The following is a 57,671-nucleotide window of genomic DNA, read 5'->3' on the forward strand; positions in this document are numbered from 1 at the left end:
GCGGCAACTTCGCCTCCTCGATGACGAACATCACCGCCTTCTTCCCCCAGCGCCACCAGGGCTGGGCCCTCGGACTCAACGCGGGCGGCGGCAACGTCGGGGTGGCCGTCGTCCAACTCGTCGGCCTCGCCGTCATCTCCCTCGCCGGGCCCACACACCCCTCGTACGTCGCGGCCGTCTACCTGCCCCTGATCGTGCTCGTCGCCCTCCTCGCGGCCTGGAGGATGGACAACCTCGACGCCGTGCGCACCACGCCAGGTGCCCAGCGCGAGGCGGTCCGGGACCCGGACACCTGGCTCATATCCGCCCTGTACGTCGGAACGTTCGGCTCGTTCATCGGCTACGGCGTCGCCTTCGGCCTGGTGCTCCAGAACGAGTTCGGCGTCTCGCCGCAGGAAGCCGTCGGCTTCACCTTCCTCGGCCCGCTCCTGGGATCGCTCGCCCGGCCGTACGGCGGACGGCTCGCCGACCGCTCGGGCGGAGCACGGGTCACCTCCTGGACCTTCCTCGGCATGGGCGCCGGCACGGTCCTGCTCCTCGTCGCCTCGGGGCTGCACTCCTTCGGCCTCTTCGCCGCCGGCTTCACCGGGCTCTTCGTCCTCAGCGGCCTCGGCAACGGCTCCGCGTACAAGATGATCCCGGCCGTCTTCGGCCGGAAGGCCGAGGCCGAGGTGGTCTCCGGCAGCGACGCGGGCGCCGCGTTCGTCCGCTCGCGCCGTCTGTCGGGCGCGGTCATCGCCGTCGCGGGTGCCGTGGGCGGGCTGGGCGGCGCCGCCATCAACCTCGCGTTCAAGCTCTCCTACACCGACGGCTCCGGCAGCGGCACCCCCGCCTTCCTCGCGTTCCTCGCCTACTACGTGCTGTGCCTGGTCCTGATCCGCGTCCGCTACCGGCACCGCGACACGGTGGCCAGCGGGCACACCCCGAACACCACCAAGGAAATCAGCCGTGTCTGAACCGCCCGATCTCGAACCCGACCCCGTACCCGAGGCCGGTACCCACTGCCCCTACTGCGCGCTGCAATGCGGCACGATCCTCAGCGGCACCGGGGAGACCGGGGTGACCGTGCGCCCGGCCGACTTCCCCGTCAACCGCGGACGGCTGTGCCGGAAGGGCTGGACGGCTCCCGAGGTCCTGGCCGCCGCCGACCGGCTGACCCGTCCCCTGGTCCGCACCCGCGACGGGCACCTCGCCCCCGTCTCCTGGGACACCGCCCTGGACACGGTGGCGGAGCGCCTCGTCGCGATCCGCGACCGGCACGGACCCGACGCGCTGGCGGTCTTCGGCGGCGGGGGACTCACCAACGAGAAGGCGTATCTGCTCGGTAAGTTCGCCCGCCTCGCGCTGCGCACCAGTCAGATCGACTACAACGGCCGCTTCTGCATGTCGTCCGCCGCCACCGCGGGCAACGCCGCCTTCGGCATGGACCGGGGGCTGCCGTTCCCCGTCACCGACCTCCGGACCGCCGACACGGTCCTGCTGGCCGGCGCGAACCCGGCCGAGACCATGCCGCCCCTGATGCAGCACCTCGACCGTGCCCGACTCGTCGTCGTCGACGCGCGCCGCACCGCCACCGCCCAGCGGGCCGCCCTGCACCTCCAGCCGGTGCCCGGCACCGACCTCGCCCTCGCCCTGGGACTGCTCCACGTCGCCGTCGTGGACGGCCTCCACGACCAGGCGTACATCGCGGCCCGCACCCGGGACTTCGAGCCGGCCGCCCGCCGGGCGATGGCCTGGTGGCCCGAGCGGGTCGAGGAGACCACCGGGGTCCCGGCGAGCGCCCTGCGCCGCGCCGCCCACATGCTCGCCGAGGGGCGCGGCGCGTACGTCCTCACCGGCCGCGGCGTCGAACAGCACAGCACCGGCACCGACACCGTCGCCGCGTTCATCAACCTCGCCCTCGCCCTCGGCCTGCCCGGCACCGACCGCGGCGGATACGGCTGCCTGACGGGGCAGGGCAACGGCCAAGGCGGCCGGGAACACGGCCAGAAGGCGGACCAGTTGCCCGGCTACCGGCCGCTGACGGACCCGGCGGCACGTGCCCACGTCGCGGGCGTGTGGGGCGTGGCACCGGAGGACCTGCCGGGCCCCGGCCGCAGCGCCTACGAACTCCTCGACGCGCTCGGCAGCGACCAGGGCCCGCGCGGGCTCCTCGTCTTCGGCTCCAACCCGGCCGTCTCCGCGCCGGACGCCGCGCGGGTGGCCCGACGGCTGGCCTCCCTGGACCTCCTCGTGGTCGCCGACTTCGTCCCCTCCGAGACCGCCCGCACCGCCGACGTGGTGCTGCCCGTCACGCAGTGGGCCGAGGAGGAGGGGACCCTCACCAACCTGGAGGGCCGGATCCTGCGCCGCCGCGCACTGCTGGCGCCACCCGCCCAGGTGCGCAGCGACCTCCAGGTGCTGCACGACCTCGCCGTCCGGCTCGGCGAGCCCGCGGCCCGCTATCCCGTGGCCCCGTCCGACGTCTTCGAGGAGCTGCGCGCGGCGTCCCGCGGCGGCCGCGCCGACTACTCCGGCATCTCGTACGAGCGGCTGGACGCGGGGGAGTCGCTGCACTGGCCGTGCCCCGAGGCGCCCGAACCGCACCCCGGGACGCCCCGGCCCTTCGCGGTCCGCTTCGCCCATCCCGACGGCAGGGCACGCTTCGCCGACGTGGACCACCGGGGACCGGCCGAGGAGACCGGCACCGACTACCCCCTCTACGCCACGACCGGACGGGTCCTGGCCCACTACCAGTCCGGCGCGCAGACCCGCCGCGTCGCCGGCCTCCTCGACGCCGTCCCCGAGCCCTACGTCGAGGTCCACCCCGACACCGCCGCCCGGGCCGGTCTGGTCGCCGACGGCCAGGCCCTGGTCAGCTCCGTCCGCGGCAGCATGACCGCCCGGGTCAGGCTGGAGCCCACGATGCGCCTGGACACCGTCTTCACGCCGTTCCACTTCCCGGCGGACGGACGCGCCAACCTGTTCACCCACGCGGCCCTCGACCCCCGCAGCGGCATGCCCGAGTTCAAGGTGTGCGCGGTGAGGCTCGACCCCCTCCCCGGAGCGACACCGTGAACGACGTCCTGATCGTCGGCAACGGGCCGGCCGCCCACCGGCTCGCGGAACGCCTGATCCGGCACGGCCACGACGCACGGCTCACGCTCCTCGGCGAGGAACCGGAACCCGCCTACCACCGCGCGCTGCTGCCCGCCTACGCCGCGGCCTCGCTCCCGCGTGATGCCCTGCGCCTTCCTCCCCTGCCCCGCGCCCGGGTCCATCTGAACACCGTGGTCACCGCCGTCGACCGGCGGCGGCGCCGGGTCCACGCGTACCGCAACGGCTCCGCGACCGTCCATCGGTACGACACGCTGGTCCTCGCCACCGGCGCCCGGCCCCGCATCCCGGACATCCCGGGCCTGCGCGGACCCGGCGGGAGTCCGGCGCCGGGCGTGACCACGCTGCGCACGACGGCCGACTGCGACCGGATCGCCGGAGGGTCCGTCGCGGTGCTCGGCGGCGGGCCCCTCGCCGTGGAGGCCGCCGACGCCCTCGCCGCCCGCGGCACCGGCGTCACCCTGGTCTGCCCCGGCCCCCACCCCCTGCACGACCGCGTCGGGGACGTCTGCGGAGCCATGCTCGCCGCCCGGCTGGAGTCCGCCGGCGTCACCGTGGTCGGCGGCGCCGTCGCCGTACGCCGCACCCCGGACCGACTGGAACTCGCCGACGGGACCGTGCTGCGCGCGGACACGCTCGTGCTGTGCACGGGGGTGACGCCCGACACCCGGCTCGCCCGGGCGGCAGGACTCGACGTCCGGCACGGGATCGTCGTGGACGACCGGCTGCGGACGAGCGACCCTCACGTCCACGCCCTGGGGGACTGCGCCGAGTTCGACGGACAGACCCTCACCGGGGTCGGCGGGGCCCACGACCAGGCCGACACCCTCGCCCGGGTCCTCACCGGGCGGCCCGCGAGCCACCGGCGCGCCCCCGAGGTCCTGCGGGTCCGCACCCGGTCCGCCGATCTGTCGTGTCTCGGCTCGCCCGCCGACTTCGACCGGCCCGGCACCCGGCAGCTCACCCTCACCGACCACGCGGGCCACCGTTACGCCGGTGTCGCGCTGCGCGACGAACGCGTCACCGCGGCCGTCCTGTTCGGCGTCCCTCAGGCCATCGCCACGCTGGGGCTGATGCACCGGCGCGGCCGGCCCGTCCCCGGCGACCTGCTCGGACTGCTGCTCGACCTGCCGCCGCGGGCGGCCTCGGACAGCGCCGGGGCCGACCCGGACCCCATGGTCTGCCTGTGCAACGGCGTCACACGGCAGCGCCTGCACCGGGCCTGGCGGGACGGCGCGCGCACGCTGCCGGCCCTCGCCGAGGAAACACGGGCGACCACCGGCTGCGGCGGCTGCGGCCGCACCGTGGAGGAGCTGTGCGGCCAGTGGTCGCACGAGAGCCGAGACCGCGTGGAGGAGACATGTCCCGCACACTCGTCGTGATCGGCCACGGAATGGTCGGCCACCGCCTCACCGAACGGCTCCTGGACCTGGACACCGAGGGCGTCTGGCGCGTCGTCGTCCTGGCCGAGGAGCCCGACCCCGCCTACGACCGCGTGGGCCTCTCCTCGTACCTGGAGGGCAAGACCAGGTCCGACCTCACCCTGGCCGGCCGGGACTTCCTCGACGACCCGCGCGTGGACCTCCGGCTGTCCTGCCCGGCCGTCACGGCCGACCGGACGGCCCGGACCGTCTCCACCGGGGACGGCGGCCGGGTCGCCTACGACGCCCTCGTCCTCGCCACCGGATCCCGGCCCTTCGTCCCTCCCGTTCCCGGCCACGACCGAGCCGGATGCTTCGTCTACCGGACGTTCGACGACCTCGACGCCATCCGGACCGCCGCGCGTCCCGGCAGGCCGGGCGTGGTGATCGGAGGCGGCCTCCTCGGTCTGGAGGCCGCCAACGCCCTGCGGCTCCTCGGCATGCGCGCCCACGTCGTCGAGACCGCGCACCACCTGATGCCGGCACAACTCGACCCGGGCGCCGCCGAGGTGCTCCACGACCACGTCACCGGCCTCGGCCTGCGGCTGCACCTCGGCACGGCCACCACCTCGGTCGACGGCCACCCCGACGGCACCGTGCGCGCGGTCACCCTCTCGGACGGCACCGTCGTGGAGGCCGACCTGGTGGTGTTCGCCGCCGGCATCAGGCCGAGGGACGAACTGGCCACCGCGCTCGGCCTCGCACGGGGCGAGCGCGGCGGCTTCGCGGTGGACGACCACTGCCGCACCGAGGACCCGCACGTGTGGGCCGTCGGCGAGTGCGCCTCCGTGCGAGGCCGCTGCCACGGCCTGGTCGCACCCGGGTACCGCATGGCGGAGAGCGTGGCACGTCGCCTGCTGGGCCTGGACGCCCCGCCCTTCGACGGCGCCGATCCCACCACCACGCTCAAGCTCATGGGCGTGAACGTCGCCACCTTCGGCGCGACCCGGCCCGGAGACGACCGTGCCGTCGAAGCCGTGTTCGCCGAGGGCAACGCCCGCTACGCGAAGGTCCTCCTCGGCCGTGACACCGGTGAGCTCCTGGGCGGCGTCCTCGCGGGGTACACCGGCTCGCCGATGGCGCTGGCCCCGTTCGTCGGCGCCCAGCCGCCCGCCGACCTGGAACAGCTCCTGCTCCCCGGCCGCCCGGCCGGAGCCGCGTCACGGCCGATCGCTCCCCGCCGTCACCCCGACAAGCCCTCTTGATCACGTCCACAAGGCTCCGACCTGCACTTTCGTCATCCCCGCAGACCCCGGTGGCCGCGCCGAACCGGTCGGCGCGGGCCGTCCGCCCGAGCCGCGTCCGCCGGTCCGGGCGGCTCCCGTGACGGGCAGGGCGGTGGATCTGTCTCCGGCCCCTCCGGGACCACCTACCCTTGACCCATGACCAGCAGCAGTGACCGGAGCCCGGCAGTGGACGCGCAGAACACCAAGACGTACGAGGTCCGCACCTACGGGTGCCAGATGAACGTCCACGATTCCGAGCGGCTCTCCGGTCTGCTGGAGGACGCCGGCTACGTCCGCGCCCCCGAGGGCTCCGACGGCGACGCCGACGTCGTCGTCTTCAACACCTGCGCCGTCCGTGAGAACGCCGACAACAAGCTGTACGGCAACCTCGGCCGCCTCGCCCCGAGGAAGGCCACGCGCCCCGGGATGCAGATCGCCGTCGGCGGCTGCCTCGCGCAGAAGGACCGCGACACCATCGTCAAGAAGGCCCCCTGGGTCGACGTCGTCTTCGGCACGCACAACATCGGCAAGCTGCCGGTCCTCCTGGAGCGCGCCCGCGTCCAGGAAGAGGCCCAGATCGAGATCGCCGAGTCGCTGGAGGCCTTCCCCTCCACGCTGCCGACCCGACGCGAGTCCGCGTACGCCGCCTGGGTCTCGATCTCCGTGGGCTGCAACAACACCTGTACGTTCTGCATCGTCCCGGCGCTGCGCGGCAAGGAGGAGGACCGCCGCCCCGGCGACATCCTCGCCGAGATCGAGGCGCTGGTCGCCGAGGGCGTCTCGGAGATCACCCTGCTCGGCCAGAACGTCAACGCGTACGGCTCCGACCTGGGCGACCGCGAGGCCTTCTCCAAGCTGCTCCGCGCCTGCGGCGAGATCGAGGGCCTGGAGCGGGTCCGCTTCACCTCGCCGCACCCCCGCGACTTCACCGACGACGTCATCGCCGCCATGGCCGAGACCCCGAACGTGATGCCGCAGCTCCACATGCCGCTGCAGTCCGGCTCGGACACCGTCCTGAGGGCGATGCGCCGCTCGTACCGGCAGGAGCGTTTCCTCGGCATCATCGAGAAGGTCCGCGCCTCGATCCCGCACGCCGCCATCTCCACCGACATCATCGTGGGCTTCCCCGGCGAGACCGAGGAGGACTTCGAGCAGACGATGCACACGGTCCGCGAGGCGCGCTTCGCCAACGCCTTCACCTTCCAGTACTCCAAGCGCCCCGGGACCCCCGCGGCCGAGATGGACGGGCAGATCCCCAAGGAGGTCGTGCAGGCGCGCTACGAGCGTCTCGTCGCCCTCCAGGAGGAGATCTCCTGGGAGGAGAACAAGAAGCAGGTCGGGCGGACCCTGGAGGTCATGGTCGCCGAGGGCGAGGGCCGCAAGGACGGCTCCACGCACCGCCTCTCCGGCCGCGCCCCCGACAACCGGCTGGTCCACTTCACCAAACCGGAGGCGGAGGTGCGCCCCGGCGACGTGGTGACCGTCGAGATCACCTACGCCGCCCCCCACCACCTGCTCGCCGAGGGCCCGACGACGTCCGTGCGCCGCACCCGCGCCGGCGACGCCTGGGAGAAGCGCAACGCGGCGGACGCGGCCAAGCCGGCGGGCGTCCTCCTCGGCCTGCCGAAGATCGGCGTGCCGGAGCCGCTGCCCGCGGCCTCCGCCCCGGCCTGCGGCAGCCACTGACATCGAGATCCGACACATCCACGACCGGGGGGCAGAGATGGGCAAGTGGGTCGTTGTCGCACAGCGCGGCAGCAACGGGGACACGTACCGCAGTGAGGTGGTGCGCAGAGTCACCGGGTCGAAGGAGGACGCGAGGGAGGCGATGCGTGCCGCCTCGCTCACCTTCCACGAGCCGTGGCGCGAGAAGTCGCGTGAGGTGTACCGGTACCCGAGCGGCGACGCCTGTCTGCTGATCGTCAGGGGGATGATGACGGAGACGCTGATCACGCTGACGATCGCCGAGCTCGTCCACGATTCGGCCGACCCCGGCATGGCACCCGAACCGCCGACCCCGGAACCGCAGGACAGCGTCCCGCCGATGTGACGGCGGCGGTCGCAGTAGGCTGCGGATCATGCTTGTCGCCGCAGCTGTCTGCCCCTGTCCTCCCCTGCTCGTGCCCGAGGTGGCGGCCGGGGCCGCCGGTGAACTCGACGCGGCCCGTACGGCCTGTTCCGACGCCGTCGGGCTGCTCGCCGCCTCCCGGCCCGACCGGCTCTACGTCGTCGGTCCCGCCGACGAGAGCGGACACGGACCGTTCCCCGCCGGTTCGGCCGGCGGCTTCGCCGGCTTCGGCGTCGACCTCTCCGTACGGCTCGGCGACGGCCCGGCCCGAGAGCGGCCGCTGCCCGCCTCCCTCGCCGTCGCCGCCTGGCTGCTCGACCGCACCGACTGGGCCGACGCCCCGGTCGAGGGGCTCGGCGTCGGCGAACGACTGGAGACCGGCAGGTGCGTCTCCACCGGCCGTGAGCTGGCCGCGGCCGCCGACCGCGTCGCGCTGCTCGTGATGGGTGACGGCAGCGCCTGCCGGACCCTGAAGGCCCCCGGCTATCTGGACGAGCGCGCCGCCGCGTTCGACGCCGACGCGGCCCGGGCCCTGGGCTCGGCGGACGTGGACGCCCTCCTCGGGATGGACGAGAGCCTCGCGTACGAGCTGAAGGCGGCCGGCCGGGCCCCCTGGCAGATCCTCGCGGGCGCCGCGGCGGGGGCGGGCCTCGACGGCAGACTGCTGTACGAGGACGCGCCGTACGGCGTCGGCTACTTCGTGGCGGCCTGGTCGTAGACCGCCTCCGGGCGACGGGAAACGGCGGACGGCCGCGGAGCGGGTGCTCCGCGGCCGTCCGCCGTGCGGAGGGACCGTCAGGTGACGCCGGGCGTCAGGCGGCCGGCGGCCGGGTCGGGCCCTCGCCCTGCGTGCCGCCGTCCTTGTGGGCGATCCGGTCCAGGGCGTGCTTGGCCTTGCCGGTGCCCGATTCGATCGTGGCGCTGTACTTGCCCTTGGTCTTCTCGTCGACCAGCTTCGCGGCCTTGTCGACGCCGTGCTCGATCTTTTCCCCGTGCTGCTGCGCGAGGTCGGAGACCTTGTCCTTGGCCGGGGCGAGCTTGGCCTTCAGTGCATCCAGGAGACCCATGGGTCACCTTCCCTCCGGTGAGTCCGTCTGCCGTGCCCTGTCTCCAGGAGCTACTTCCGGGCGCCTTCGCCGGCCTCGTTGTCCGCGGCGGCCTCGGCCGACTGCTGCTTCGGGATCTCCACCGACTCGACCGCGTCCGCGACGACGGCGGGGGTCTCCGCGGCCTCGGCGCCCTCCGCGGCCTCCGACCCGGACTCCCCGGCACCGGGCGTGGCCGCCTCGGTCTTCTCCGCCGCCTCCGGCGTCTCCGTCAGAGCGACGGCCTCGGCCTCCTCCGTTGACGCCTCGGCAGCTCCCTTGCCCTTACGGCGAAACATTGCAAAAACGCCCATTACCACTCCAAAGCGTACTCGTGTGGGAGAGGCCCCGCGGCGCCCGAGGCGCCCCATTGCGCCACCCGGCGCACCCGGTACGGAAACCGGCGGTCGGAACCTCGCAACTGGCAACGAACCCGGATGCGGGCCGTCACGTCGCTCGTTCGGGGACTCGCCGAGAGGTTTGCGAGACTGGGGCGGTGAGAAGTGCAGCTCCCGCCCCGCGGGTCATCGCCGTCGTCGGTCCCACAGCGGCCGGAAAGTCCGATCTGGGTGTATTTCTGGCCCAGCAGCTCGGCGGCGAGGTCGTCAACGCCGACTCCATGCAGCTCTACCGAGGGATGGACATCGGTACCGCCAAGCTGACGCTCGACGAGCGCGGGGGCATCCCGCACCACCTCCTGGACATCTGGGACGTGACGGAGGCCGCCAGCGTCGCCGAGTACCAGCGCCTCGCGCGCGCGGAGATCGACCGGCTGCTCGCCGAGGGCCGCACCCCTGTCCTGGTGGGCGGCTCCGGCCTGTACGTGCGCGGCGCCATCGACGCCCTGGAGTTCCCCGGCACCGATCCGGCCGTACGGGCCCGCCTGGAAGCGGAACTGGAGGAGCGGGGCTCCGGCGCCCTGCACGTGCGCCTCGCCGCGGCCGACCCCGAGGCCGGTCGGGCGATCCTGCCCAGCAACGGCCGACGCATCGTCCGGGCCCTGGAGGTCATCGAGATCACGGGCAAGCCCTTCACGGCCAACCTGCCCGGCCACGACTCGGTCTACGACACCGTCCAGATCGGCGTCGACGTGGAGCGCCCCGAGCTCGACGAGCGGATCACCACGCGCGTGGACCGGATGTGGGAGGCGGGGCTCGTGGCGGAGGTGCGCACCCTGGAGGCGCAGGGCTTGCGGGAGGGGCGCACGGCCGCACGCGCGCTCGGCTACCAGCAGGTGCTCGCGGCGCTCGCGGGGGAGTGCACCGAGGAAGAGGCGCGCGCGGAGACCGTGCGCGCCACCAAGCGCTTCGCGCGCCGTCAGGATTCGTGGTTCCGGCGCGACCCGCGGGTCCACTGGCTGAGCGGCGCTGCGGAACACCGGCGGGAACTCCCCGGAGAGGCGCTGGCGTTGGTCGAACGAGCGGTTACAGCCTGATCACGTGATGGCATCGGGACGCCATGCCCGTCATTTCCGTGGTCCTCGGCGTGCCATCATCGAGCATCGATCGACCAAGTGGAGTCCGAGTGGGAGGGCGCGTGGCGATGGAGGCCGGCCCTCGCGACAGAGAACAGCACGACGCGATCCGGGGCGAAGCCCCGGGTGACGCGCCCGGTTTGAGCCCGGACGGTCCCGACGACGCCGAGGGCTCGGCCGTCGAGGTCGACGCCGACGAGGTCGAGGTCGAACTGCGGCCCCAGCCCCGGCTGCGGATCTGGCAGCTCGCACCCATCGTGGGCCTCGCCGCCGTCGGCTCGCTGATGTTCGCCTTTCCCCTCGCCTTCGGTTCGGGCGAGGGCGGCGCCGTCGTCGCCATGCTCGGACTGCTGATCAGCTCCTGCGCGGCCGGCTGGGGCATGATGGCCGCCCGCAAGGTGGGCCACACCTGGCCGGGCCTGCCGGCCCGGGGCTCCGGCGAGCGCCCGAACTGGCGGGTCATCGCCCTGTACGTGTTCTTCAGCACCCTCCTCGTCGCCCTGGCCGTCTGGCGCGTGGCCCGCCTCCGCTGAGCCGGCGCCCTGCCCCGGCCGCCCGCCGCGTGGTCCGCCTCCGCTGACCCCGGCGCGGACCCGGCCAGCCCGCCGCGTGGGCGGCCCGGCACGCCGGCGCCCGCTCCGCGGACCGACGGCGGCCTTGTCCGACCCGACCCGTACAGTTGATCCCGTGACCACCACGCAGACCTCGCCACTCGCATTCCTCAAGGGCCACGGGACCGAGAACGACTTCGTGATCGTCCCCGACGCCGACAACGCCGTCGAGCTGCCCGCCGCGGCCGTCGCGCGGCTGTGCGACCGACGGGCCGGCATCGGCGGAGACGGGCTGCTGCACGTGGTCCGCAGCGCGACCCACCCCGAGGCCCGCGCCATGGCCGACGAGGCCGAGTGGTTCATGGACTACCGGAACGCGGACGGCTCGGTCGCCGAGATGTGCGGCAACGGCGTCCGCGTCTTCGCCCGCTATCTCCAGCACGCCGGACACGTCACGGCCGGCGAGGTCGCCGTCGCCACCCGAGGCGGGATCAAGCGGGTCCACCTCGACAAGGACGGCTCCGTCACCGCCTCCATGGGGCGCGCCCGCCTCCCCGAGGACGGCGTGACCATCACCGTCGACGGCCGCAGCTGGCCCGCCCGCAACGTGAACATGGGCAACCCCCACGCCGTCGCCTTCGTCGAAAGCCTCGACCACGCGGGCGACCTCTCGACCGAGCCGCCGTACGCCCCCGCCGAGGTCTACCCGGACGGCGTGAACATCGAGTTCGTCGTCGATCGCGGCCCCCGCCACGTCGCCATGCGGGTGCACGAGCGCGGTGCCGCCGAGACCCGTTCCTGCGGCACCGGCGCGTGCGCCGTCGCCGTGGCCGCCGCCCGCCGCGACGGCGCCGACCCCGCCGCGATCGGCACGCCCGTCACGTACACCGTCGACGTCCTCGGCGGCACGCTGATCATCACCGAGCACCCCGACGGCGAGATCGAGATGACCGGCCCGGCCGTCATCGTCGCCGAGGGCACGATCGACCCGTCCTGGCTCGGCGCCGGAGAATTCGAATCGGTCAACGACTGATCCGTCGCTCGAATGGGTGATCCGCTTCACGCTGGGCGAGAGCGGGACTGCGCAGCGTGGTGGGGTCGGTAGCATCAAGCACCGGCCCCGCGGGCACGCCTTGCCCGCCCACCGCCGGTCGACGCCGCCGGAGGTGCCCCATGAGCGCAGAGGCCACCAATCCCGTGAGCGCAGCGGAGGCCACCGGCCCCGACGCTCCCAGCCGCAGGCGCGCCCGTCCGAGGATCGACCTCCGCCGGCTGGGCCGCGCAGCACTCCTCGGTCCCGCCACCAGGGACCGGCTGCCCGACGCCATCGGGCACGTCGCCGAGGCGCACCGCGCCCACCACCACGACGCCGACCTCGCCGTGCTGCGCCGGGCGTACGTCCTCGCGGAACACTCGCACCGCGGACAGTTCCGCAAGAGCGGCGAGCCCTACATCACCCATCCGCTCGCCGTCACCCTGATCCTCGCCGAACTCGGCGCCGAGACCACGACCTTGACCGCCGCCCTCCTCCACGACACCGTCGAGGACACGGATGTGACACTGGATCAGGTGCGGGCGCAGTTCGGCGACGAGGTCGCCTATCTCGTCGACGGCGTCACCAAGTTGGAGAAGGTCGACTACGGCGCCGCGGCCGAGCCCGAGACCTTCCGCAAGATGCTCGTCGCCACCGGCAACGACGTCCGGGTCATGTCGATCAAGCTCGCCGACCGGCTCCACAACATGCGCACCCTCGGCGTGATGCGCCCCGAGAAACAGGTGCGGATCGCCAAGGTCACCCGCGACGTCCTCATCCCGCTCGCCGAACGGCTCGGCGTCCAGGCGCTCAAGACCGAGCTGGAGGACCTCGTCTTCGCGATCCTCCACCCCGAGGAGTACGAGGCGACCCGCGCGCTCATCGCCGAGAACGCCGGCGCGGGCGACGCGCTCGCCGCCATCGCCGACAGCGTCTCCGCCGCCCTGCGCGACGCGGACATCGCCGCCGAGGTCCTCGTCCGGCCACGGCACTTCGTCTCCGTGCACCGGGTCCGCCTCAAGCGCGGCGACCTGCGGGGCAGCGACTTCGGGCGGCTCCTCGTCCTCGTGGCCGAGGACGCCGACTGCTACGCCGTCCTCGGTGAACTCCACACGTGTTTCACCCCGGTGATCTCCGAGTTCAAGGACTTCATCGCCGCCCCCAAGTTCAACCTGTACCAGTCGCTGCACACCGCCGTCGCCGCCCCCGACGGGTCCGTCGCCGAGGTCCTCATCCGCACGCACCAGATGCACCAGGTCGCCGAGGCCGGAGTCGTCGCCCTGGGGAACCCGTACACCCCCGCGACCGGCGCCGAGGGCCCCGAGCCCGCCGAGGACGGGGAGCGCGTCGACCCCACCCGCCCCGGCTGGCTCTCCCGTCTCCTCGACTGGCAGCAGGCCACCCCCGACCCCGACACCTTCTGGACCTCGCTGCGCGCGGACCTCGCGGAGGACCAGGAGATCACCGTCTTCCGCGCCGACGGCGGCGGCCCCGGCAAGATCAGCCTGCCCGCCGGGGCGAGCTGCGTCGACGCCGCCTACGCCCAGCACGGCGACGCCGCCCACGGCTGCCTCGGCGCCCGCGTCAACGGGCGCCTGGCGACACTCAGCACGGTCCTGAACGACGGCGACACCGTGCAGCTGCTGCTCGCCCAGGACACCACCTCGGGACCGTCCCCCGAGTGGCTGGAGCACGCCCGTACCCCTGCCGCGCGCATCGCGATCACCGCCTGGCTCCAGGCACACCCCGAGGCCGTCGGAGCACCCGAGGCCGACCCTCGGCCACCGGTCTCCTTCACCGCCGACCGGCGCTCCGGATCCAGACTCCAGGCCGACCTGCCGGAGACAGCCGTCACCGACGCCGTCGTACGGCCGGCCGGCTGCTGCACCCCCGTACCGCCCGACGAGATCACCGGCTTCCAGGTCCGCGGCGGTTCCGTCACCGTCCACCGCACCGGCTGCGCCTCCGTCGACACCATGAAACGGCTCGGGCGGGCCCCGATCACCGTCCACTGGGGCGACACCGCCGAGTGCCGCGTGACGCTCGTCGCCGAGTCCTTCGGCCGCCCCCGCCTCCTCGCCGACCTCACCGAAGCCATCGCCTCCGCGGGAGTCGCCGTCGTCGCCGCGACGATCGAGCCCCCCAGCGAGCAGCGGGTCCGGCACACGTACACCCTGCAACTCCCCGACGCGGCCGGGCTCCCCGCGCTGATGCGCGCGATGCGGGACGTGCCCGGCGTGTACGACGTCAGCCGCGCCCGGCACCACGCCTCGCACGGAGAGTGACCCGTCCCCGCGCCGGCGTCCCACGGGTGATGTCAGCACAGCGGTGACCCCTTCGGGTGGCGGGCGAGCGCGCCGCACGGGGGAGCGGCGCGGGCCCTGGTAGCCGTAGCCCATGCCGCTCACACCCCGAAACCGCTCCCCACGCGCGCGTTGGCTGCGTTCCGCCGTCCTGGTCGCCGCCTCGGCCGGGCTCGTCGCCGCCGCCCTCCCGGCACCCACGCCGCTCGGGATCGGAGACCCGCTCTTCCCCCACCTCGGCAACCCGGGCTACGACGTCCTCGCGTACGACATCGGCCTCACCTACCGGGGCACCAACACCGAGCCTCTCGCGGCGGTGACCCGGATCGACGCCGTCGCCACCGCCGACATGGAGCGGATCAACCTCGACTTCACGCACGGCAAGGTCGCCTCGGTCACGGTCGACGGCGCGGCGGCCGACTTCGTGACGAGCGGCGAGGACCTGGTGATCACCCCCGCCCGGCCGGCGCGGGAGGGCGACCCGCTGACCATCGCCGTCACCCACACCAGCGATCCCAGCGGCCCCGCCGACACCGGCGGCTGGGTGCGTACCGGCGACGGTCTCGCCATGGCCAACCAGGCCGACGCCGCCCACCGGGTCTTCCCGTCCAACGACCACCCCGCCGACAAGGCGTACTTCACCTTCCGGATCACCACCCCCAGCACCCTGACAGCCGTCGCCAACGGCCTCGCCGCCGACAGGACCACCGACGGCTCCACCACCACCTGGACCTACCGCACCACGCACCCCATGGCCACGGAGCTCGCGCAGGTCTCCATCGGCCGCACCACCGTCGTCGAACGGACCGGGCCGCACGGAATCCCCCTGCGCGACGTGGTGCGCACCGTCGACCGCGAGCTCATGGAGCCCTGGCTGAAGCGCACCCCGGGGCACATCGAGTGGATGGAGCGGCAGGTCGGGCCGTATCCGTTCGAGACGTACGGACTCCTGGTGGCCGACGCCGAGACCGGGTTCGAGCTGGAGACCCAGACCCTGTCCCTCTTCGAGAGAAGGCTCTTCACCGAGCCCGCGTACCCGGAGTGGTACGTCGACTCGATCATGGTCCACGAGCTGGCCCACCACTGGTTCGGCAACAGCGTCTCTCCCCGCACCTGGTCCGACCTGTGGCTCAACGAAGGGCACGCGAGCTGGTACGAGGCGCTGTACGCCGAGGAGACCGCCAAGCAGTCCCTGGAGCGGCGCATGAAGGCCGCCTACGGGGCCTCCGACGCCTGGCGCGCCGACGGCGGACCGCCCGCCGCCCCCGAGCCGCCCACGCCCGGACAGAAGATCAGCCTCTTCCGGCCCGTCGTCTACGACGGCAGCGCCCTGGTCCTCTACGCCCTGCGCCAGGAGATCGGCAAGGACGCCTTCCAGAGCCTGGAGCGACGCTGGGTGAGCGAGCACGCGGACTCCACCGCCACCACCGCCGACTTCACGGCGCTCGCCTCCGAGGTCGCGGGGCGTGACCTCACGTCCTTCTTCGCCGGCTGGCTGTACGCGGAGAAGACCCCGCCGATGCCCGGGCACCCGGACTGGCGCTCGGGCCCGGCCGGAGGCGCCCGCGGCTCGGTGAAACCCGGGTGACGGGCCACCGCCGACCGTGACACCATCGTCAGGTCGACGACGCGGCCGGCCCGGGAATTCTTCGGCGCCGTCACACGTTGTGATCGACGCAACCACTTTCCATCGACGTAAGGATCCAATGACCTCCTCTTCATCCCCTTCCCAGGACGAGCAGAGCTTCGCGGAGACCAGCCGCACCGAGAGCCTTCGGGCCGATGCCCTGATGGAAGAGGACGTCGCCTGGAGCCACGAGATCGACGGAGAGCGGGACGGCGATCAGTTCGACCGCTCCGAGCGCGCGGCCCTGCGGCGCGTGGCGGGCCTCTCCACCGAACTCGAGGACGTCACCGAGGTCGAGTACCGGCAGCTGCGCCTGGAGCGCGTCGTGCTGGTCGGCGTATGGACCTCGGGGACCGTCCAGGACGCGGAGAACTCCCTGGCCGAGCTCGCGGCCCTCGCCGAGACGGCGGGCGCCCTCGTGCTCGACGGCGTGATCCAGCGCCGTGACAAGCCGGACCCGGCCACCTTCATCGGTTCCGGCAAGGCCCGTGAGCTGCGGGACATCGTGCTCGAGTCCGGTGCCGACACCGTCGTCTGCGACGGCGAGCTCAGCCCCGGCCAGCTCATCGCCCTCGAAGACGTCGTCAAGGTGAAGGTGGTCGACCGGACCGCCCTCATCCTCGACATCTTCGCCCAGCACGCCAAGTCCCGAGAGGGCAAGGCGCAGGTCGCGCTCGCGCAGATGCAGTACATGCTGCCGCGACTGCGAGGCTGGGGTCAGTCGCTCTCCCGTCAGATGGGTGGCGGCGGCGGTGGCGGCATGGCCACCCGTGGTCCCGGTGAGACCAAGATCGAGACCGACCGGCGTCGGATCCGCGAGAAGATGGCGAAGATGCGCCGGGAGATCGCGGAGATGAAGACCGGCCGTGACATCAAGCGGCAGGAGCGCCGCCGTCACAAGATCCCGTCGGTCGCCATCGCCGGATACACCAACGCGGGCAAGTCCTCGCTGCTCAACCGGCTGACGGGTGCGGGCGTGCTGGTGGAGAACGCGCTGTTCGCCACCCTCGACCCGACCGTGCGCCGGGCCGAGACGCCCAGCGGCCGTGTCTACACCCTGGCCGACACCGTCGGCTTCGTCCGGCATCTGCCGCACCACCTGGTCGAGGCGTTCCGCTCCACGATGGAGGAGGTCGGCGACTCCGACCTGATCCTGCACGTGGTCGACGGCTCGCACCCGGCTCCGGAGGAGCAGCTCGCGGCGGTACGCGAGGTGTTCCGCGACGTCGGCGCGGTGAACGTGCCGGAGGTCGTGGTCGTCAACAAGGCGGACGCGGCCGACCCGCTCGTGCTGCAGCGGCTGATGCGGGCCGAGCGCCACGCGATCGCGGTCTCCGCCCGTACGGGCGAGGGCATCGAGGAGCTGCTCGCGCTCATCGACGCCGAACTGCCGCGGCCGCAGGTCGAGATCGAGGCACTCGTGCCGTACACGGAAGGCGGTCTCGTCTCCCGGGTGCACGCCGAGGGTGAGCTGCTCTCCGAGGAGCACACCGCGGAGGGCACGCTGCTCAAGGCGCGTGTGCACGAGGAGCTGGCGGCGTTCCTGACGCCGTACGTACCGGCCGCCCACTGACCGGTCCGCTCGTATCGCGGAAGGCCCCGCCCCCGATGAGGGGGCGGGGCCTTCCTGATGCGTACGCCGTCGTGCGCCGACGTGGGTGTCGGCGCCGTCGGGTCAGCGGGCGAACTTCTTGCTCACCATCTCGTGCGCGTCCTTCGCACCGCGGCCGAGCAGCGGTCCGGCCAGCCAGCCGTTGCCGCCGGCCGGGCCGATGGAGGTGTTCGACACCAGCGCGGTCGTCCCGTTGGGCAGCGCGCGGAACCAGCCGCCGCCGGACGAGCCGCCGGTCATCGTGCAGCCGATGCGGTACATCGTCGGAGTGGCGGGGGCCGTGGTGACCCGGGTGGCCCGGTCCAGGCACTTGTGCATGATCAGACCGTTGTACGGCGGCGCCGCCGGGTAGCCCCAGGCCCCGACCGTCCCGGCCTGCGCGGGCGTGGGCGCCGAGAAGTCGATCGGCAGCGCGGCGCCGACGGTCTCCTCCAGGGACTTCTTCCCACGGGCCGGCTGCACGTGCAGAACGGCGTAGTCGTACGGCCACGCGGCCTGCGACCCGCCGCGCTGGATCCACTCGCCCGAGGTCACGGCCCAGTCGGCCCAGTACTGGCCGTACGGCGCCTCCTCGTGCGGCTGGGCGTTGCGCAGCGCCGCCGGGGACTTGCCGAGGTCGTTGTAGGCGGGGACGAAGGTGATGTTGCGGTACCAGCCGCCTCGCTGCCCGGCGTGGACGCAGTGGCCGGCGGTCCACACCATGTTGGACTTCCCGGGCCGGCGCGGGTCCTTCACGATCGTGCCGGAGCAGACCATGTGGCCCTGGGGCGAGTCGAAGAAGATCTTGCCGACGGGCGCCGCGTTGCGGTGGTACGGCGTCTTCTCCCGCTGGGCCTGGACGGGGCGCGGCGTGGGGTCGCTGCCCCCGGAGCCCGCGGTCGTGGCCAGCGTCTGGTCCGGGCTCTTCGCGGACTGCATCCGCTGGGAGTCCCAGAGCCCCTCGATCACCGGGTTGACGAAGTCCTCGGCCTCACGGAGCCAGGTGTCCTTGTTCCAGTTCTTCCACTCGCCGTTCTTCCACTTGTCCGGGTCGACGCCGTGCTTCTTCAGCTTGTCGGCGAGATCCTGGGGAAGAGCGACGTCGCCGCCTCCGGTGTCAGGAGCGCTCGTCTGCGCCGAGGGCTTGTCGGCCGCCGGTGTCTCGGTCGGGCCGCAGGCGGTGGCGGTCAGCGCGAGCGCCGAGGCCAGCGCGGCGAAGGCCGGTATGAGTCGTGTGGAACGCATGTATGGAGATCCCCCAGTTGATGTTTCCCGCGTCCTGGCGCCGCGACGGACCGAAGACCACGGTCCGGTTGCCATGAACGCGTCACTTGCAGGTGCACAGTATGCCCGCAGGAAAGGGGCGGGACCTCGCTGGGCCCCGCCCCTCTCACCGTCTAGCGGCCGGCGTACTTCTTGCTGACCTCGTCGTAGATGCCCTTGGCCTCGGCGCCCAGGCGCGGCCCGGCCAGCCAGCCCGCCGTCACCGGGCCGATCGAGGTGTTGGACACCAGCGCCGGCTTGCCGTCCTGCCCCGCGGCGACCCAGCCGCCGCCCGACGAACCGCCGGTCATCGTGCAGCCGATGCGGTACATCGTCGGCTGCTCGGCCTTCACCGACAGACGGCCCGGCTTGTCCTGGCACTGGAACATCTTCTGGCCGTCGTACGGCGGGCCCGCCGGGTAACCGGTCGCCGTCATACCCGCGATCTTCGACACCGCGGGAGCGTTGAACTCCACCGGCAGCGCCGAACCGACCGTCTCCTCCAGCGACTTGCCCGTGCTGCCCTTCTCCGGCGTCACGTGGATCACCGCGAAGTCGTACGGAGCACCCTGACCGCCCGTCGCGGCACCCTGGGAGATCCACTGCTCGGACGTCTGCGCCCAGTCGCCCCACCACACGCCGTACGGCGCGACCTGCTCACGCGTGGCGTTCTCCAGCTTCGAGGTCGCCAGGGCCTTGTCGTTGTACGACGGCACGAAGGCGATGTTGCGGTACCAGCCGCCCTTCTTGCCCGCGTGCACACAGTGACCCGCCGTCCAGACCATGTTGGACTTGCCGGGGTTGGCCGGGTCCTTCACGACCGTGGCCGAGCAGACCATCGAACCCTGAGGCCCGTCGAAGAACACCTTGCCCGCCTCAGGGGCGTTGGAGTGGTACGGCGCTTGCACGCCCTTCGCCCTGACCGGCGCCGGGGTCGGGTCCGTCACACCCTTGTCACCCGAGATGTCCTCCTCCTCGACCGGCTTGTCGGGCCGCTGGGCGTCCCGCATCCGGTCCGGGTCCCAGAGGTCCTCGATGATCGGGTTGACGTAGTCCTTCGCCTCACGCAGCCACTTGTCGCGGTCCCAGTTCTTCCACTCGCCGTTCCTCCACTTGTCCAGATCGATCCCGTGCTCCTTGAGCCGGTCCTTGAGGTCGTCCGGAATCGTGATCTTGTCGCCGGTGGACGGGGTCGCCGAAGCGCTGGGCTTGTCTCCCGCGTTCTCCTCGGTCGGGCCGCAGGCCGTCGCCGTCAGCGTCAGTGCCGCGACGGCGGCCGCCGCGGCCAGCAGCGGACGAATCGATCGCATCTCGTGATCCCCCTGGGACTACGTCAACTTGTGCATGAGTGAACTGTGGTGGCGCCATGACCGGCGCCGATGTGCGCCCCCACTATGCCGGTGCCCGGTGGGACGGCGCGCGGCAGGTCCGTGGTTCCGGCATCCGTACGGCCGTTGCCGGGTCGTGATCCGCACCGCTCCAAGGATCTTGCGATTTCCCCGTGATCCTTGGCAGTCCTCGTCGTTGGTACGTACGGGGGACACATGCGACGCGTTCGAAGCCGCCGTTCGCGCGGCGGAGCAACGTACCGATGTGCAACGCAACTGTTACAGCGGGAGGACACCGAGCCGTGGCCGTGACCGAACCAGCTCCGGCCGTACCGGCCGCCGCGCAGGCACACCAGCGGGAGCGGAGAGCGGGTGAAGGGGGCGCGATCGAGGGCATCCTCCGCCGCCAGTCGCTGCGCGAATCGGCGGCGCGCACCTACGCGCGCTCACTGCCGATCGTTCCCGTGCGGGCCCGGGGCCTGACCATCGAGGGTGCGGACGGCCGACGCTATCTGGACTGCCTCTCCGGCGCGGGGACCCTGGCCCTCGGACACAACCACCCGGTGGTGCTCGAAGCGATCAAGAAGGTCCTCGACTCCGGCGCCCCCCTCCACGTCCTCGACCTCGCGACTCCGGTCAAGGACGCCTTCACCACCGAGCTGTTCGCCACGCTGCCGGCCGGACTCGCCCGCGACGCGCGCATCCAGTTCTGCGGACCCGCGGGCACGGACGCGGTCGAGGCGGCCCTCAAGCTCGTCCGCACGGCCACCGGCCGCCGCGGACTGCTCAGCTTCACCGGCGCGTACCACGGCATGACCGCCGGTGCGCTCGACGCCTCCGGGGGAGCCACGGACGTACGGGTCACCCGGCTGCCCTACCCGCAGAACTACCGCTGTCCCTTCGGGGTCGGCGGCGAACGCGGGGCCGAACTCGCCGCGCGCTGGACGGAGAACATCCTCGACGACCCCAAGAGCGGGGTCCCCGCACCCGCCGCCATGATCCTCGAACCGGTCCAGGGCGAGGGCGGTGTCATCCCCGCCCCCGACGCCTGGCTGCGCCGGATGCGGGAGATCACCGCGGTCCGCTCCATCCCGCTCATCGCCGACGAGGTCCAGACGGGCGTCGGACGCACCGGCGCCTTCTGGGCCGTGGAGCACAGCGGCATCGTGCCCGACGTCATGGTCCTCTCCAAAGCCATCGGCGGCTCCCTCCCGCTCGCGGTCATCGTCTACAGGTCGGAGCTCGACGCCTGGGAACCCGGCGCCCACGCGGGCACGTTCCGAGGCAACCAGCTCGCCATGGCGGCCGGCGCCGCCACCCTCGCCTACGTACGCGAGAACCGGCTCGCCGACCGCGCGGCCACCCTCGGCGCCCGGATGCTCGGACGGCTCCAAGGGCTGGCCGCCGCCCACCCCAGCATCGGCGACGTACGCGGTCGGGGGCTGATGATCGGCGTCGAGCTGGTGGACCCGGAGGCCACCGACCCGGGCGACACCGGTGCCCCCGTCCCACCCGCCGATCCCGCCCTCGCCACCGCCGTCCAGCGCGCCTGCCTCGACCGCGGTCTCATCGTCGAACTCGGCGGCCGGCACTCGGGCGTCGTACGGCTCCTCCCCCCACTCACCCTCACCGACGAACAGGCCGAGGCCGTCCTCGACCGCTTCGCGGACGCCCTCGCCGCCGCCGAACGCACCCACCGCCCAGGGTCCCCCGCCCACGGCACGCGTCTCCTCACCGACCCCGGACCGACCGGACCGTCCCACTGATCCCGGACCGAACCCGGACCCCCTCACAAGGAAGCCTCCCGTGAACGCCAGCCCCGCATCCGAAGCCTCCGACACCGGCAGCGCCGCACGCGGCGCTCTCGCCGTCGAACAGGCCACCGTCCCCCGGCAGCACACCGGCCCGTTCGACCCCCTGCCCACCCCCGCCCCGCAGGCGTCCGTCACGACCGGCCCGACTGAGGACGGTACGGCGACCCGGGAGGACCACCTCGACGACCCGGACGCCCAGCGCGCCGCCGACGCCGCGACCATCGAGAACCTGCTGCGCTGCTGGGTACGCGAGAAGAACCTCCCGGCCCCCGAGTCCACGACCCTCCGCATTCCCCTCGACGCCAGCGGCACCGCCCTCCTCGTCCCCGTCCTCTACTGGTCGCCGACGGGATGGCACCGCTTCGGACCACCCGCCCTCGAAGGGCTGCACCCCACCGCACCCCCCGCCGACGCTGTCACCGTCGCCGCCCTCATCAGCAGGGAGACGGGCCGCCCCGAGGGAACCGAACTCGTCGGCCGTGTCGCCGACTCGACCCGCCGCACCGCCGAGTTCATCGCCGAGCGACGCCGCCACCCGGAGCCCGGCCCCGAAGCCGACCTCTTCCTCACCGCCGAACAGTCCCTGCTGCTCGGCCACCCGCTCCACCCCACCCCCAAGAGCCGCGAAGGGCTCTCCGAGGCCGAGGCCCGGGCCTACTCACCCGAACTCCACGGCTCCTTCCCGCTGCACTGGATGGCTGTCGACCCCAAGGTCCTCGCCGCCGACTCCGCCTGGACCGAACAGGGCCGCCCGGTCACCGCCCCTCAGCTCGCCGCCGGACTCGCCGACGGTCTCGAACTGCCCAGCGGGACAGTGCCGTTGCCCCTGCACCCCTGGCAGGCGCGCGAGCTTCCGCACCGCCCCGCAGTCGCCGCCCTCCTCGACGCCGGCCTCCTCCACGACCTCGGCTCCCACGGGCCCGTCTGGCACCCCACCTCCTCCGTCCGCACCGTGCACAGGCCCGGCGCCCGGACGATGCTCAAGCTCTCCCTCGGCGTACGCATCACCAACTCCCGTCGTGAGAACCTCCGCAAAGAACTCCACCGCGGAGTGGAGGTCCACCGGCTGCTGCGCACCGGGCTCGTCGACCAGTGGCAGGCATCCCACCCCGGCTTCGACATCGTCCGAGACCCCGCCTGGCTCGCGGTCGACTCACTGGCCGGGGAGCCGGTCCCCGGACTCGACGTCATGGTCCGCCACAACCCCTTCACCGCCGGGGACGACGCCGTCTGCATCGCCGCCCTGACCGCGCCGCGCCCCTGGCCGGGCACCACGCGGATGCGCTCCCGCCTCTCCGACATCGTCGGCCGACTCGCCGCCCGTACGGGCCGCCCCACCACCGCGGTCGCCGCGGAGTGGTTCTTGCGCTACCTCGACCAGGTCGTCCGCCCGGTGCTCTGGCTCGACGGGCACGCGGGCGTCGCCCTCGAAGCCCACCAGCAGAACACCCTGGTGCTCCTCGACCCCGACGGCTGGCCCATCGGCGGCCGCTACCGCGACAACCAGGGCTACTACTTCCGCGAGTCCCACCGCGACGAGCTGGAGAACCGACTCCCCGGCATCGGCGCCGCGAGCGACACCTTCGTCTCCGACCAGGTCACCGACGAGCGCTTCGCCTACTACCTCGGCATCAACAACGTCCTCGGCCTGATCGGAGCCTTCGGCTCCCAGCGCCTCGCCGACGAACGCGTCCTGCTCGCCGGCTTCCGCCAGTTCCTCGCCTCGGCCACCGGGCTCGGATCACCGCTCCCGCACCGGCTGCTGGAGGCGGCGACCCTGCGCTGCAAGGCCAACCTCCTCACCCGCCTGCACGGACTCGACGAACTCGTCGGACCCGTCGACACCCAGTCCGTCTACGTCGCCATCACCAACCCCCTCCGTTCCTGAGGGCGCACCCCGCCCTCATCCCGACATCCCGACCCCCCACACACACCTCCCAGCCGACAGCCCACGAACCGACCGAACAGCCGAGAGGAGCACCCGCCATGACCCCCACCGATGCCGGCACCGATTCGGGCACCGACTCCGGAGCCGGATCCCGACCGCTGACCGACACGGGCGGTGAGGACACGTTGGACCTGCACCTCACGGACGAACTCGTCGCCCTGCTCGCCACCGCCGACGGCACGGCGAGCACCTTCGGCGACCTCCTGGACGACGTCGCCACCTGGGGCCCGGCCGCCACCCCGGCCGGCCCCTTCCACCTCGTGCCCGTGCGGATCGAACGGGACCTGGCGCTCATCGCCCGATGGATGAACGACCCCGCCGTGGCCGCCTTCTGGGAGCTCGCCGGTCCGGAAGAGGTGACCGCGTCCCACATCCGCGCCCAACTCGACGGCGACGGCCGCAGCGTGCCCTGTCTCGGCGTCCTCGACGAGACCCCGATGAGCTACTTCGAGATCTACCGCGCCGACCTCGACCCGCTCGCCCGGCACTATCCCGCCCGGCCCCACGACACCGGCATCCACCTTCTCCTCGGCAGCGTCACCGACCGCGGCCGCGGAATCGGCACCACGCTGCTGCGAGCAGTCGCCGATCTCGTACTCGACCACCGGCCCCGCTGCACCCGCGTCATCGCGGAACCCGACCTTCGCAACACCCCTTCCGTCTCGGCCTTCCTGAGCGCCGGCTTCCGCCTCTCGGCAGAAGTCGACCTCCCCGACAAACGAGCCGCGCTCATGGTCCGTGACCGCGCCCATCGTCACGTCCTGTGAACGCCTCCCTGCCTTACATACACCGCTCGACCCACAGCGGTTCCCACCCAGAGGAGTCCCCGTGCCGTCGTCCCCTGCCACCCATGACTCCGCACCGCTCACACCCCCCGAGCTGACCGCCGCGGCCTGGACCAGGGCCGCCGCGCGTCTGCTCGCCAAGACCATCGGTGAGTTCGCGTACGAGGAGATCGTCGAGCCCGTCCCCGTCGAGCCCGTCCCCACCGAGCCGGCCACCGACACCCCCGGCGACGCCGACCGCTACCTCCTGCGGCTCGACAGCGGCTCGGCACTCACCTTCACGGCACGCCGGGGCGCCTACGGAAGCTGGCGGGTCGCCCCCGACTCCGTCGCCCTCGACGGGCAGCCGTTCACCGACCCCCTCGACTTCCTCGTCCGGGCCCGCGGGCTCCTCCGCCTCGACGGCGCCACTCTCGGCCACCTCATCCGCGAACTCACCACCACCCTCGCCGCCGACGCCCACCTCGACCGGACGGCGCTTTCGGCCGACCGGCTGGCCGATCTCGGATACGCCGAACTCGAAGGCCACCAGACCGGGCACCCCTGGCTGGTCCTCAACAAGGGCCGGATCGGCTTCTCCGCGACCGACGCGGCCCGCTGGGCGCCCGAGGCCCGCCGCGCGAGCCGGCTGCCCTGGATCGCCGTGAGCACGGACCTCGCCGCCTACCGCGGTGTCCCCGGCCTCGACACCCCTGACCGTCTCTACGCCGCCGAACTCGACGACGACACCCGCGAGACCTTCCACCGGACGCTGCGGACCCGAGGGCTCGACCCCGCGAGGTATCTGCTTCTCCCCGTCCACCCCTGGCAGTGGGACGAGATCGTCCTCCCGCTCTACGCCCCCGCCGTGGCCTCCGGAGCCATCGTGCCGCTGCCCGCCGACGGGGACCTGCGACTGCCGCAGCAGTCCATCCGCACGTTCCTCAACACGAGCAGGCCCGACAGGCACACCGTCAAGCTCCCGCTGTCGGTCCTCAACACCCTCGTCTGGCGCGGTCTCCCCACCGAGCGCACCCTCGCCGCCCCCGCGGTCACCTCATGGGTCCACGGTCTGCGTGACGGCGACCCGTTCCTGCGCGACGAGTGCGGGGTGATCCTGCTCGGGGAGGTCGCCTCCGTCACCGTCGAGCACCCCCTGTACGACCGGCTGCCCGAGGTCCCGTACCAGTACAAGGAACTCCTCGGCGCGATCTGGCGCGAACCGCTCAGGCTCCCGCCCGGTGAGCGCGCCCGCACGCTGGCCTCCCTGCTCCACACCGATCCGGACGGCCGGGCGTTCGTCGCCGAACTCGTCGAGCGCTCCGGGCTCGCCCCGAGGGCCTGGCTCCAGCGCCTCTTCGCGGCCATGCTGCCGCCGCTGCTGCACTTCCTCTACCAGTACGGCACCGTGTTCTCCCCGCACGGCGAGAACGCCATCGTCGTCTACGACGACCGGGACGTCCCCGTACGCCTGGCGATCAAGGACTTCGTCGACGACGTGAACGTCAGCGCCCGGCCGCTGCCCGAGCACGACGCGATGCCGGACGACGTCCGGGCCGTCCTGCTCACCGAGGAGCCCGACTTCCTCACCCAGTTCATCCATTCAGGGCTCTTCGTCGGCGTCTTCCGCTATCTGGCCCCCTTGTGCGAGGAACAACTCGCCGTACCGGAGAGAGACTTCTGGGCGCTCCTGCGCGCGGAGATCCTGCGTCATCAAGCCCGCTTCCCCGAGCTGAAGGAACGGTTCGAGCTCTTCGATCTCCTCACGCCCCGGATCGAGCGGCTCTGTCTCAACCGCAACCGTCTGCACCTGGACGGCTACCGCGACCGCCCCGAGCGGCCCCACGCCGCCGTCCACGGGACGGTCCCGAATCCGCTCGCGTGATCCGACTGTCAGTGCCGCGCCGTAGGCTGGACGCGCTATGACGAAGCCATCCCTCCCCGACCTCCTCCACGCCGCGGTCGCCGCCGTCGGCGGTGTGGAGCGCCCCGGCCAGGTCACCATGGCCGAAGCGGTGGCCGAGGCCATCGACGACAGCTCCCACCTCCTCGTCCAGGCCGGCACCGGCACCGGAAAGTCCCTCGGCTATCTGGTGCCGGCGCTGGCGCACGGCGAGCGCGTCGTGGTGGCCACGGCCACCCTCGCGCTCCAGCGCCAGCTGGTCGAGCGCGACCTTCCGCGGACGGTCGACGCACTGCACCCGCAGCTGCGTCGCCGCCCGGAGTTCGCCATGCTCAAGGGGCGGTCGAACTATCTCTGTCTGCACCGCCTCCACGAGGGCGTGCCGCAGGAAGAGGAGGACGGCCTCTTCGATCCCTTCGAGGCCGCGGCTCCCACGAGCAAGCTGGGTCAGGACCTGCTGCGGCTGCGCGACTGGTCGGACGAGACGGAGACCGGGGACCGGGACGATCTGACACCGGGCGTCTCGGACCGCGCCTGGGCGCAGGTGTCGGTCTCCTCCCGGGAGTGCCTGGGCGCCAGCAAGTGCGCGTACGGCGCGGAGTGCTTCGCGGAGGCGGCCCGCGAGCGCGCCAAGCTCGCCGAGGTCGTCGTCACCAACCACGCCCTGCTGGCCATCGACGCCATCGAGGGCGCTCCGGTGCTGCCCCAGCACGAGGTCCTGATCGTCGACGAGGCCCACGAGCTCGTCTCCCGGGTCACCGGCGTCGCCACCGGCGAGCTCACGCCGGGGCAGGTCAACCGGGCGGTCCGCCGCGCCGCGAAGCTGGTCGACGAGAAGGTCGCCGACCAGCTCCAGACCGCGGCCGAGGGCTTCGAGCGGCTGATGGAGCTGGCGCTGCCGGGTCGCCTGGAGGAGATTCCGGAAGACCTGGCGTACGCGCTGATGGCGCTGCGCGACGCCGCTCGCGCTGTCATCACGGCGCTCGGTTCGACGCGTGACAAGTCCGTCCAGGACGAGGACGCCGTCCGCAAGCAGGCGATGGCGTCCGTGGAGACGGTGCACGGCGTCGCCGAGCGGATCACGCAGGGCTCCGAGTACGACGTGGTCTGGTACGAGCGCCACGACCGCTTCGGTGCCTCCCTGCGGGTCGCGCCGCTCTCCGTCTCCGGGCTGCTGCGCGAGAAGCTGTTCGCGGACCGGTCCGTGGTGCTCACCTCGGCCACGCTCAAGCTCGGCGGCGACTTCAACGGCGTGGGCGCGTCCTTGGGGCTGGCCCCCGAGGGCACCCAGGGCGATGACATCCCGGTGTGGAAGGGCGTCGACGTCGGCTCGCCCTTCGACTACCCCAAGCAGGGCATCCTCTACGTCGCCAAGCACCTGTCCCGCCCGGCGCGGGACGGTGATCGCGGAGACATGCTCGACGAGCTGACGGAGCTGATGCAGGCCGCCGGCGGCCGCACGCTCGGACTCTTCTCCTCGATGCGGGCGGCCCAGCTGGCGGCGGAGGAGCTGCGCTCCCGCATCCCCGAGTTCCCGATCCTGCTCCAGGGCGAGGACACGCTCGGCGAGCTGATCAAGAACTTCTCGGCCGAGCCGCAGACCTGTCTCTTCGGCACGCTCTCGCTCTGGCAGGGCGTGGACGTGCCGGGCGCCAGCTGTCAGCTGGTCGTGATGGACAAGATTCCCTTCCCCCGCCCGGACGACCCGCTGATGAGCGCCCGCCAGAAGGCGGTGGAGGAGGCCGGGGGCAATGGCTTCATGGCCGTCGCGGCGACACACGCGGCGCTGCTGATGGCCCAGGGCGCCGGACGTCTCGTGCGTGCCACCGGGGACCGTGGCGTCGTCGCCGTCCTCGATCCGCGGCTCGCCACCGCCCGGTACGGCAGCTATCTGAAGGCTTCGCTGCCCGACTTCTGGTACACCACGGACCGCAATCAGGTGCGCAAGTCGCTGGCGGCGATCGACGCGGCGTCCAAGGCGGCCGGGGTCTGAGAGAGCCGACAGGGCCCCGCCGTATCGGCGGGGCCCCTGAGGGACACAGCAGGGCCCCGGGACCGGCGCAGTGGGTCCCGGGGCCCGGTCGGAGCCGGCGTGGTGGTGTCACACCCGCCGCAGTACCGCGACGACCTTGCCGAGGATGGTGGCCTCGTCACCCGGGATCGGCTGGTATGCCGCGTTGTGCGGCAGCAGCCAGACATGGCCGTCCTCGCGCTTGAAGCGCTTGACGGTGGCCTCGCCGTCGAGCATGGCCGCCACGATGTCGCCGTTCTCCGCGACCGGCTGACGGCGGACGGTGACCCAGTCGCCGTCACAGATCGCGGCCTCGATCATCGAGTCGCCGACGACCTTCAGGACGAAGAGCTCACCGTCGCCGACCAGCTGCCGGGGGAGCGGGAAGACGTCCTCGACGGACTCCTCCGCGAGGATCGGGCCACCGGCGGCGATCCGGCCGACGAGCGGCACGTACGACGCGGCGGGCTTGCCGGTCGTGTCCGTGGGCTGGGTGCTGGGCTGGTCGGAGCCGCGCACCTCGTACGCCCGGGGCCGGTGCGGGTCCCGGCGCAGGAAGCCCTTGCGCTCCAGGGCCATCAGCTGATGGGCCACGGAGGAGGTGCTGGAGAGGCCGACCGCCTGGCCGATCTCGCGCATCGACGGCGGGTAGCCGCGGCGCTGGACCGAGTCCCGGATGACCTCGATGACCCTCCGCTGGCGATCCGTGAGGCCGGAGCTGTCCGCCCTGATGCCTGGAGGTCGCCCGGGCAGCGAGCGCGTGGGCCGGCCTGGCTCCCCGTCCCCGTTCATGGCTGTGTCATTCATGGCATGCACCGGCTCGAGTCGGCCCTGGGAGCGGTCCTGGGCAGTGATGGTGGCACTGTCTGCGGTCGTGGTCACGTCGGCGGCCCCTCTCGAATGGTCTCCCTGGCTGGCACAACGGTAGTGGCTTTCGAAAGGTTGCGCCAAACACACGTTCGAGTGAAAAATCGCAGATTGCCTTACGTGTATCCGCGGGTGGGTGTATACGCAGACCCCGGTTGCGGTGGCAATTCGGTCATTACGGTAGCGTTCCTCGCCGGACCGCCTGGAGGTGGGGTGCCTTCCCAGTCTGGCACTCGCGGGGCCGGAATCGGTGGCGACGCGCGCCTCCCGTACTCTCGTGGCCGGTCGCGGGCGGGCCCGAGCGCGACACGCGGTAAGTGCCGGAAAAGCGACCCAACCCCAGATCTAGTGGTTGCATGGCATCAGCCACCTACAAGTTGTGGTCCCCCGTCTGTCGGCGGTGCCCGCATCGCCTATGCTGGGGGTCGCTTCGAGGGGCCTTGACGGGCCCGGCGAGGCTATTCAGTCGTGCCGTGAGGGAGGGTCGGAACCATGCATTGCCCCTTCTGCAGGCACCCCGACAGCCGTGTCGTCGACAGTCGCACCACCGACGACGGGACGTCGATCCGACGCCGCCGCCAGTGCCCCGACTGCTCCCGTCGTTTCACGACGGTGGAGACCGCGTCGCTGATGGTCATCAAGCGGTCCGGCGTGACGGAACCCTTCAGTCGTACCAAGGTCATCTCCGGCGTCCGCAAGGCATGCCAGGGGCGACCCGTCACCGAGGACGCCCTCGCCAAGCTCGGCCAGCGGGTCGAGGAGGCGGTGCGCGCCACCGGGAGCGCCGAGCTGACCACCCACGACGTGGGTCTGGCCATCCTCGGCCCCTTGCAGGAGCTCGACCTCGTCGCGTACCTGCGCTTCGCATCCGTTTACAAGGCTTTCGACAGCCTCGAAGACTTCGAGGCCGCCATCGCGGAACTCCGTGAGGGGCGGCCTCCCGCAGTGGACGGCGGGACCGGAGTGACCCCCGAGGTCCCCGTTCCCGCCACCGCCGCCGACTGACCGGCGGGCCGGACCGGGGGTCCGGCCGAGGTCGGCCGCTCGCGGCCGAAGAGACGTGTCACGGGTGCCGGAGCGGTGCCCATGACAACAGACAAGAAGACTGTGCCCTGGGACTATCTGGGCACTTAAAGGTGTTTTGCCCGTATATGGGAGGCGGCATGACAGAGACGGCGAGCGGTCCGGCGCGAGGTTCCCGAGCCAAGGGAGCCAAGGCGAGCAAGGGCCTGCGTATCGAGCGCATCCACACCACCCCGGGCGTGCATCCGTACGACGAGGTGGTCTGGGAGCGTCGTGACGTCGTCATGACCAACTGGCGTGACGGCTCGGTCAACTTCGAGCAGCGTGGCGTCGAGTTCCCCGACTTCTGGTCGGTGAACGCGGTCAACATCGTCACCAGCAAGTACTTCCGCGGGGCCGTCGGCACCCCGCAGCGCGAGACCGGTCTCAAGCAGCTCATCGACCGGATCGTGAAGACGTACACCAAGGCCGGCGAGGAGTACGGCTACTTCGCCTCGCCCGCCGACGCCGAGATCTTCGAGCACGAGCTGGCGTACGCCCTCCTGCACCAGATCTTCAGCTTCAACTCCCCGGTGTGGTTCAACGTCGGCACGCCGCAGCCCCAGCAGGTCTCCGCCTGCTTCATCCTGTCCGTCGACGACTCCATGGAGTCGATCCTCGACTGGTACAAGGAAGAGGGCATGATCTTCAAGGGCGGCTCCGGAGCCGGCCTGAACCTCTCCCGGATCCGCTCCTCCAAGGAGCTGCTCTCCTCCGGCGGCAACGCCTCCGGCCCGGTCTCCTTCATGCGCGGCGCCGACGCGTCCGCAGGAACGATCAAGTCGGGTGGCGCCACCCGCCGCGCGGCCAAGATGGTCATCCTCGACGTCGACCACCCCGACATCGAGGACTTCATCCAGACCAAGGTCAAGGAAGAGGAGAAGATCCGCGCCCTGCGCGACGCGGGCTTCGACATGGACCTGGGCGGCGACGACATCACGTCCGTCCAGTACCAGAACGCCAACAACTCGGTCCGCGTGAACGACACGTTCATGAAGGCGGTCGAGGAGGGCGGCAAGTTCGGCCTCACGTCCCGCATGACCGGCGAGGTCATCGAGGAGGTCGACGCCAAGTCGCTGTTCCGCAAGATGGCCGAGGCCGCCTGGGCCTGCGCCGACCCGGGCATCCAGTACGACGACACGATCAACCACTGGCACACCTGCCCCGAGTCCGGCCGCATCAACGGCTCGAACCCGTGCAGCGAGTACATGCACCTGGACAACACGTCCTGCAACCTCGCCTCCCTGAACCTGATGAAGTTCCTCAAGGACGACGGCAAGGGCAACCAGTCGTTCGACTCCGAGCGCTTCGCCAAGGTCGTCGAGCTGGTCATCACCGCGATGGACATCTCCATCTGCTTCGCGGACTTCCCGACGCAGAAGATCGGTGAGAACACCCGCGCCTTCCGTCAGCTGGGCATCGGTTACGCCAACCTGGGCGCTCTCCTGATGGCCACCGGCCACGCGTACGACTCCGACGGCGGCCGCGCCCTGGCGGGTGCCATCACCTCGCTGATGACCGGCACCTCGTACAAGCGCTCCGCCGAGCTCGCCGCGGTCGTCGGCCCGTACGACGGCTACGCCCGGAACGCCGAGCCGCACCAGCGCGTCATGAAGCAGCACGCCGACGCCAACACCGCGGCCGTCCGCATGGACGACCTCGACTCGCCGATCTGGGCCGCCGCCACGGAGGCCTGGCAGGACGTGATCCGCCTCGGCGCCAAGAACGGCTTCCGCAACGCCCAGGCCTCGGTCATCGCCCCGACCGGCACCATCGGCCTCGCGATGTCCTGCGACACCACCGGCCTCGAGCCCGACCTCGCCCTGGTCAAGTTCAAGAAGCTGGTCGGCGGCGGCTCGATGCAGATCGTCAACGGCACCGTGCCGCAGGCCCTGCGCCGCCTGGGTTACCAGGAGGAGCAGATCGAGGCGATCGTCGCCCACATCGCCGAGCACGGCAACGTGATCGACGCCCCCGGCCTGAAGACCGAGCACTACGAGGTCTTCGACTGCGCCATGGGCGAGCGTTCCATCTCCGCGATGGGTCACGTCCGCATGATGGCCGCCATCCAGCCGTGGATCTCCGGCGCTCTCTCCAAGACCGTGAACCTGCCGGAGACGGCCACGGTCGAGGACGTCGAGGAGGTCTACTTCGAGGCATGGAAGATGGGCGTCAAGGCGCTCGCCATCTACCGCGACAACTGCAAGGTCGGCCAGCCCCTCTCCGCCAAGAAGAAGGAGGCGGAGAAGGCCGAGGTCACCGCCAAGTCCGAGGCGACGATCCGCGAGGCCGTCGAGAAGGTCGTCGAGTACCGCCCGGTCCGCAAGCGCCTCCCCAAGGGCCGTCCGGGGATCACCACCTCCTTCACCGTCGGTGGCGCCGAGGGTTACATGACCGCCAACTCCTACCCGGACGACGGTCTCGGCGAGGTCTTCCTGAAGATGTCCAAGCAGGGTTCGACCCTCGCCGGAATGATGGACGCCTTCTCCATCGCCGTCTCCGTCGGTCTGCAGTACGGCGTCCCGCTGGAGACGTACGTCTCGAAGTTCACCAACATGCGCTTCGAGCCGGCCGGTATGACGGACGACCCGGACGTGCGGATGGCGCAGTCGATCGTCGACTACATCTTCCGCCGCCTGGCGCTGGACTTCCTGCCCTTCGAGACCCGCTCGGCGCTCGGCATCCACTCGGCCGAGGAGCGTCAGCGCCACCTGGAGACCGGCTCCTACGAGCCGGCCGAGGACGAGGTGGACGTCGAGGGCCTGGCCCAGTCCGCCCCGCGCCAGACGGAGACCCTGAAGGCCGTGGCCCCGGCCGCCAAGGCTGAGGTCCCGGCGCCCAAGCAGGCGCACACCTCGGCCGAGCTCGTCGAGATGCAGCTGGGCATCAGCGCGGACGCCCCGCTCTGCTTCTCCTGCGGTACGAAGATGCAGCGGGCCGGCTCCTGCTACATCTGCGAGGGCTGCGGCTCGACCAGCGGCTGCAGCTGACACCTGTCCGAGTCCGTGTCTCAGGCATCGTCCGACACGGACTCGGGCACGTAGCTGAACGGCTCACGAAGGGGACCGACCAGAGGTCGGTCCCCTTCGTCGTGCGCGATGGCGCGTCGGACGCGGGCGGGCGTGCCCGTTGCGAGTTCGGGGTGTCGTGGAGACGGCCGTCGTGGCATGCTCCTTGCCATGATCAAGAGAGACGAGTCGTCCGTCCGCCGATGAGCGAGACGACCGGGACGCGACTGCCCGGATCACCGACCACGCTGTTCGACCACGCGCTCCTGCTGCATCGGGCGGCTCCCGAGCAGCCGCTTCACCGAGGGGGAAGGCCCTACCCCGACGACGCCTCGCATCGTCGTCGCGACGGACCGGAGGCGCCTGCGGACCGGCGCGCCGTCGGCACGGACGTGGCACGCATCCTCGACGCGCACTTCGCGCGAGACGCCGGGGTCCCCGGCGAGCTGGCCGACGTCTTCCACGACATCTACATCCCGATCCATCCCAACGAACACATCGCCGCCGCGGCTGAGCGGGCGGACGGAGAACGGGTGCGCCGAACCGGCCGCCGGCTGGTCCGGCACGGGACCGACCGATGCTCGGTCACCGTCGGGCTGGCCCTGCTCGCGGCCGTGGGAACAGCCGACGACGTCCCGTTGATCCGGACGATCGGGCTGCTTTCGGACGACTTCGGGCCATTGGCCGCGCACGCCCTCGAGAGGCTGCCGGGAGGCGTCGAGGCCCTGCTCTGGCTCGCCGAGCGGGTCACGGGCTGGGGGCGGGTCTACGTCGTCGAAGCGCTCTGCAGGCTCGACGACCCGGTGGCCCGGCCGTGGCTGCTGCGCAGGGCCTGCGACGGCGACTGCCTCAACGGATACTTCGCCGGCAGGGTCGCCATGGCCGCGCGGCTGCATGAGGCGCTCGCCGTCCCCGACCCCGACAGCGCGCTGGTCGACCACGCCGGCCGGCTCCTCCATACGATGGGCGTCGCCGGGGGAATGGGGCACACCCTCGCCCACTATCCCGAGGCGGGAGCGGTCCTCGAAGCACATGCTCGTCATGTGGGTACGCTCAACCCCACCATCGGCCGGTACTTCACGATCGCGCTGCTCACTCAGCACCTGACGACGGAGTCCCCCAGGGCCGCGGGATGTACCGCGGCGCAGCAGGAAGCGCTCCGCGCGACGTATCTCGGCATCCTCGACCGGGACGAGTGGACCCGGACGGCACGTGCCGGTTCCGCGGCGGATGACGACCGGATGCGGTGGCTCGCCGACCACAGGGCGCCGCAGCTGAGGCTGCGGGCGTTCCCCGACAGGGAGCCGGACGCCGAGTGACGGCGCTCGCCCTGAGCGAGTGATCTCTGCCGACGCCCGCTGAACGGCGATCGGCGAAGGGGGCCGGTCCGTGGCCGGCCCCCTTCGCCGGTCACCCGCGCCGGGGCCGGAAGGCTCAGGACTGGCGCGCGCCCATCCGCGCCGCGAAGGTCTGCGGATCCGTGTCGAACCCACGGCGGATCGACCGGTACGACCAGCCCTCCGCACCGTCCCGGTTGAACTCCACGACCGTCACGGCCGTCGCCGACGCGACGTCCTCGAAGCCGTGCGAGACGAGGTCCGTGTAGCCCTCGCGGACCCGTACGCCGGTGTTGGCGATGTCGCCGAAGGTCAGCCGGCCGCCGCCCTGCTGTATGGCCACGCCCACCACCACGCGCGCGTACCGGGGCGCGAGCCGGTTCAGCTCCAGGGTCATGGCCTCGTCGTACCCGAAGCCCTGCCCCGTACGGCTGTCCCGGTTGAGCGTGATCGTGCCGTCGGGGGAGCGGCTGTCGAAGTGCACCAGATAGGCGGGCGCGCCGTAGAGGTCGTCCGCCGTGTACACCCCGGCGATGATGTCCAGGTCGTGCGCCGAGGCGCCGATCGGACTCGGATCCCACTTGAGCGTCACCTCGACCTTGCCGACCCCCTTGTTGAGTCCGCTCACCGTGAATCCCCTTTCCGTGTACGACTTTCGTCGCCGGTCGGACCAACTGCCCGTGGTCGCGGGCAGGTTGTTCATGGTGTCATGCGCGGTCGGTGAGGGCGTCGGGTGTCCGGGGGTGGGGCGCACCGGTGGCGGCGCACTCCTGCGTACTCTGACGGGGGCCCGGTCCCGCCCCGTACGATGGCGCGGTGCTGGTCAAGTGGATTCGCTGCACCGTGGTGGACCGTCGGGGGTTCGAGCGGGGGCAGCGGAAATGGGCGGGGCTGCTCGGTGAACCGGGATTCCGGGGACAGGGCGGTGGATGGAGCCGTGCGCGGCCGGATGTCGCCCATGTCTTCGCTTTCTGGGAGAGTCGCGCGTTCTACGACTCCTTCATGGCGCGTTCGCACGACCGTCTCGCTGCGGCGCAGTCGGGCACGTACAGGAACGCCCAGATCAAGCTCTTCGACCACCGCTTCGACGTGAAGACGGGATTCGAGCCCAAGTTCGCCGACGCCGATGTGGCGAGGGTGGCGCACTGCCGTGTCCACGAGGACAGGGTCGACCACTTCGCGCTCATGCAGGAGAAGGTGTGGAATCCGGCGATGGCCGGATCCCCCGGGATGCTGCGCGGCGTCTTCGGTGAGGCGCCGGGGAACGAGTTCGTGGTGCTGTCGATGTGGCGGTCCGCCGCCGAGCACGGCAAGTACCGGGTCGAGCGCGTCGAACGGCTCGGGCTGCGGGCCCAGACGGAGGCCGACGTGGCGGCGCTCAGCGGTGACGTGGTGCAGCTCGAGCCGTCCTGGACGGTCTGATCACTCTCCGGCGGTCGGCTTCCGGCCGCCGGTTTCGGTTCGCGTGACGAACGCGCCCGCGGTGACCGCCGCGAGCGTGGCCCGGGCCGCCTGGTCCGCCGTGGCGGTGTCGACCGTTTCGCGCGTGACGAAGAGGCGCAGGAACAGGGGTGCGGAGACGGCGCGGACGACCGCTGCGGCGTCCGTGCCCGCGGGTGCCTCGCCTCGGGCCGACGCCCGCTCCACGACCTCCTCGCAGCGAATGAACCGCTCGGCGTAGAAGGCATGCAGGGCTTCGGCGGCCCGCTCGGACTGGAAGGCGGCGCCGACGAACGCGGTGGGGGCCGCCGCCGCGGCCGGGTCGGCGAAGGAATCGGCCACCTCGCGGGCGAGCGCTCGCAGGTCGCCGTCGAGGCTTCCGGTGTCGGGCGGGGTCCAGTCGTCCTCGCCCGCGAGGTCGAGGGCGTCCGCGAGAAGCCCTTCCATGCTGCCCCAGCGGCGGTACAGCGTCGTCTTGTGCACGCCGGAGTGTTCCGCCACGTACTCGACGGTGAGGGCCGGATAGCCGTGCTCGGTCAGGCCGGTCAGGACCGCGTCGCGCACCGCGGCCCGGGTGCGGGCCGTGCGGCCGCCGGGCCGCCTGCTGCCCGGGGCGGGCGGCTGGTCCCCCTCGATCGGTGCATTCAATTGCTACTCCCGTTGCGTTAGTGAGGTCGAGTGTGCCACACTCTCCGTAACGCGACTGCTGTTGCGTTTACCGGTCGGGGTGTGTACCGCCCCGCCTCGGTCCGTTCGGTTGTGCCGGCTCGACATCGGAGGCGCCCTTGCCCACACAGATCTCTCTGCATGACGTGACCGTGTCCCGCGGCGAACGGCTGCTGCTCGACCGGGTCTCGCTCACCGTGCGCCCTGGTGAGCGGATCGGGATCGTGGGGGAGAACGGAGCGGGGAAGACCACCCTGCTCCGCCTGCTCGCCGGAATCGAAGCACCCGACGAGGGCGAGGTCGTCACCGTGGCCGACGGGGGCACGGGGCTGCTCGCCCAGACACCGAGACTGTCCGCCGAGCACACCGTGGCCGACGCGATCGACGACTCACTGGCCGAGCTGCGCTCCATGGAGCGCAGGCTCAGAGAGTTCGAGGCGGAGCTCGGTAGCGCGGACAGAAGCGTTCTCGACGCGTACGGAGAGCTGCTGACCACCTTTGAGCTGCGAGGCGGGTACGAAGCGGACGCGCGGGTCGACAAGGCCATGCACGGCCTCGGGCTCGCCGCCATCGGCAGGGAACGCCGGCTCGGCAGCCTGTCGGGCGGTGAGCAGGCTCGACTGGGGATCGCCTGTGCGGTCGCCGCCGCACCCGAGGTGCTGCTTCTCGACGAGCCGACCAACCACCTCGATGAAGGAGCCTTGAGCTGGCTGGAGGAGGCGCTGACGGTCCACCGGGGCACCGTCGTGGCCGTCTCGCACGACCGGGTCTTCCTGGAGCGGGTGGCCACCGCCGTCCTCGAGGTCGACGCCGAGCGCCGAACGGTCGTCCGGTACGGCGACGGCTACGCCGGATTCCGGTCCGGGCGCGCTGCCGCGCGACAGCGCTGGGAGCAGGCGTACGAGCAGTGGTGCGCGGAGACGGCGCGGCTCGAGGCGTACACCGCGACCACCGCGCACGGCGTCGCCGCCGGACGCTCGATCAAGGACAACAACAAGATGGCGTACGACCGGGCCGGCGGACGGGTCCAGGCGTCCGTATCCGGACGGGTACGCAACGCCCAGGAGCGCCTGCGCCGCCTCCGGGCCGAGCCGGTGGCCAAGCCGCCGCGCCCGCTCACCTTCGCAGCGCGGCCGGTCGCCGGTGGTGCACAGGGAGACCTGGTCACGCTGGCGGGTGTGCGCGTCGCCGACCGCCTGGCCGTCGACCGTCTGACCGTAGGAGCGGGGGAGAAGCTCCTGATCCACGGGGGCAACGGTGCGGGGAAGTCCACGCTGCTCCGCGTCATGGCCGGGCTGGTCGAACCGGAGGCGGGGGAGGTGCGCCGAAGCGGACGCATCGGGTACCTGGCTCAGGAGATACCGGCCCACCGGCCGTCTGAGCGGGTCCTCGCCGCCTTCGGGCGGGGGCTCGCGCTCACCGAGGACGAGCTGGCCGAACTGCTTCTGTCGTACGGCCTGTTCCGTCCAGCGGACCTCCTGGTGCCCGTCGGCAGTCTCTCCGCGGGGCAGCGCCGCAGACTCGCCCTCGCCCGCCTGCTGGCCCGTCCCGCCGACCTGCTGCTCCTCGACGAACCCGCCAACCACCTGGCGCTCGGCCTGGTCGAAGAGCTGGAGGAGGCCCTGGAGCATTGGACCGGGGCTCTGGTCGTGGTCTCCCACGACCGGCAGTTGCGCCGTCGTTTCACCGGCCGGATACGCCGGATGGACTCCGGACACCTCCTCGGCTGAGCCCCTCCGGAGCGGGCGATCTAGGGTCATGGCATGGCACGACCGCGGCGCATCGTTCTCGTACGGCACGGAGAGTCCGAGGGCAATGCCGACGACACGGTGTACGAACGGGAACCGGATCATGCGCTCCGGCTCACCGAGACCGGTCTGAGGCAGGCGGAGGAGACAGGGGCACACCTACGGGCGCTGTTCGGGGAGGAGCAGATCAGCGTCTATGTGTCGCCGTACCGCCGCACCCACGAGACGTTCAGGGCCTTCCGCCTCGATCCCGCGCAGGTGCGCGTACGCGAGGAGCCGCGGCTGCGGGAGCAGGACTGGGGAAACTGGCAGGACAGGGAGGACGTACGGCTGCAGAAGGCGTACCGCGACGCCTACGGCCACTTCTTCTACCGCTTCGCCCAGGGTGAGTCGGGAGCCGATGTGTACGACCGCGTCGGAGCATTCCTGGAGAGTCTCTACCGCAGCTTCGAGGCGCCCGACCATCCGCCCAACGTGCTGCTGGTGACCCACGGCCTGACCATGCGGCTGTTCTGCATGCGCTGGTTCCACTGGACGGTCGCCGACTTCGAGTCCTTGTCCAACCCGGGCAACGGCGAGACGCGGACCCTGCTGCTGGGGGAGGACGGCCGCTACCGCCTTGACCGGCCGTTCGAACGCTGGCGTACCCCCGAACTGTACGGCCACACCGGATAGAGTGGCAGAGCGATGACCGCTGACTCCTCTCTCGACCGGCGCTTCGACCGCGCCCTGGCCAGCCTTCGAGGGCTGGCCGTGGGAGACGCCCTGGGCTCCCAGTACTTCGTCCCCGTCAACTATCCGCTGCTCAAACGACGCGAAGTCCCGTCGGGACCCTGGCAGTGGACCGACGACACCGAGATGGCCTGTTCCGTGCTGGCCGTGCTCGCGCACCACAACCGGATCGACCAGGACGCGCTCGCGCAGGCGTTCGCCGAGCACCACGACTTCGACCGGGGCTACGGCCCGGCGGTCAACCGAATGCTCCGGCTGATCAGGGAGGGCGGCGACTGGCGGGAGCTGGCCGCGGCGCTCTTCAACGGTCAGGGATCGTGGGGGAACGGGGCCGCGATGAGGATCGCCCCGCTCGGCGCCTGGTACGCCGACGACCCCGAGCAGGCGACCCATCAGGCCGAGATCTCCGCGTACACCACGCACCAGCACCGCGAGGCCGTCGTCGGCACGATGGCCGTGGCCGCCGCGGCCGCGCTCGCCGCGGACCCGGCCGGGCCGCCCACCCCCACCGCCCTGCTGGACGGAGTGATCGCACTCGTCCCGCGCAGCGCCGTCGGCGCCGGACTCCGCCGGGCCCGCGACATGCTCGACTACGGCGACGCGGCGACGGTGGCGGCGGTCCTGGGCAGTGGCCGCCGTACCAGCGCGCACGACACCGTGCCGTACGCGCTCTGGTCCGCGGCCCGCGGTCTCGACGACTTCGAACGGGTCTTCTGGACGACCGCGCAGGTGGGCGGCGATGTCGACACCACCTGTGCGATCGCCGGCGGCGTCGTCGCCGCCGCCACGACCGGCGCGCCCCCGGCCACCTGGCTGGCGCAGACCGAAGAGCTGCCGGACTGGTTGCCGTCCGCCGTCCGCCCCTGACGACGCTCCATCCTGCTCGCCGGCACACCGCCGGGCCGGCGGGCGGGCGGAGCGTGCGACCCCGGCCGGGGCGAGTGTCACGGTCCTGCCACAGCGCGGATCGGCCGGGTCCGAATTCCCGGGGGCACCGTTAGAGTCGGCCACTCCCAAGCGCTGATCATGAAGAGAGAGCGCCGACGAGACACCCGGACGCAGGCCCTCCACTCCCATGGCCCCGTTTGCGGACCGGGTCGGGAGGGGGTCCCGTGTCCGACACATCGTCCGCACCACCACCGAAGGACAACACTCCTTCACCAGAGGGCAGTGCCCCTCCGCCGAAGGACGGTGCCGCGTCCGAGCCGACGCCGGTGCCCGCCGCCCCGGCGGCCTCGCCCGGCGCCGTACCGCCCGTACCGCCACAGCAACGGGCCCAGGCCTCCGCCGGATGGCAGGGAGGCCACAGACCCCCTCACCCGTGGGCCCCGCCGACACCTCCGGGTGAGAGCTGGCTCACCCGACTGCGTCCCGCCGCCCCGGCCCGGGCCACCACCACGACCCTGGCGGCCATCGCGGCGACGGCGCTCCTCAGCGCGCTGCTCCTCGGCGACGGCCTCGGCCTGAACCTGATGCTCGTGGCCGTTCCGGCCGTCGTCGCCGCGTCCTTCGCCGCTCGGGCGGCGGGCCGCCGTGTCCGCCCCTGGACGCTGGTCTGGGCGATCGGGGGACTCGCCCTCCTCGGCATCCCCGCGCTGCGGGACGCCGGCTGGCCGACCTTTCTCGCGATCGTCACCGCGCTGGTGGTCACCTCCTTCGCCCTGCACGGCGGCCGTGGCTGGCCGAGCATGCTGTTCGGCCCGATCGGCCTGATCGACTCGCTGGGCTCCGGCACCACCTGGGCCTGGCGAGGGCTCCGTGACCGCGCCGACGGGTCCCGCGGTCGCTGGGGATCGGCGGTGCGGACGGTCGGAGTGGCCGTCGCTCTCCTCGTCGTCTTCGGCGCGCTGTTCGCCGGTGCCGACGCGGCCTTCGCCGATCTGCTCGGCTCGCTCATCCCCGACTTCTCGCCGGCCCAGGTGCCGTGGCGGCTCTCGTTCTTCCTGCTGGGTCTCTTCGGAGCGATCTCCCTCGCCCGTACCGCCGCCGCCCCGCTGCGCTGGGACCGTATGGTCATCCGTCCCGGCCGGGCGCGCGGGCGGATGGAGTGGGCGACGCCTCTCATCGTCCTGAACCTTCTCTTCGCCGCCTTCAACGCGGTGCAACTCACCGTTCTCTTCGGTGGATACGACAAGGTTCTGGAAGAGACCGACCTGACCTACTCCGAGTACGCGCGACAGGGCTTCTGGCAGCTCCTGATGGCCACCCTGCTCACCCTCGTGGTCATCGGCCTCGCCCTGCGGTGGGCCCCGCGCGGGGAGCCCCGGGACCGGACCCTCGTGCGCGCCGTGCTCGGCACACTGTGCGTCCTCACCCTGGTCGTGGTCGCCTCGGCACTGCGCAGGATGGACCTGTACGTCGACGCGTACGGGCTGACCCGGTTGCGTATCTCCGTGGCCGCGATGGAGATCTGGTTGGGACTGGCCATCGTGCTGATCATGGCCGCGGGGATCTTCGGCGCCCGGCTGCTGCCGAGGGCGCTCGCGGTGAGTGCGGCGGCGGCCGTGCTGGCCTTCGGCCTGGCCTCGCCCGACGCGATCGTCGCCGCGAACAATGTGGAGCGGTACGACCGCCTCGACAAGATCGATGTCCCCTACCTCGCGGGGCTCTCGGCCGACGCCGTGCCCGCCCTCGATCGGCTGCCCGAGCCGCAACGTTCCTGCGCCCTCATGGACATCGAGGAGCGACTGAGCGACGACGACGGAGGGTGGTTCGCCACCAGCTGGTCGGAGGCGCGGGCCCGCTCGATCCTGGCCGAGCGCGGGATCAACAGGTCGGTGGACTGCGGTGGGCCGAGCAGGGAAGAGGAGTACGACCCGGACGCGGACGGCGATCCGTACAGCATCCCCTGACCGAACCCACCCCTCCGGACTGTGCCGGAGACGCCGCCCTCTCCCCGGCGACGAGCGGGGGAGAGGGCGGCGTGCCATGTGATCCCTACGGGCTGGCTCGAACCCCTCTGCCAGGCTCCTGCGAGGGGCGGTGGGGCGAGGGATTCGGTGCGGTGACGCGGGTGCCGACACCGCCGGTGACCTCCTCTGGGAGGTCGTTCGTGCAGCGATGAGCCACGATTCCGTGGCGGCTTCGGACATCCGACGGGAATCCGGGTATCGCGGGCGGCCCCCATCGGCGTAATCTGTCTGGCGCCATGCCGTACGAACCACCCACCCACAGCGTCGAGCGATCGCTCCGAGCCACCACCGGCGCCAAGATCGTTGCCGGGGTCGACGAGGTCGGACGCGGGGCATGGGCCGGCCCGGTCACCGTCTGCGCGGCCATCACGGGTCTGCGCCGCCCCCCCGAGGGCCTCACCGACTCCAAGCTCATCACCCCCAAGCGCCGTACCGCGCTGGCCGCGGAGCTGGAGAAATGGGTCACCGCCTACGCGCTCGGGCACGCCTCTCCCCAGGAGATCGACGAGCTCGGCATGACCGCGGCGCTCCGGCTGGCAGCCGTGCGCGCCCTGGACGGCCTGCCCGTACGGCCCGACGCCGTGATACTCGACGGCAAGCACGACTACCTCGGCAGCCCGTGGAAGGTCCGTACGGTGATCAAGGGCGACCAGTCCTGCATCGCCGTCGCGGCGGCCTCGGTCATCGCGAAGGTCCGGCGCGACGCGATGATGGCCGAGCTGGAGCGCGAGACCCAGGAGTGCGCGGTCTTCGGCTTCGGCGCGAACGCGGGCTACCCTTCGCCGGTCCACAAGGCCGCCCTGGAGGAGCGGGGACCCACCCCGTACCACCGGCTCTCCTGGTCCTACCTCGACGCGCTGCCCCAGTGGCGGCACCTCAAGAAGGTCCGCATCTCCGCCGAGGCGGTCGCACTGGAAAGCGGGGGCCAACTCGGCTTCGACTTCTGAACTCCCCGGCCGGCGTCCTGTCGCCGATCCCGGGTCGCACGATTGTGCCCACCCGCCGGAGCCTCGCGCACCGGCGTTTGATAGACATCCACCCATGCCTCTCATCCCCGAGGAGCCTCAGATTCACGAGAGTGCCCAGGGTCCCCGCGCCATGGCCGCAGGCCACCCCGCGCCGACCCCTCGTCCCGTACCCGGTCCGCGTTCGGCGGCCTCGCCGCGTCCAGGGCGTCCCGGCCCCGCACCGGCCAGGCCCGCGCCGCCGGCGCAGCGCCCGCACCCCGGTGCCGGGCAGTCCCCCAAGTCCCGCCCGGAGAATCGTTCCGAACAGCGGTCCGGTCCGCAGATCCAGCTGATTCCCGCCCCGGTCGACGGCGCGCTCGACGCCGCCGAAGAGGCCGTGGACCTGCTGCTGGACACGGGCCGCTCGCCCGGCGACATCCTCGTCCTCACCACCGGCGAGCAGCACCCGTGGGCGGCGCACGAGCTGTCCTTCGGCGACGCCGCCTACTGGGCCCAGCAGGACGCACGCGACGACGTGTTCTTCGCGGACGCCTCCGCTGTGGAGCGTGCCGCCACGCGGCCCGTCGTCGTCGTGGCGGTCAACGGCGGAGCCGATGACGCCGCCGCACGTGCCCTGCCCCTGGCGATGGGACGCGCGACCGCGCTGCTCGTCGTCTGCGGTGACCCGCAGCGCATCAACGCCGTGCTCGGCGCGGGTGTCTGAGGCGGAGCACCTCTCGCGGTCCTGACCCGGCTGCCCCATGAGGGCGGCCGGGCCGTGGTCCGAAGGGCCCGGCGCACCGGCGTGGAGCCCGTCGCGTCAGCGTGCCGCCGCCCTGCGCAGCAGCTCCGAGGCTCCGGCCGCGGAACGCTGAGCCGGGACACCGATCTCGGAGACGTCTCCCAGGGCCGTCGGACGTGATTCGGAGCCCGGATGGCGGCCCCCTCGGCCCTCACCGAGCACCTGCCAACCGCCACGGGTCAGCGTGATGTACGCACCGCAGCGCAGTCCGTGGAGCGTGCAGGCATCGCGCAGCCCCCACATCCAGGCGCCGTCCTCCTCGGTCCAACGCTCGTCACCGTCACGGCAGTAGAGCAGTACGGCCGTCCTCGCCGGGGTCCGGCGCCTCAGGTCGTGCGGGATGACGCGGCGCAGATGTGCGAGGAGCGCGTTGCGGAACTCCCAGCCGTCCGCGGGGACGGCGCGACGAGTGAACGACGCGCTGGCGGTCAGCCGTTCCTCGTGGTCGAGGACGGCGACGATCGCGGTCGACGGGTTCGGTCGATGACGGCTGTGCAGGCCGCTCACGACCTCACGAGGATTGCGGAGCAGCGGGATCCCCGCCGCGGCCCACTCCGACGGCTCCAGCATCCGGGCGAGGCGGCTGGCGGACTCGGACGGCGAGTTGATCGAGGTGGCTGCGGACGGAGCGAATCCGAAGGTCACGGTCCTCCCTTCGGATACGCGCCCGCTGGCGGGCAGGGTCGAGTGAGGGCGCACCACAGCACAGTCCTTCCGGACCACGTACAGAGGCTGTGCGGGGCGGGGTCCCAATTCTTGCGGGCCTGTGCGCGAGCGGCAACGAGCAATTGAGGCAGCTGACTGGAATGCGCCGGTATGACACTCATATCCCTGCCCAGCCACCCAATGTTCACTCCCCGTTTCACCCCTGGACGGCGAGCACCAGCGGAAACACGCCATCCGCTCCCGCGCGACGCAGCAGCCTGGCCGAAACGGCGAGGGTCCAGCCGCTGTCCGACAGGTCATCGACCAACAGCACCGGACCGTCGGCCGAGGCCAGCCGCTCGGCCAGGGCAGGGGGAACCGTCAGCGCCTGATGGAGCCCCACCACCCGCTGGGCGCTGTTCGTTCGCGAGATCCGCAGCTCCTCCGCCTCCGGCACGTACTCGACAGCTCCCAGCAGCGGCATCCTGCCGATCTCCGCGATCCGCCGACCCAACGAGCCGACCAGGTGGGGCCTGTTGCGCGAGGCGATCGTGACCACGCCGGCGGGCCGAGCGGGAGCGTCCGGAGCGCCGGACGCCCAACCCCCGGGCCCCTTGGCCCAGTCGGCGAGGACTCGGACCACAGCCTGCACCACATCGTCCGGAACCGGACCGTCGGGCGCCCGCTCCGCGAGCATCGGACGCAGACGGTTTCCCCAGCCGATGTCCGAAAGCCGTCCGAGCGCCCGCCCGGAGGACGACTGCTCCCCCGCCGGGATACGGCCCTTCAGATCGACACCGACCGCCGTGAGTCCGGTCGGCCACATCTTGCGCGGCTCCACGTCCACGCCCGGCCGGCCCAGCTCACCCTTGGCGGCATCGAGCGCGGCATCGGTCACCTTCGGGTCGAACCGGGACCCCGAGCAGTTGTCGCAGCGGCCGCACGGAGCGGCGGCCTCGTCGTCCAGCTGCCGCCGCAGGAACTCCATCCGGCAACCGGTCGTCGCCGCGTACTCGCGCATCGCCTGCTGCTCGGTCGCCCGCTGCCGGGCCACCCAGGCGTACCGCTCGGAGTCGTACACCCACGGCTGCCCCGTGCTCGTCCAGCCACCCTTCACCCGGTGCACGGCGCCGTCCACGTCCAGGACCTTGAGCATCGTCTCCAACCGGGTCCGTCGCAGCTCGACCAGCGGCTCCAGGGCGGGCAGGGAGAGCGGCCGGTCGGCATGCGCCAGTACGTCGAGAGTGCGGCGCACCTGCTCCTCGGGCGGGAAGGCGACCGAGGCGAAGTACTGCCAGATCGCCTCGTCCTCCTTGCCCGGCAGCAGCAACACCTCCGCATGCTCCACGCCACGCCCGGCACGGCCCACCTGCTGGTAGTAGGCGATTGGCGAGGACGGAGAACCGAGGTGCACCACGAAGCCCAGGTCCGGCTTGTCGAACCCCATGCCCAGAGCCGAGGTCGCCACCAGCGCCTTGACCCGGTTCGCCTGCAGGTCCTCCTCCGCCTGCTGTCGGTCCGCGTTCTCCGTCCGGCCCGTGTACGAGGCCACCGTGTGCCCGCACTGGCGGAGATAGGCGGTGACCTCCTCGGCGGCGGCGACCGTGAGCGTGTAGATGATCCCGGATCCGGGAAGCTCGCCGAGGTGGTCGGCCAGCCAGGCCAGCCGGTGCGCGGCGTCCGGCAGTTGGACCACGCCGAGGCTCAGACTCTCCCGGTCCAGCGGACCACGCAGTACCAGCGCGTCCGTCCCCGCGCCCGTGCCGAGCTGCTCGGCGACGTCCGCCGTCACCCGGGCGTTGGCCGTCGCCGTCGTGGCGAGGACCGGGACGCCGGCCGGCAGCTCCGCCAGCATCGTGCGCAGGCGACGGTAGTCGGGCCGGAAGTCGTGGCCCCAGTCGGAGATGCAGTGGGCCTCGTCGACCACGAGCAGGCCCGTGGCGGCGGCGAGCCGGGGAAGCACCTCGTCACGGAAGTCCGGGTTGTTGAGCCGCTCAGGACTGACCAGCAGCACGTCCACCTCGCCCGCCGCCACCTCCCGCTGGACGGTCTCCCACTCCTCGGTGTTCGACGAGTTGATGGTGCGGGCGCGGATTCCGGCGCGGGCCGCCGCCTCCACCTGGTTGCGCATCAGCGCGAGGAGCGGGGAGACGATCACCGTGGGACCGCTGCCCGCCTCGCGCAACAGCGAGGTCGCCACGAAGTACACCGCGGACTTGCCCCAGCCGGTCCGCTGGACCACCAGCGCCCTTCGCTTGTCCGCGACGAGCGCCTCGATGGCCCGCCACTGGTCCTCTCGCAGTCTCGCCTCGCCGGTCGGGTCCCCGACGAGACGGGCGAGTACGGCATCGGCGGTGGCCCGGAGGCCCGCACGGTCGGCGAGACGGTCTGCGTTGGTCATGCCCCCATGCAACCCGATGGGTCGGACATCGCGCGAACGGGCCGCGCGACCTGTGGACAACTAGGAGCCGACGGCCCCGGGAGTTATCCACAGGGGTTTCGGTCCGTCGGCGGTCGCGAGACCGTCGTGACCATGAACACGAACCCGCACGAATCCCGTGGATCCACCGAATCGCAGCAGATCACCCTGCGCGGTCCCGCCGAACTGGCCGACGCCCTCCCGTTCATGCTCGGCTTCCATCCCACCGACTCCGTCGTCCTCGTCGCCCTCCACGGCGAGCACGGCCGCTTCGGCGGCAGGGTCAGGCTCGGCATCCCGCGCTCGGCGAGGGAGTGGCCCTCGACCGCCGAGCACCTCGCGGAGTGCCTCGTCGAGGGCTGCGCCCGGCGCGATACCCGCCCGGACGGCGTCGTCGTCTTCCTCTGCCAGGATCCCCAACCCGGCGAGACCGGCCGTCACGTGACGGAACGACTGCGCCCCTTCGCCCAGCGGCTCCGGACGGCCTGCGGCGAGCTCGACATTCCCGTCTACGAAGTCCTGTGCATCTCCGACGGCCTCTACTTCTCGTACGTCTGTCCCGACACCCGCTGCTGTCCGCCCGACGGCACCCCGCTCGCCCTGACCGGCACGTCGGTCATGGCGGCCTCGGCCGCCTACGCCGGGATTCAGGTGAGGGGCTCCCTGCGTGAGATGGAGGAGCGGTTCAAGCCACGGGCGTCGCCCGACATCGAGCGGCAGCGCAAGGCGCTGAACGACGCCGCGTCCGTGATCGTCCCCCAGGTCCTCGACGTCCGGCCGGACCCGGGCCGGGAAGAGATCAGGGAGAAGACGCTCACGCTCGCCCGCGAGCTGATGCGGCGATACGGCGGGCCGTCCAGCGTGGCCGAGGGGCCGGCACCGGCAGCTGTGGAGGGCCGTACATGGGGCGCGGCAGCCATGGAGCGGGACGCGGCCGACGACGCGCTGATCGACCCCGACGAGGCCGCGGCACTGATTCTCGGGCTGCAGGACCGTGCGACACGGGACCGGGCCGCCGAATGGATGGAAGGCCCGGAGGGCGCGGCGGCCCTGCGGCTCTGGGGAGTGCTGGCCCGGCGGTGCGTGGCGCCCTTCGAGGAGTACGCGGCGGCGCCGCTCACCCTGGCGGGCTGGGTGGCCTGGTCCACCGGCGACGAACCGGTCGCGCGGGTCGCCCTGGACCTCGCGCTGGACGCCGACCCCGAATACGTCTTCGCCCGCCTGCTGCACCAGGCATGCAACGAGGGGCTCGATCCCGAGTCGCTGCGCAACTGCCTGCGTCAGGAGCGGGAATCGAGGACTGCGGCGGCTGTCGAGACCCGCGTCAGGGTGCGCAGGGCCGGCTCGCGGGGCGCCCGCTCTCGGACGGCCGGAAAGGGCGGGCCCGCGGCCGGAACCCGCCCTGGCAAGTCAGCGCCGAGGCCGCCGCGGGACCCGGCCGCCACGCGCGCCGGCCGGCGAGGGACGAGGAGCGGCCGATGACGCCCGTGACCCGGCCGCCCGCGGCGGCGTTCAGCTCTGTGGCGGAGCCCCACGACCCGTCCCGCCGACCGCACACCGGCAGTCCGGATCGCACAGAGAGCACCGCACACCACTCATGGCCTCCAGTTCCGCACCGGCGCCCGCAATCCCGGCAGGACCCGCGACCCTCGCCGGCCTCACCCTTCCGGGCGCCCCACGGCCGAGCGAACTGCCCTCGGTGCACAACGCGCTCATCTGCGTCGCCCTGCCCGCCCTCGTCATCTGCGCCGACCACGGACAGCTCACCGGCCGGGGCCTCGAAGGGGTCTATCTGTCCGGGCGGAGACTCCTCTCCCGCTGTGTGCTGCGGGTGGCCGGGCGGGAGCCCATCGCGCTCCAGGGCAGGCGCGCAGGCGCCGACCGGGCCGTGTTCCTCGGCGCCCTGCGCACCTCCGGGGACAACGGACCCGACCCCGGAATCACCGTCGAGCGTGCGCGCGGAGCCGACGGAACCGAGCGGATCACCCTGCGCAGCTCCGCCACCCGGCCGCTGCGCCTCCCGGTGGAGGTCGCTCTCGGGACGGATCTCGCGGATCTGGGCGCGGTGGCGTCCGGGCGGCCGGGACCCGAGATCTTCCCCAGCGTCCACGGGACCGGGATGCGCTGGACGGCGGAAGACGGCCGGTACGCCGCCGTCACCGCGGAACCGCCGCCGATGGACGCGCTGGCCGCTGCCGGGCTCCTGCGGTGGGAGGTCGATCTGGCCCCCGGAGCGACGGCCACCATCGAGCTCAGAGTGCGCGCCGACCGGACGCCCCGGTCCGCCCTCGTCTCGGCGCCTGGTGCCGTGCGGCCCGGCGGCGCCGTCCTCGCCGAGGCCCGTGCCGAGGGCGACGATCCCCGGATCGGGGAGCTCCTGCGCACATCCGTCGACGATCTGCGGGCCCTCCTCCAGCGCGACGCGGCACACCCGGCCGACGTCCATCTCGCCGCCGGAGTGCCCTGGCGCTGCGGACCCGCCACCTCCGAGGCGCTCTGGGCGGCGCGTATGGCCCTGCCGCTCGGCACCCGGCTCGCCGTCACCACGCTCCGAACACTGGCCCGGACCCAGATCGGCGGACCCGGTCCGGCGGCGGGGCGCATCCCCGGCCCCCTCAGGGACGCGGGCCCCTACCTGCCGCCCCGCTGCACCGGAATCGAGGCCACCCTCGCCTTCCCCGCGGCCCTGGCCGAGGCCAGATGCTGGGGGCTGCCCGAACAGGACCTCGAAGAGCTGCTGCCCGTGGCGGAGCGGTGCCTCCAGTGGCTGCGGGCCGCCGCCGACCCGCACGGGTTCGTGCCGGACCCGGGGCCCTCCGGTCCGTGGCGGGCGGAGACCCAGGCCCATGCCCACAGGGCCGCCGTCCTCGGCGCGGACCTCCTCGACGCCTGCGGCCGGCCGGGCGGGGAGGGCTGGCGGGACTGGGCGGGCAGCCTCCGCGCGCGCTTCCGCGCGGAGTTCTGGATCGACGACAGGTCCGGTGGCCGCCCGGCCGCCGCCCGGGCACCTGGCGGAGGGCCATGGACCCAGCTCGGAGGCTGGGCGGCACACCTCCTCGACACCGGCCTCATGGGCGGCGGCCGGTACGCACCCGGCCTGCTGGACAGGGCCGAGACCGAACAGCTGGCCCGGCTGCTCGGCACCCCCGCCCTGGACTCCGGCTGGGGACTGCGCAGCCTCGGCGTGAAGGAACCCGGCCACAACCCGTTCGGGCACAGGGCGGGAGCCGTGCGCGTCCATGAAACGGCCGTCGCCGTGGCGAGGCTCGCCGCGGCGGGATACGAGAAGGAGGCCGCTTCCCTTCTCCGCGGCGCTCTCGACGCGGCGGAGGCGTTCGGCCACCGCCTGCCCGAGATGTACGCGGGCGACCAGCGGACGGCCGGTGGCGTCCCGGTTCCGCACCCGGCGGCCTGCCGGCCGGCCGCCGTGGCCGCGGCAGCGGGTGTCCATCTCCTGGTGACCCTCGCCGGGGTCCGGCCCGACGCACCGGGCGGGACCGTGGCCCTCCACCCCGTTCGGTCAGCTCCGCTCGGCGCGGTCCGGCTGTCCGGGCTGCGCGTCGCGGGGGAGCCGTTCACGGTGCGGGTGAGCCGGCTGGGGCTCGGCATGGTCGAGGAGGCCGCCGACGGCCTCCAGCTGGTGGGCTGACCATGCGGGCGACACCGTGAGGAACGTGCTGCGGGAGCGACAAGAAGTCCTTGCCGATGCGGAGGAGGGGAGTGTTTATCGTCAGGAAGACGACTATGATCGCGGCATGTCTCCCTACGACCCGTCGGCCTTTCCGCCCTTCGCCGTCACCGTCGATCTGGTCGTACTCACCGTGCGGCGCCACGCTCTGTGCGCCCTGGTCGTGAGACGGGGAGAGGCTCCCTTCCAGGGCCGATGGGCGCTGCCCGGTGGATTCGTCCGCGCGGACGAGGACCTCGGCGCCGCGGCCAGGCGTGAGTTGGTGGAGGAGACCGGACTCTGCGTCCACGATCCCGGTGCCCCCGCGCCCATGCCGAGCAACGGCGCTCACCTCGAACAGCTGGCCACCTACGGCGATCCGCAGCGCGACCCCCGGATGAGGGTGGTCAGTGTCGCCCACCTGGCGCTGGCTCCGGACCTGCCCGCGCCACGCGCGGGCGGCGACGCCAACAGCGCGCGCTGGGCCCCGGTCGAGGAGGTGCTCGGCAAGGACGGCTCCGTCGAGCGCGAGGAGGGGCAGGGGGAACCTCTCGCGTTCGACCACGCGCAGATCCTCGCCGACGGGGTGGAGCGGGCCCGCTCCAAGATCGAGTACTCCTCGCTGGCCACCGCCTTCTGCCCGCCGGAGTTCACGGTCGGCGAGCTCAGGAGGGTGTACGAGGCCGTGTGGGGTGTGGCACTCGATCCGCGCAACTTCCACCGGAAGGTGACCGGCACCCCGGGGTTCCTGGTGCCCGCGGGCGGGACCACCACGCGCCAGGGCGGCCGCCCCGCGCAGCTCTTCCGCGCGGGCGGAGCGACTCTGCTCAACCCGCCCATGCTCCGTCCCGAGGTCTGACGGGCGCGCTCAGGGACGACCCGAAGCCCCAACCCTGCGTCAAAAGTCCGAAATGTCGCGTTATCTTGCTTCGATAGCCGCCCTGCCGCGGAGCGGTGTCATCTACCGCGAGAGAAGCGATGCTCCAGGCCATCGGACTCACCAGCAGCCCCCGCCGCGACCGCCCGCCCGCCGTGGACGATCTCACCTTCGACGCCGGGCCGGGACAGGTCACCGCCCTTCTCGGTCCCGCCGGATCCGGCAAGACCACCGCCCTGCGCCTGATGCTCGAACTGGAGCCCGGCCGCGGCGTCACGTACTTCCGCGGTCGCCCGCTCCATCGCATCGCGCATCCCGCCGACGAGGTCGGCGTGCTGCTGGGGGACGTCCCCGGACACCCCTCGCGGACCGCTCGCGGCCAGTTGCGAATGCTGTGCGCGGCGAGCGGTGTTCCCGCCGCCAGGGCCGACGAGATGCTCCGGGCCGTAGGGCTCACCGGCCTCGCCGACCGGCGCATCGGCACCCTGCCGCGCGCGATGGACCGCCGACTCGGCCTCGCCTCGGCCCTGTTGGCCGATCCCCACGCGCTCCTGCTCGACGAGCCCGGCGCCGGACTCTCCGTGCGGGACACGGTTTGGCTGCACGAAATCCTGCGCGCCCACGCCATGGAAGGCGGCACCGTCCTGTACACCACCGACGACCCGAAGGACGCGGCCCGCAACGCCGACCGGGTCGTCACGGTCGCCCATGGCCGCCTCGTCGCCGACCAGCAGGTGGCCGACTTCGCCAGAACCCGGCTGCGGCCGCGGGTGGCCGTCCGTACGCCCCATGCCGCGAGGCTCGCCGCGGTCGTCACGCAGGAGGCGCGTGCCGCGCGCCGCACCGTCGAGGTGGTCACCGAGAAGGGCAACCGGCTCTCCGTCTACGGCAGCGACTGCGCCGCGATCGGCGAGACCGCCTTCCGACACGGCGTGCTCATCCACCAACTGTCCGACGAGGTGGGCGACGCCGGTCCGTACGAACCGTCCGGGCCCGCGGAGAGCGCGTCCGCGGACAGCCGTGCCCCCGGCAGCGGTCCTGATGCCGCCGCCGTTCGCGAGCCCGAGGCGCAGGCGCGGCGGCGGCCGCCCCGATCGCCGCTGCGCCCGCTGCGGTACGAGGTCCGCAGACTGCTCGGAGTTCCGGCCGCCCCGCTCGTCGCGGCCGGCGTCCTGATCGCCTCCGTGGTGATCGCGGTGGTGCTCGCGCGCGGCGGCGGGACACCCGTGCCCACCCTGCTGGCGGGCTGGCCCACCTTCTCCCCGCTGCCGCCGGCCGCCATCGGGGCAGGGCTGCTGGGCGCCTTCTCGTTCGCCGACGAGTACCGGTACCCGGCGCTCACCACAGGGCGCGGCGCGGTTCCGCGCCGTCTCGGACTGCTGCTCGCCAAGCTCGCGATCGCGGCCGGTGTCGCCCTGGTGCTGGCCGCACTCGTCGTCGCCGTCGACCTGCAGACCCTTCGCCTCGTCTATGGCGGCGAGTTGGTTCCCGTACCGGAAAACTGGCCGACACTGTGTGCGAGTTGGCTCGGTCTGATCGTCGGCTGCGCCTGGGCCGGGGTGCTCGGAGCGGGAGTCTTCCGGGTCGCCGCGGCGGGAGTGGCGGCGGTCCTCGCGGTGCCGGTGGTTCTCGCGCCTCTGCTGGCGCAGGCGACCGCAGGGCCCTTGGGCCGTCCGATCTCCGGGCTTCCCGCCCGCTTGCGGGGGATCGTCAGCATGGAGTGGCCGACGGCGGCCGACCGCTGGCTGGCAGGGGTGTTGCGGGTGGTCGCCCAACCCGTGGGGGTGGCACTGGCCCTCGCGTTGACCGCCCTGCTCTGCGCTTATCTGGTCACCGGCCTTCGCCGTAAAGCGCGTTGGTGATCATTTCCGGACCGAAAGCTTCCGCTTCCCCGGCAACTCCCCAACGAATAGCCGGTTATGTCCGATAAATCGTCAATTGTGTAGGGGGTGCCGATCACCCTTTCGTGTGCTTTTCACCAAAGACCTCAAGGGTCACGGGGGGCACGCCGACAAAGGATGCGTGAGTACCCTTGCGCACACCATGATGACCGCCGCCCGCCCCGTCGACTCCGGCCTCGGCGCCCCGGGCGATCTCGACCGCTACCCGTACGCGGAGGCGCCCGTCGCCGAACGTGTGGGTCCCTCCTCCTGGGAAGGAGTGGAGACGGACCTCGGCCGGGTCGGTCGTCGCACGGCCGGAAGCCGCGGCCGCGGCCTGCACGGCCAGCTCGTCCAGCAGCTGGGGCAGATGATCGTCTCCGGCGACCTCGGGGCCGACCGCCCGCTCGTCCCGGAGGAGATCGGCCAGCGCTTCGAGGTCTCCCGCACCGTCGTGCGCGAGTCCCTGCGTGTCCTGGAGGCCAAGGGCCTGGTCAGCGCCCGCCCCAACGTCGGCACCCGAGTCAGGCCCGTCAGCGACTGGAACCTGCTGGACCCCGACATCATCGAGTGGCGCGCCTTCGGCCCGCAGCGCGACGACCAGCGCCGCGAGCTGAACGAGCTGCGCTGGACCATCGAGCCGCTGGCCGCCCGGCTCGCCGCCGGTCACGGCCGCGAGGACGTCCAGCAGCGACTGGCCGACATGGTCGAGATCATGGGGCACGCCTACGCCCAGGGGGACGGCATCACCTTCTCCCGGGCCGACGTCGAGTTCCACTCCCTGCTGATCCAGCTCGCGGGGAACCGGATGCTGGAGCACCTCTCCGGCATCGTCGCCGCCGCGCTCCAGGTCTCCGGTGGTCCGGTCACCGGCTGTGACCGTCCGGGTGAGCCCTGCCTGGCGCACCACGCGCGGATCGTCGACTGCCTCGCGAGCGGGGACGCACAGGGCGCCGAGGCGGCCATGCGCCAGCTGCTGACCGTCCACCCGGAAGTGGAGCGTGTCGTGCCCGCCCCGCGTGAGCACTGACCCGCGAGCCACGGCCGCGGGCGCGGAGCGGTACGCAGCGCGTGTCGCCGGAGCCGTGCGGAACCCGGGGGGCATGCTGTATCCCCAGGGTTCCGCGGGGGCTCGGACGGCTCGAACATGCGACGAACGTCCGTTCTGGGCGCTTCGTCGTAAATGAGGTGTGACTCGGGCCACGCGAATTGGGCGTAACACTCCTCGAAGCCGTGCGATGACTTAAGAGGTGACAGCCGAGGAAGGAATACAGCAGCCGTGTCAGGCGCTGTGCAGTTCCCCGGTCCAGCCCGCGCCGTCGGCACATTCCCAGCCGATGGTCGTCGGCTCCGGCCCGATCCTGGGCGGGGCCGGAAGCCGTTTTCCATCGTTCCGAGAGGTTGTTCGTGTCGGCCAGCACATCCCGTACGCTCCCGCCGGAGATCGCCGAGTCCGAGTCTGTGATGGCGCTCATCGAGCGGGGAAAGGCTGATGGGCAGATCGCCGGCGATGACGTGCGTCGGGCCTTCGAGGCTGACCAGATTCCGCCAACCCAGTGGAAGAATGTTCTGCGCAGCCTCAACCAGATCCTCGAGGAAGAGGGTGTGACGCTGATGGTCAGTGCAGCGGAGTCGCCGAAGCGCGCCCGCAAGAGCGTCGCAGCGAAGAGCCCGGCCAAGCGCACCGCCACCAAGACCGTCACCGCCAAGACGACCGTGACGAAGACCGTCTCGGCCGCCGCGGCGGCCCCGGCGGCAGAGAGCGCGGACCCGGCCGACGAGGCCGGAGCGCCGGCCAAGAAGGCGGCCACTAAGAAGACCGTCGCCAAGAAGACGGTGGCGAAGAAGGCCACCGCCAAGAAGACGACGGCCAAGAAGACCGCGGCCAAGAAGGACGCCGACGAGGTAGTCGAGGGCGAGGAGCTCCTCGACGACGTCGCGCCCGGCAAGGGTGAGGACGAAGAGGCCGAGGGCGAGAACAAGGGCTTCGTCCTGTCCGACGAGGACGAGGACGACGCTCCGGCGCAGCAGGTCGCCGTCGCCGGCGCCACCGCCGACCCGGTCAAGGACTACCTGAAGCAGATCGGCAAGGTCCCGCTGCTCAACGCCGAGCAGGAGGTCGAGCTCGCCAAGCGCATCGAGGCCGGTCTGTTCGCCGAGGACAAGCTGGCGAACTCCGACAAGCTGGCGCCCAAGCTCAAGCGCGAGCTGGAGATCATCGCCGAGGACGGCCGCCGCGCCAAGAACCACCTCCTGGAGGCCAACCTCCGACTGGTGGTCTCGCTCGCCAAGCGCTACACCGGCCGCGGCATGCTCTTCCTGGACCTGATCCAGGAGGGCAACCTGGGTCTGATCCGCGCGGTCGAGAAGTTCGACTACACCAAGGGCTACAAGTTCTCCACGTACGCCACCTGGTGGATCCGTCAGGCGATCACCCGCGCCATGGCGGACCAGGCCCGCACCATCCGTATCCCGGTGCACATGGTCGAGGTCATCAACAAGCTCGCGCGCGTCCAGCGCCAGATGCTCCAGGACCTGGGCCGTGAGCCCACCCCGGAGGAGCTGGCCAAGGAGCTCGACATGACCCCGGAGAAGGTCATCGAGGTCCAGAAGTACGGCCGCGAGCCGATCTCCCTCCACACCCCGCTGGGTGAGGACGGAGACAGCGAGTTCGGTGACCTCATCGAGGACTCCGAGGCGGTCGTCCCGGCCGACGCGGTCAGCTTCACGCTTCTCCAGGAGCAGCTGCACTCCGTCCTCGACACGCTCTCCGAGCGTGAGGCCGGCGTCGTCTCCATGCGCTTCGGCCTCACCGACGGCCAGCCGAAGACCCTGGACGAGATCGGCAAGGTCTACGGCGTCACGCGTGAGCGGATCCGCCAGATCGAGTCGAAGACGATGTCCAAGCTTCGTCACCCGTCCCGTTCGCAGGTCCTGCGCGACTACCTCGACTAGTCCGCGGTCGTCCACACGCCGAAGGGCCCGGTTCCCCGAGAAGGGGGCCGGGCCCTTCGGCGTGCGCGGGTGCAGGGCGGCGTCGCGTGGACCACGCTGGGTGAACCGACATCTTCGGAGAGTCAGGAGGCTCTATGCGTCGCCCCATCACCCGCGCAGTGACCACTGCCCTGGGCCTGATCTCGGCGGCGGCGGGACCGTTCGCCGCCGCCGCTCCCGCGGCCGCCGACAGTGTCGTCGTCGGAGGGCAGGCCGCGGCGATCGCGGAGGCCCCGTGGGCCGTCGCGCTCTCCAGCCGTGACCGGTTCGGAGGTACGCGCGCGGGGCAGTTCTGCGGAGGCGTGGTGGTCGCGCCGACCCGGGTGCTCACCGCCGCCCACTGCCTCGGCAGGGACGTCCTGGGTGGGGAGCCCTCGCAGATCGCCGACCTCAAGGTCATCGCGGGCCGCAGCGCCCTCGGGGGTCAGGGCGGACACGAGATCCGGATCTCCAGCACCTGGACCAGTCCCGAGTACAACCCCACGACCAACGCCAACGATCTGGCCGTGCTGACGCTGGCGACCGCGCTCCCGCAGTCCTACGTGATCGAGGTGGCCCTCCCGGGCGACCCGGCGGAGACGCCCGGGACGGCGGCGGACGTCTACGGATGGGGAGACACCACTGGCAACGGCACCTACGCCTCGATGCTGCGCTCGGCGCGCGTCCAGGTGCTGCCCGACACGGCCTGCGAGCGGGCCTATCCGGGCGGCTTCGGGGCCACGTACCGGGGCGACACGATGCTGTGCGCCGGCGACCCGCAGGGCGGCAGGGACGCCTGCCAGGGGGACAGCGGAGGGCCGCTGGTGGCAGCCGGGCGGCTCATCGGGCTCGTGTCCTGGGGCAGCGGCTGCGGTCAGGCCGAGAATCCGGGCGTCTACACGCGGGTCTCGGCGGTGCTGCCGCCGGACCTCTGAGCGGCCTGAGCGCGCCCCGCCGCGTGGCTTGACCGCGCCCCGCCGCGCGGCTGGGCACATCCGTCCGCGCGGCTGAGCGCCCCTCACGGCCTGGCGACGCCGAGGGGTGGGCGTGGGGCCGAGGGAGCCGGCGGAGGGGCAGCCGCGGGCTCCGTAGGCGCCTCAGAGCGGCGGACACGGGCTCCGGGGCTCTGTGGCGGCAGCCATGGGGCCGCAGGCGCCTCGGAGCGGCAGGCGCGAGCCTGCGG

General features: G+C 72.1%; 44 protein-coding genes. 35 read left to right on the forward strand and 9 right to left on the reverse strand.

Annotation, left to right across the window (positions count from 1 at the left end; all coding sequences use genetic code 11):
* From AB0D99_RS13235 to AB0D99_RS13265, 7 genes are all read left to right on the forward strand, one after another.
* Positions 1–956, forward strand: a 956-nt coding sequence (locus tag AB0D99_RS13235; protein ID WP_362359804.1) for an MFS transporter, incomplete at its 5' end; no start/stop codon positions are given.
* A complete protein-coding gene (locus AB0D99_RS13240; RefSeq protein WP_362359806.1) occupies positions 949–3,057 on the forward strand; it encodes a molybdopterin oxidoreductase family protein in 2,109 nt (702 codons plus the stop codon). The genes AB0D99_RS13235 and AB0D99_RS13240, both read left to right, overlap by 8 nt.
* Positions 3,054–4,478 carry an FAD-dependent oxidoreductase gene (locus tag AB0D99_RS13245; protein WP_362359809.1) on the forward strand — a complete coding sequence of 475 codons (1,425 nt, stop codon included), beginning with the start codon at positions 3,054–3,056 and terminating at the stop codon, positions 4,476–4,478. The genes AB0D99_RS13240 and AB0D99_RS13245 overlap by 4 nt, the downstream gene beginning before the upstream one ends.
* Positions 4,457–5,722 (forward strand): FAD-dependent oxidoreductase, encoded by a 1,266-nt coding sequence (locus tag AB0D99_RS13250; RefSeq protein WP_362359811.1) that lies wholly within the window; start codon positions 4,457–4,459, stop codon positions 5,720–5,722. Before AB0D99_RS13245 ends, AB0D99_RS13250 begins: the two co-directional genes overlap by 22 nt.
* Positions 5,723–5,899: 177 nt before the next feature.
* Entirely contained in the window at positions 5,900–7,429 is a 1,530-nt protein-coding gene (miaB, locus tag AB0D99_RS13255; RefSeq protein WP_362359813.1) for a tRNA (N6-isopentenyl adenosine(37)-C2)-methylthiotransferase MiaB, read from the forward strand.
* A 37-nt stretch (positions 7,430–7,466) separates the two neighbouring features.
* Complete coding sequence (locus AB0D99_RS13260) at positions 7,467–7,793, forward strand: hypothetical protein (RefSeq protein ID WP_362359815.1); 327 nt, start codon at positions 7,467–7,469, stop codon at positions 7,791–7,793.
* A 28-nt stretch (positions 7,794–7,821) separates the two neighbouring features.
* A complete protein-coding gene (locus AB0D99_RS13265; protein ID WP_362359817.1) occupies positions 7,822–8,529 on the forward strand; it encodes a class III extradiol dioxygenase subunit B-like domain-containing protein in 708 nt (235 codons plus the stop codon).
* 94 nt (positions 8,530–8,623) lie between these two features.
* On the opposite strand, the gene AB0D99_RS13270 is transcribed toward AB0D99_RS13265, so the two are convergent.
* Together AB0D99_RS13270 and AB0D99_RS13275 are read right to left on the reverse strand one after the other, a co-directional pair.
* Complete coding sequence (locus tag AB0D99_RS13270; protein ID WP_362359819.1) at positions 8,624–8,878, reverse strand: antitoxin; 255 nt, start codon at positions 8,876–8,878, stop codon at positions 8,624–8,626.
* A 50-nt stretch (positions 8,879–8,928) separates the two neighbouring features.
* Positions 8,929–9,195 (reverse strand): hypothetical protein, encoded by a 267-nt coding sequence (locus AB0D99_RS13275; protein WP_362359821.1) that lies wholly within the window; start codon positions 9,193–9,195, stop codon positions 8,929–8,931.
* Between the two features lie 197 nt (positions 9,196–9,392).
* Here AB0D99_RS13275 and miaA point away from each other — a divergent pair, with 197 nt between their 5' ends.
* The 6 genes from miaA (at position 9,393) to hflX (ending at position 17,457) form a co-directional block, all read left to right on the forward strand.
* A complete protein-coding gene (gene miaA / locus AB0D99_RS13280; RefSeq protein WP_362359823.1) occupies positions 9,393–10,331 on the forward strand; it encodes a tRNA (adenosine(37)-N6)-dimethylallyltransferase MiaA in 939 nt (312 codons plus the stop codon).
* A gap of 107 nt (positions 10,332–10,438) precedes the next feature.
* The gene (locus tag AB0D99_RS13285) at positions 10,439–10,903 is read left to right on the forward strand and encodes a hypothetical protein (protein ID WP_362360149.1); all 465 of its coding nucleotides are present in this window, start codon (positions 10,439–10,441) and stop codon (positions 10,901–10,903) included.
* 154 nt (positions 10,904–11,057) lie between these two features.
* Positions 11,058–11,954 carry a diaminopimelate epimerase gene (gene dapF / locus AB0D99_RS13290; RefSeq protein ID WP_362359825.1) on the forward strand — a complete coding sequence of 299 codons (897 nt, stop codon included), beginning with the start codon at positions 11,058–11,060 and terminating at the stop codon, positions 11,952–11,954.
* Between the two features lie 140 nt (positions 11,955–12,094).
* The gene (locus AB0D99_RS13295) at positions 12,095–14,239 is read left to right on the forward strand and encodes an HD domain-containing protein (RefSeq protein ID WP_362359827.1); all 2,145 of its coding nucleotides are present in this window, start codon (positions 12,095–12,097) and stop codon (positions 14,237–14,239) included.
* 112 nt (positions 14,240–14,351) lie between these two features.
* Positions 14,352–15,845 (forward strand): M1 family metallopeptidase, encoded by a 1,494-nt coding sequence (locus AB0D99_RS13300; protein ID WP_362359829.1) that lies wholly within the window; start codon positions 14,352–14,354, stop codon positions 15,843–15,845.
* Positions 15,846–15,963: 118 nt separating this feature from the next.
* Positions 15,964–17,457 carry a GTPase HflX gene (hflX, locus tag AB0D99_RS13305; protein ID WP_362359832.1) on the forward strand — a complete coding sequence of 498 codons (1,494 nt, stop codon included), beginning with the start codon at positions 15,964–15,966 and terminating at the stop codon, positions 17,455–17,457.
* Positions 17,458–17,559: 102 nt separating this feature from the next.
* Here hflX and AB0D99_RS13310 read toward each other — a convergent pair whose 3' ends face one another.
* Both AB0D99_RS13310 and AB0D99_RS13315 read right to left on the reverse strand, forming a co-directional pair.
* Complete coding sequence (locus AB0D99_RS13310) at positions 17,560–18,720, reverse strand: hypothetical protein (RefSeq protein WP_362359834.1); 1,161 nt, start codon at positions 18,718–18,720, stop codon at positions 17,560–17,562.
* A 152-nt stretch (positions 18,721–18,872) separates the two neighbouring features.
* Positions 18,873–20,048: a hypothetical protein gene (locus AB0D99_RS13315; RefSeq protein WP_362359836.1), complete on the reverse strand. Its 1,176-nt coding sequence runs from the start codon at positions 20,046–20,048 to the stop codon at positions 18,873–18,875.
* A 320-nt stretch (positions 20,049–20,368) separates the two neighbouring features.
* Between AB0D99_RS13315 and AB0D99_RS13320 the strand changes: the two genes are divergently transcribed.
* From AB0D99_RS13320 to AB0D99_RS13340, 5 genes are all read left to right on the forward strand, one after another.
* A complete protein-coding gene (locus AB0D99_RS13320) occupies positions 20,369–21,832 on the forward strand; it encodes a diaminobutyrate--2-oxoglutarate transaminase family protein (protein WP_362359838.1) in 1,464 nt (487 codons plus the stop codon).
* Positions 21,833–21,872: 40 nt separating this feature from the next.
* Positions 21,873–23,768 carry an IucA/IucC family protein gene (locus AB0D99_RS13325; RefSeq protein WP_362359840.1) on the forward strand — a complete coding sequence of 632 codons (1,896 nt, stop codon included), beginning with the start codon at positions 21,873–21,875 and terminating at the stop codon, positions 23,766–23,768.
* Between the two features lie 98 nt (positions 23,769–23,866).
* Complete coding sequence (locus tag AB0D99_RS13330) at positions 23,867–24,595, forward strand: GNAT family N-acetyltransferase (RefSeq protein WP_362359842.1); 729 nt, start codon at positions 23,867–23,869, stop codon at positions 24,593–24,595.
* A 61-nt stretch (positions 24,596–24,656) separates the two neighbouring features.
* On the forward strand, positions 24,657–26,477 hold the full coding sequence (locus tag AB0D99_RS13335) for an IucA/IucC family siderophore biosynthesis protein (protein WP_362359844.1): 1,821 nt from the start codon (positions 24,657–24,659) through the stop codon (positions 26,475–26,477).
* Positions 26,478–26,514: 37 nt separating this feature from the next.
* Complete coding sequence (locus tag AB0D99_RS13340) at positions 26,515–28,488, forward strand: ATP-dependent DNA helicase (RefSeq protein WP_362359846.1); 1,974 nt, start codon at positions 26,515–26,517, stop codon at positions 28,486–28,488.
* Positions 28,489–28,596: 108 nt separating this feature from the next.
* On the opposite strand, the gene lexA is transcribed toward AB0D99_RS13340, so the two are convergent.
* Entirely contained in the window at positions 28,597–29,388 is a 792-nt protein-coding gene (gene lexA / locus AB0D99_RS13345; RefSeq protein WP_362359848.1) for a transcriptional repressor LexA, read from the reverse strand.
* A 477-nt stretch (positions 29,389–29,865) separates the two neighbouring features.
* On the opposite strand from lexA, the gene nrdR reads away from it, so the two are divergent.
* The 3 genes from nrdR to AB0D99_RS13360 all read left to right on the forward strand — a co-directional run bounded on the left by nrdR (position 29,866) and on the right by AB0D99_RS13360 (position 34,762).
* Positions 29,866–30,378: a transcriptional regulator NrdR gene (gene nrdR / locus AB0D99_RS13350; protein WP_362359850.1), complete on the forward strand. Its 513-nt coding sequence runs from the start codon at positions 29,866–29,868 to the stop codon at positions 30,376–30,378.
* A 158-nt stretch (positions 30,379–30,536) separates the two neighbouring features.
* Positions 30,537–33,425, forward strand: a complete 2,889-nt coding sequence (locus tag AB0D99_RS13355; RefSeq protein WP_362359852.1) for a vitamin B12-dependent ribonucleotide reductase — start codon at positions 30,537–30,539, stop codon at positions 33,423–33,425.
* A gap of 221 nt (positions 33,426–33,646) precedes the next feature.
* Positions 33,647–34,762 carry a hypothetical protein gene (locus AB0D99_RS13360; RefSeq protein ID WP_362359854.1) on the forward strand — a complete coding sequence of 372 codons (1,116 nt, stop codon included), beginning with the start codon at positions 33,647–33,649 and terminating at the stop codon, positions 34,760–34,762.
* A gap of 115 nt (positions 34,763–34,877) precedes the next feature.
* Here AB0D99_RS13360 and AB0D99_RS13365 read toward each other — a convergent pair whose 3' ends face one another.
* A complete protein-coding gene (locus tag AB0D99_RS13365) occupies positions 34,878–35,408 on the reverse strand; it encodes a TerD family protein (protein ID WP_362359856.1) in 531 nt (176 codons plus the stop codon).
* Between the two features lie 188 nt (positions 35,409–35,596).
* Between AB0D99_RS13365 and AB0D99_RS13370 the strand changes: the two genes are divergently transcribed.
* A complete protein-coding gene (locus tag AB0D99_RS13370) occupies positions 35,597–36,202 on the forward strand; it encodes a YdbC family protein (RefSeq protein ID WP_362359858.1) in 606 nt (201 codons plus the stop codon).
* Here the strand turns inward: AB0D99_RS13370 and AB0D99_RS13375 are convergent, their stop codons facing one another.
* A complete protein-coding gene (locus AB0D99_RS13375; protein WP_362359860.1) occupies positions 36,203–36,868 on the reverse strand; it encodes a TetR/AcrR family transcriptional regulator in 666 nt (221 codons plus the stop codon).
* Between the two features lie 137 nt (positions 36,869–37,005).
* Here AB0D99_RS13375 and abc-f point away from each other — a divergent pair, with 137 nt between their 5' ends.
* From abc-f to AB0D99_RS13405, 6 genes are all read left to right on the forward strand, one after another.
* Positions 37,006–38,616: a ribosomal protection-like ABC-F family protein gene (abc-f, locus tag AB0D99_RS13380; protein ID WP_362359862.1), complete on the forward strand. Its 1,611-nt coding sequence runs from the start codon at positions 37,006–37,008 to the stop codon at positions 38,614–38,616.
* A 33-nt stretch (positions 38,617–38,649) separates the two neighbouring features.
* Positions 38,650–39,309, forward strand: coding sequence for a histidine phosphatase family protein (locus tag AB0D99_RS13385; RefSeq protein ID WP_362359864.1), 660 nt, complete (start codon positions 38,650–38,652; stop codon positions 39,307–39,309).
* A 12-nt stretch (positions 39,310–39,321) separates the two neighbouring features.
* A complete protein-coding gene (locus AB0D99_RS13390; RefSeq protein ID WP_362359866.1) occupies positions 39,322–40,233 on the forward strand; it encodes an ADP-ribosylglycohydrolase family protein in 912 nt (303 codons plus the stop codon).
* Between the two features lie 497 nt (positions 40,234–40,730).
* Positions 40,731–42,218 carry a DUF4173 domain-containing protein gene (locus AB0D99_RS13395; protein WP_362360152.1) on the forward strand — a complete coding sequence of 496 codons (1,488 nt, stop codon included), beginning with the start codon at positions 40,731–40,733 and terminating at the stop codon, positions 42,216–42,218.
* Between the two features lie 296 nt (positions 42,219–42,514).
* Positions 42,515–43,225, forward strand: coding sequence for a ribonuclease HII (locus AB0D99_RS13400; RefSeq protein WP_362359868.1), 711 nt, complete (start codon positions 42,515–42,517; stop codon positions 43,223–43,225).
* A 94-nt stretch (positions 43,226–43,319) separates the two neighbouring features.
* The gene (locus AB0D99_RS13405; RefSeq protein WP_362359870.1) at positions 43,320–43,949 is read left to right on the forward strand and encodes a hypothetical protein; all 630 of its coding nucleotides are present in this window, start codon (positions 43,320–43,322) and stop codon (positions 43,947–43,949) included.
* Between the two features lie 96 nt (positions 43,950–44,045).
* Here AB0D99_RS13405 and AB0D99_RS13410 read toward each other — a convergent pair whose 3' ends face one another.
* Both AB0D99_RS13410 and AB0D99_RS13415 read right to left on the reverse strand, forming a co-directional pair.
* Complete coding sequence (locus tag AB0D99_RS13410) at positions 44,046–44,672, reverse strand: hypothetical protein (protein ID WP_362359872.1); 627 nt, start codon at positions 44,670–44,672, stop codon at positions 44,046–44,048.
* Positions 44,673–44,889: 217 nt separating this feature from the next.
* On the reverse strand, positions 44,890–47,073 hold the full coding sequence (locus tag AB0D99_RS13415) for a RecQ family ATP-dependent DNA helicase (RefSeq protein ID WP_362359874.1): 2,184 nt from the start codon (positions 47,071–47,073) through the stop codon (positions 44,890–44,892).
* Between the two features lie 132 nt (positions 47,074–47,205).
* Here AB0D99_RS13415 and AB0D99_RS13420 point away from each other — a divergent pair, with 132 nt between their 5' ends.
* From AB0D99_RS13420 to AB0D99_RS13450, 7 genes are all read left to right on the forward strand, one after another.
* Complete coding sequence (locus AB0D99_RS13420; RefSeq protein WP_362359876.1) at positions 47,206–48,573, forward strand: DUF4192 domain-containing protein; 1,368 nt, start codon at positions 47,206–47,208, stop codon at positions 48,571–48,573.
* A gap of 115 nt (positions 48,574–48,688) precedes the next feature.
* Positions 48,689–50,740 carry a glycogen debranching N-terminal domain-containing protein gene (locus tag AB0D99_RS13425; RefSeq protein ID WP_362359878.1) on the forward strand — a complete coding sequence of 684 codons (2,052 nt, stop codon included), beginning with the start codon at positions 48,689–48,691 and terminating at the stop codon, positions 50,738–50,740.
* A 106-nt stretch (positions 50,741–50,846) separates the two neighbouring features.
* Positions 50,847–51,617, forward strand: coding sequence for an NUDIX domain-containing protein (locus tag AB0D99_RS13430; protein ID WP_362359880.1), 771 nt, complete (start codon positions 50,847–50,849; stop codon positions 51,615–51,617).
* Positions 51,618–51,736: 119 nt separating this feature from the next.
* On the forward strand, positions 51,737–53,497 hold the full coding sequence (locus AB0D99_RS13435; protein WP_362359882.1) for an ABC transporter ATP-binding protein: 1,761 nt from the start codon (positions 51,737–51,739) through the stop codon (positions 53,495–53,497).
* Positions 53,498–53,657: 160 nt separating this feature from the next.
* Positions 53,658–54,545: a FadR/GntR family transcriptional regulator gene (locus AB0D99_RS13440; protein WP_362359884.1), complete on the forward strand. Its 888-nt coding sequence runs from the start codon at positions 53,658–53,660 to the stop codon at positions 54,543–54,545.
* Positions 54,546–54,922: 377 nt separating this feature from the next.
* Positions 54,923–56,470, forward strand: a complete 1,548-nt coding sequence (locus AB0D99_RS13445; RefSeq protein WP_362359886.1) for an RNA polymerase sigma factor — start codon at positions 54,923–54,925, stop codon at positions 56,468–56,470.
* A 134-nt stretch (positions 56,471–56,604) separates the two neighbouring features.
* A complete protein-coding gene (locus AB0D99_RS13450) occupies positions 56,605–57,423 on the forward strand; it encodes a serine protease (RefSeq protein WP_362359887.1) in 819 nt (272 codons plus the stop codon).
* Positions 57,424–57,671: the final 248 nt, after the last annotated feature.

Origin of the sequence: Streptomyces sp. NPDC047971, assembly GCF_040653355.1 — a bacterium.
In the GTDB taxonomy this organism is placed as follows: Bacteria; Actinomycetota; Actinomycetes; order Streptomycetales; family Streptomycetaceae; genus Streptomyces.

Bases quoted from the DNA above. Each gene is read 5' to 3' on its own strand.
- AB0D99_RS13250 (WP_362359811.1), top strand. From the start codon at position 4,457: ATGTCCCGCACACTCGTCGTGATCGGCCACGGAATGGTCGGCCACCGC.
- miaB (WP_362359813.1), top strand. From the start codon at position 5,900: ATGACCAGCAGCAGTGACCGGAGCCCGGCAGTGGACGCGCAGAACACC.
- AB0D99_RS13260 (WP_362359815.1), top strand. From the start codon at position 7,467: ATGGGCAAGTGGGTCGTTGTCGCACAGCGCGGCAGCAACGGGGACACG.
- AB0D99_RS13265 (WP_362359817.1), top strand. From the start codon at position 7,822: ATGCTTGTCGCCGCAGCTGTCTGCCCCTGTCCTCCCCTGCTCGTGCCC.
- AB0D99_RS13270 (WP_362359819.1), bottom strand. From the start codon at position 8,878: ATGGGTCTCCTGGATGCACTGAAGGCCAAGCTCGCCCCGGCCAAGGAC.
- AB0D99_RS13275 (WP_362359821.1), bottom strand. From the start codon at position 9,195: ATGTTTCGCCGTAAGGGCAAGGGAGCTGCCGAGGCGTCAACGGAGGAG.
- AB0D99_RS13285 (WP_362360149.1), top strand. From the start codon at position 10,439: ATGGAGGCCGGCCCTCGCGACAGAGAACAGCACGACGCGATCCGGGGC.
- AB0D99_RS13295 (WP_362359827.1), top strand. From the start codon at position 12,095: ATGAGCGCAGAGGCCACCAATCCCGTGAGCGCAGCGGAGGCCACCGGC.
- AB0D99_RS13300 (WP_362359829.1), top strand. From the start codon at position 14,352: ATGCCGCTCACACCCCGAAACCGCTCCCCACGCGCGCGTTGGCTGCGT.
- hflX (WP_362359832.1), top strand. From the start codon at position 15,964: ATGACCTCCTCTTCATCCCCTTCCCAGGACGAGCAGAGCTTCGCGGAG.
- AB0D99_RS13310 (WP_362359834.1), bottom strand. From the start codon at position 18,720: ATGCGTTCCACACGACTCATACCGGCCTTCGCCGCGCTGGCCTCGGCG.
- AB0D99_RS13315 (WP_362359836.1), bottom strand. From the start codon at position 20,048: ATGCGATCGATTCGTCCGCTGCTGGCCGCGGCGGCCGCCGTCGCGGCA.
- AB0D99_RS13330 (WP_362359842.1), top strand. From the start codon at position 23,867: ATGACCCCCACCGATGCCGGCACCGATTCGGGCACCGACTCCGGAGCC.
- AB0D99_RS13340 (WP_362359846.1), top strand. From the start codon at position 26,515: ATGACGAAGCCATCCCTCCCCGACCTCCTCCACGCCGCGGTCGCCGCC.
- nrdR (WP_362359850.1), top strand. From the start codon at position 29,866: ATGCATTGCCCCTTCTGCAGGCACCCCGACAGCCGTGTCGTCGACAGT.
- AB0D99_RS13355 (WP_362359852.1), top strand. From the start codon at position 30,537: ATGACAGAGACGGCGAGCGGTCCGGCGCGAGGTTCCCGAGCCAAGGGA.
- AB0D99_RS13360 (WP_362359854.1), top strand. From the start codon at position 33,647: ATGAGCGAGACGACCGGGACGCGACTGCCCGGATCACCGACCACGCTG.
- AB0D99_RS13385 (WP_362359864.1), top strand. From the start codon at position 38,650: ATGGCACGACCGCGGCGCATCGTTCTCGTACGGCACGGAGAGTCCGAG.
- AB0D99_RS13390 (WP_362359866.1), top strand. From the start codon at position 39,322: ATGACCGCTGACTCCTCTCTCGACCGGCGCTTCGACCGCGCCCTGGCC.
- AB0D99_RS13400 (WP_362359868.1), top strand. From the start codon at position 42,515: ATGCCGTACGAACCACCCACCCACAGCGTCGAGCGATCGCTCCGAGCC.
- AB0D99_RS13405 (WP_362359870.1), top strand. From the start codon at position 43,320: ATGCCTCTCATCCCCGAGGAGCCTCAGATTCACGAGAGTGCCCAGGGT.
- AB0D99_RS13415 (WP_362359874.1), bottom strand. From the start codon at position 47,073: ATGACCAACGCAGACCGTCTCGCCGACCGTGCGGGCCTCCGGGCCACC.
- AB0D99_RS13420 (WP_362359876.1), top strand. From the start codon at position 47,206: ATGAACACGAACCCGCACGAATCCCGTGGATCCACCGAATCGCAGCAG.
- AB0D99_RS13425 (WP_362359878.1), top strand. From the start codon at position 48,689: ATGGCCTCCAGTTCCGCACCGGCGCCCGCAATCCCGGCAGGACCCGCG.
- AB0D99_RS13430 (WP_362359880.1), top strand. From the start codon at position 50,847: ATGTCTCCCTACGACCCGTCGGCCTTTCCGCCCTTCGCCGTCACCGTC.
- AB0D99_RS13435 (WP_362359882.1), top strand. From the start codon at position 51,737: ATGCTCCAGGCCATCGGACTCACCAGCAGCCCCCGCCGCGACCGCCCG.
- AB0D99_RS13450 (WP_362359887.1), top strand. From the start codon at position 56,605: ATGCGTCGCCCCATCACCCGCGCAGTGACCACTGCCCTGGGCCTGATC.